This is a genomic window from Actinoplanes sp. CA-142083, from assembly GCF_050942195.1.
In the GTDB taxonomy this organism is placed as follows: domain Bacteria; phylum Actinomycetota; class Actinomycetes; order Mycobacteriales; family Micromonosporaceae; genus Actinoplanes.
This window is the reverse complement of record NZ_CP192076.1, coordinates 2,573,555-2,629,434: the sequence shown is the minus strand read 5'-3', so window position 1 is coordinate 2,629,434 and position 55,880 is coordinate 2,573,555. Positions and strand designations below refer to the sequence as shown.

53 protein-coding genes (2 of these 53 running past the window's edge) are annotated in these 55,880 nt (G+C 70.9%); 36 read left to right on the top strand and 17 right to left on the bottom strand.

The window, feature by feature from the left end; translation table 11 throughout:
• On the top strand, window positions 1–388 hold the 3' portion of the coding sequence (locus ACQPZX_RS12450; RefSeq protein ID WP_433378863.1) for a ClpP family protease. 221 nt of this gene lie to the left of the window's left edge; the window shows 388 of its 609 coding nt (coding positions 222–609); the start codon falls outside the window, past its left edge; its stop codon occupies window positions 386–388.
• Complete coding sequence (locus tag ACQPZX_RS12445) at window positions 385–1,002, top strand: ATP-dependent Clp protease proteolytic subunit (RefSeq protein ID WP_433378860.1); 618 nt, start codon at window positions 385–387, stop codon at window positions 1,000–1,002. The genes ACQPZX_RS12450 and ACQPZX_RS12445 overlap by 4 nt, the downstream gene beginning before the upstream one ends.
• A 644-nt stretch (window positions 1,003–1,646) precedes the next feature.
• Here the strand turns inward: ACQPZX_RS12445 and ACQPZX_RS12440 are convergent.
• Together ACQPZX_RS12440 and ACQPZX_RS12435 are read right to left on the bottom strand one after the other, a co-directional pair.
• Window positions 1,647–2,012: a helix-turn-helix domain-containing protein gene (locus ACQPZX_RS12440; protein WP_433378858.1), complete on the bottom strand. Its 366-nt coding sequence runs from the start codon at window positions 2,010–2,012 to the stop codon at window positions 1,647–1,649.
• Between the two features lie 42 nt (window positions 2,013–2,054).
• Window positions 2,055–3,485: a hypothetical protein gene (locus ACQPZX_RS12435; RefSeq protein ID WP_433378855.1), complete on the bottom strand. Its 1,431-nt coding sequence runs from the start codon at window positions 3,483–3,485 to the stop codon at window positions 2,055–2,057.
• Window positions 3,486–3,595: 110 nt separating this feature from the next.
• Between ACQPZX_RS12435 and ACQPZX_RS12430 the strand changes: the two genes are divergently transcribed.
• Window positions 3,596–5,812: a HelD family protein gene (locus ACQPZX_RS12430; RefSeq protein WP_433378852.1), complete on the top strand. Its 2,217-nt coding sequence runs from the start codon at window positions 3,596–3,598 to the stop codon at window positions 5,810–5,812.
• Between the two features lie 2 nt (window positions 5,813–5,814).
• On the opposite strand, the gene ACQPZX_RS12425 is transcribed toward ACQPZX_RS12430, so the two are convergent.
• Genes ACQPZX_RS12425 through ACQPZX_RS12415 form a run of 3 tightly spaced genes read right to left on the bottom strand, consistent with a single transcriptional unit; the run spans window position 5,815 to window position 9,282 of the window.
• Window positions 5,815–8,397, bottom strand: coding sequence for a hypothetical protein (locus ACQPZX_RS12425; RefSeq protein ID WP_433378849.1), 2,583 nt, complete (start codon window positions 8,395–8,397; stop codon window positions 5,815–5,817).
• Window positions 8,398–8,407: 10 nt separating this feature from the next.
• Window positions 8,408–8,971: a carboxypeptidase-like regulatory domain-containing protein gene (locus ACQPZX_RS12420; RefSeq protein ID WP_433378846.1), complete on the bottom strand. Its 564-nt coding sequence runs from the start codon at window positions 8,969–8,971 to the stop codon at window positions 8,408–8,410.
• Between the two features lie 5 nt (window positions 8,972–8,976).
• Entirely contained in the window at window positions 8,977–9,282 is a 306-nt protein-coding gene (locus tag ACQPZX_RS12415) for a hypothetical protein (RefSeq protein WP_433378843.1), read from the bottom strand.
• A 109-nt stretch (window positions 9,283–9,391) separates the two neighbouring features.
• On the opposite strand from ACQPZX_RS12415, the gene ACQPZX_RS12410 reads away from it, so the two are divergent.
• From ACQPZX_RS12410 to ACQPZX_RS12395, 4 genes are read left to right on the top strand one after another with little or no spacing between them, the layout of a single operon-like run.
• Window positions 9,392–9,655 (top strand): ABC transporter permease, encoded by a 264-nt coding sequence (locus ACQPZX_RS12410; RefSeq protein WP_433378840.1) that lies wholly within the window; start codon window positions 9,392–9,394, stop codon window positions 9,653–9,655.
• A complete protein-coding gene (locus tag ACQPZX_RS12405) occupies window positions 9,636–10,019 on the top strand; it encodes a hypothetical protein (protein ID WP_433378837.1) in 384 nt (127 codons plus the stop codon). Before ACQPZX_RS12410 ends, ACQPZX_RS12405 begins: the two co-directional genes overlap by 20 nt.
• Before the next feature lie 7 nt (window positions 10,020–10,026).
• Complete coding sequence (locus ACQPZX_RS12400; RefSeq protein WP_433378834.1) at window positions 10,027–10,749, top strand: FHA domain-containing protein; 723 nt, start codon at window positions 10,027–10,029, stop codon at window positions 10,747–10,749.
• Window positions 10,750–10,783: 34 nt separating this feature from the next.
• Window positions 10,784–11,392, top strand: a complete 609-nt coding sequence (locus ACQPZX_RS12395) for a TetR/AcrR family transcriptional regulator (RefSeq protein ID WP_433378831.1) — start codon at window positions 10,784–10,786, stop codon at window positions 11,390–11,392.
• A gap of 24 nt (window positions 11,393–11,416) precedes the next feature.
• Here the strand turns inward: ACQPZX_RS12395 and ACQPZX_RS12390 are convergent, their stop codons facing one another.
• Together ACQPZX_RS12390 and ACQPZX_RS12385 are read right to left on the bottom strand one after the other, a co-directional pair.
• Window positions 11,417–12,169, bottom strand: coding sequence for an SDR family NAD(P)-dependent oxidoreductase (locus ACQPZX_RS12390; RefSeq protein ID WP_433378829.1), 753 nt, complete (start codon window positions 12,167–12,169; stop codon window positions 11,417–11,419).
• Window positions 12,169–12,933 carry a M23 family metallopeptidase gene (locus ACQPZX_RS12385; RefSeq protein ID WP_433378826.1) on the bottom strand — a complete coding sequence of 255 codons (765 nt, stop codon included), beginning with the start codon at window positions 12,931–12,933 and terminating at the stop codon, window positions 12,169–12,171. Before ACQPZX_RS12385 ends, ACQPZX_RS12390 begins: the two co-directional genes overlap by 1 nt.
• A gap of 61 nt (window positions 12,934–12,994) precedes the next feature.
• Between ACQPZX_RS12385 and ACQPZX_RS12380 the strand changes: the two genes are divergently transcribed.
• Complete coding sequence (locus ACQPZX_RS12380) at window positions 12,995–13,501, top strand: ArsR family transcriptional regulator (RefSeq protein WP_433378823.1); 507 nt, start codon at window positions 12,995–12,997, stop codon at window positions 13,499–13,501.
• A 74-nt stretch (window positions 13,502–13,575) separates the two neighbouring features.
• Entirely contained in the window at window positions 13,576–15,378 is a 1,803-nt protein-coding gene (locus ACQPZX_RS12375; RefSeq protein ID WP_433378820.1) for a diguanylate cyclase, read from the top strand.
• On the opposite strand, the gene ACQPZX_RS12370 is transcribed toward ACQPZX_RS12375, so the two are convergent.
• Both ACQPZX_RS12370 and ACQPZX_RS12365 read right to left on the bottom strand, forming a co-directional pair.
• A complete protein-coding gene (locus ACQPZX_RS12370) occupies window positions 15,362–15,943 on the bottom strand; it encodes a glycerophosphodiester phosphodiesterase (protein ID WP_433378817.1) in 582 nt (193 codons plus the stop codon). The two genes, ACQPZX_RS12375 and ACQPZX_RS12370, sit on opposite strands and share 17 nt — an antisense overlap.
• Window positions 15,944–15,947: 4 nt before the next feature.
• Window positions 15,948–17,384: an MFS transporter gene (locus ACQPZX_RS12365; protein WP_433378814.1), complete on the bottom strand. Its 1,437-nt coding sequence runs from the start codon at window positions 17,382–17,384 to the stop codon at window positions 15,948–15,950.
• 54 nt (window positions 17,385–17,438) lie between these two features.
• Here ACQPZX_RS12365 and ACQPZX_RS12360 point away from each other — a divergent pair, with 54 nt between their 5' ends.
• The gene (locus ACQPZX_RS12360; protein WP_433378812.1) at window positions 17,439–18,626 is read left to right on the top strand and encodes an FAD-dependent oxidoreductase; all 1,188 of its coding nucleotides are present in this window, start codon (window positions 17,439–17,441) and stop codon (window positions 18,624–18,626) included.
• Here the strand turns inward: ACQPZX_RS12360 and ACQPZX_RS12355 are convergent.
• The 3 genes from ACQPZX_RS12355 to ACQPZX_RS12345 form a co-directional block, all read right to left on the bottom strand.
• Window positions 18,621–19,061: an alpha/beta fold hydrolase gene (locus ACQPZX_RS12355; protein ID WP_433378809.1), complete on the bottom strand. Its 441-nt coding sequence runs from the start codon at window positions 19,059–19,061 to the stop codon at window positions 18,621–18,623. The two genes, ACQPZX_RS12360 and ACQPZX_RS12355, sit on opposite strands and share 6 nt — an antisense overlap.
• An 82-nt stretch (window positions 19,062–19,143) precedes the next feature.
• Entirely contained in the window at window positions 19,144–21,132 is a 1,989-nt protein-coding gene (locus ACQPZX_RS12350; protein WP_433378806.1) for a (Fe-S)-binding protein, read from the bottom strand.
• Between the two features lie 10 nt (window positions 21,133–21,142).
• Window positions 21,143–22,468, bottom strand: coding sequence for a vWA domain-containing protein (locus ACQPZX_RS12345; protein WP_433378803.1), 1,326 nt, complete (start codon window positions 22,466–22,468; stop codon window positions 21,143–21,145).
• A gap of 31 nt (window positions 22,469–22,499) precedes the next feature.
• Between ACQPZX_RS12345 and ACQPZX_RS12340 the strand changes: the two genes are divergently transcribed.
• Entirely contained in the window at window positions 22,500–23,168 is a 669-nt protein-coding gene (locus tag ACQPZX_RS12340) for an alpha/beta fold hydrolase (protein WP_433378800.1), read from the top strand.
• Here ACQPZX_RS12340 and ACQPZX_RS12335 read toward each other — a convergent pair.
• Window positions 23,165–24,001, bottom strand: a complete 837-nt coding sequence (locus tag ACQPZX_RS12335) for an AAA family ATPase (RefSeq protein ID WP_433378797.1) — start codon at window positions 23,999–24,001, stop codon at window positions 23,165–23,167. The genes ACQPZX_RS12340 and ACQPZX_RS12335 overlap by 4 nt on opposite strands.
• Window positions 24,002–24,088: 87 nt before the next feature.
• Window positions 24,089–24,706: a helix-turn-helix domain-containing protein gene (locus ACQPZX_RS12330; RefSeq protein ID WP_433378794.1), complete on the bottom strand. Its 618-nt coding sequence runs from the start codon at window positions 24,704–24,706 to the stop codon at window positions 24,089–24,091.
• Window positions 24,707–24,946: 240 nt separating this feature from the next.
• Between ACQPZX_RS12330 and ACQPZX_RS12325 the strand changes: the two genes are divergently transcribed.
• The 14 genes from ACQPZX_RS12325 (at window position 24,947) to ACQPZX_RS12260 (ending at window position 38,069) form a co-directional block, all read left to right on the top strand.
• The gene (locus ACQPZX_RS12325) at window positions 24,947–25,762 is read left to right on the top strand and encodes a VOC family protein (protein ID WP_433378791.1); all 816 of its coding nucleotides are present in this window, start codon (window positions 24,947–24,949) and stop codon (window positions 25,760–25,762) included.
• Window positions 25,763–25,779: 17 nt separating this feature from the next.
• Window positions 25,780–26,958 carry an acyl-CoA dehydrogenase family protein gene (locus ACQPZX_RS12320; protein ID WP_433378788.1) on the top strand — a complete coding sequence of 393 codons (1,179 nt, stop codon included), beginning with the start codon at window positions 25,780–25,782 and terminating at the stop codon, window positions 26,956–26,958.
• 18 nt (window positions 26,959–26,976) lie between these two features.
• Window positions 26,977–28,104 carry an acyl-CoA dehydrogenase family protein gene (locus ACQPZX_RS12315; protein ID WP_433378785.1) on the top strand — a complete coding sequence of 376 codons (1,128 nt, stop codon included), beginning with the start codon at window positions 26,977–26,979 and terminating at the stop codon, window positions 28,102–28,104.
• Window positions 28,105–28,114: 10 nt separating this feature from the next.
• Window positions 28,115–29,329: a CaiB/BaiF CoA transferase family protein gene (locus tag ACQPZX_RS12310; protein WP_433378782.1), complete on the top strand. Its 1,215-nt coding sequence runs from the start codon at window positions 28,115–28,117 to the stop codon at window positions 29,327–29,329.
• The gene (locus ACQPZX_RS12305; RefSeq protein ID WP_433378779.1) at window positions 29,326–30,606 is read left to right on the top strand and encodes a CaiB/BaiF CoA transferase family protein; all 1,281 of its coding nucleotides are present in this window, start codon (window positions 29,326–29,328) and stop codon (window positions 30,604–30,606) included. The genes ACQPZX_RS12310 and ACQPZX_RS12305 overlap by 4 nt, the downstream gene beginning before the upstream one ends.
• Window positions 30,603–31,373 (top strand): ABC transporter ATP-binding protein, encoded by a 771-nt coding sequence (locus ACQPZX_RS12300; protein WP_433378776.1) that lies wholly within the window; start codon window positions 30,603–30,605, stop codon window positions 31,371–31,373. Before ACQPZX_RS12305 ends, ACQPZX_RS12300 begins: the two co-directional genes overlap by 4 nt.
• 91 nt (window positions 31,374–31,464) lie before the next feature.
• Window positions 31,465–32,172, top strand: coding sequence for an ABC transporter ATP-binding protein (locus ACQPZX_RS12295; protein ID WP_433385205.1), 708 nt, complete (start codon window positions 31,465–31,467; stop codon window positions 32,170–32,172).
• 2 nt (window positions 32,173–32,174) lie between these two features.
• Window positions 32,175–33,062: a branched-chain amino acid ABC transporter permease gene (locus ACQPZX_RS12290; RefSeq protein WP_433378773.1), complete on the top strand. Its 888-nt coding sequence runs from the start codon at window positions 32,175–32,177 to the stop codon at window positions 33,060–33,062.
• The gene (locus ACQPZX_RS12285) at window positions 33,059–34,084 is read left to right on the top strand and encodes a branched-chain amino acid ABC transporter permease (protein ID WP_433378770.1); all 1,026 of its coding nucleotides are present in this window, start codon (window positions 33,059–33,061) and stop codon (window positions 34,082–34,084) included. The genes ACQPZX_RS12290 and ACQPZX_RS12285 overlap by 4 nt, the downstream gene beginning before the upstream one ends.
• A gap of 79 nt (window positions 34,085–34,163) precedes the next feature.
• Window positions 34,164–35,483, top strand: coding sequence for an ABC transporter substrate-binding protein (locus tag ACQPZX_RS12280; protein WP_433378767.1), 1,320 nt, complete (start codon window positions 34,164–34,166; stop codon window positions 35,481–35,483).
• Window positions 35,484–35,493: 10 nt separating this feature from the next.
• The gene (locus tag ACQPZX_RS12275; RefSeq protein ID WP_433378764.1) at window positions 35,494–36,006 is read left to right on the top strand and encodes an FAS1-like dehydratase domain-containing protein; all 513 of its coding nucleotides are present in this window, start codon (window positions 35,494–35,496) and stop codon (window positions 36,004–36,006) included.
• Between the two features lie 17 nt (window positions 36,007–36,023).
• Window positions 36,024–36,461 carry a MaoC/PaaZ C-terminal domain-containing protein gene (locus ACQPZX_RS12270; protein WP_433378762.1) on the top strand — a complete coding sequence of 146 codons (438 nt, stop codon included), beginning with the start codon at window positions 36,024–36,026 and terminating at the stop codon, window positions 36,459–36,461.
• Window positions 36,458–37,666 carry a thiolase family protein gene (locus ACQPZX_RS12265; RefSeq protein WP_433378759.1) on the top strand — a complete coding sequence of 403 codons (1,209 nt, stop codon included), beginning with the start codon at window positions 36,458–36,460 and terminating at the stop codon, window positions 37,664–37,666. Before ACQPZX_RS12270 ends, ACQPZX_RS12265 begins: the two co-directional genes overlap by 4 nt.
• A 10-nt stretch (window positions 37,667–37,676) precedes the next feature.
• On the top strand, window positions 37,677–38,069 hold the full coding sequence (locus ACQPZX_RS12260) for a Zn-ribbon domain-containing OB-fold protein (protein WP_433378756.1): 393 nt from the start codon (window positions 37,677–37,679) through the stop codon (window positions 38,067–38,069).
• A gap of 34 nt (window positions 38,070–38,103) precedes the next feature.
• Here the strand turns inward: ACQPZX_RS12260 and ACQPZX_RS12255 are convergent, their stop codons facing one another.
• Window positions 38,104–39,045, bottom strand: a complete 942-nt coding sequence (locus ACQPZX_RS12255; protein ID WP_433378753.1) for an alpha/beta hydrolase — start codon at window positions 39,043–39,045, stop codon at window positions 38,104–38,106.
• Between the two features lie 25 nt (window positions 39,046–39,070).
• Complete coding sequence (locus ACQPZX_RS12250) at window positions 39,071–40,465, bottom strand: MFS transporter (protein ID WP_433378751.1); 1,395 nt, start codon at window positions 40,463–40,465, stop codon at window positions 39,071–39,073.
• 87 nt (window positions 40,466–40,552) lie between these two features.
• Between ACQPZX_RS12250 and ACQPZX_RS12245 the strand changes: the two genes are divergently transcribed.
• The 7 genes from ACQPZX_RS12245 to ACQPZX_RS12215 all read left to right on the top strand — a co-directional run bounded on the left by ACQPZX_RS12245 (window position 40,553) and on the right by ACQPZX_RS12215 (window position 50,037).
• Window positions 40,553–41,230 (top strand): TetR/AcrR family transcriptional regulator, encoded by a 678-nt coding sequence (locus ACQPZX_RS12245; RefSeq protein WP_433378748.1) that lies wholly within the window; start codon window positions 40,553–40,555, stop codon window positions 41,228–41,230.
• A gap of 174 nt (window positions 41,231–41,404) precedes the next feature.
• Entirely contained in the window at window positions 41,405–42,160 is a 756-nt protein-coding gene (locus ACQPZX_RS12240; protein WP_433378745.1) for an SDR family NAD(P)-dependent oxidoreductase, read from the top strand.
• Between the two features lie 912 nt (window positions 42,161–43,072).
• Window positions 43,073–44,698, top strand: coding sequence for a flavin-containing monooxygenase (locus ACQPZX_RS12235; protein ID WP_433378742.1), 1,626 nt, complete (start codon window positions 43,073–43,075; stop codon window positions 44,696–44,698).
• The gene (locus ACQPZX_RS12230; RefSeq protein ID WP_433378739.1) at window positions 44,695–45,465 is read left to right on the top strand and encodes an electron transfer flavoprotein subunit beta/FixA family protein; all 771 of its coding nucleotides are present in this window, start codon (window positions 44,695–44,697) and stop codon (window positions 45,463–45,465) included. Before ACQPZX_RS12235 ends, ACQPZX_RS12230 begins: the two co-directional genes overlap by 4 nt.
• A gap of 14 nt (window positions 45,466–45,479) precedes the next feature.
• The gene (locus ACQPZX_RS12225; protein WP_433378736.1) at window positions 45,480–46,406 is read left to right on the top strand and encodes an electron transfer flavoprotein subunit alpha/FixB family protein; all 927 of its coding nucleotides are present in this window, start codon (window positions 45,480–45,482) and stop codon (window positions 46,404–46,406) included.
• A 22-nt stretch (window positions 46,407–46,428) separates the two neighbouring features.
• Window positions 46,429–47,415 (top strand): NYN domain-containing protein, encoded by a 987-nt coding sequence (locus ACQPZX_RS12220; protein WP_433378733.1) that lies wholly within the window; start codon window positions 46,429–46,431, stop codon window positions 47,413–47,415.
• A gap of 66 nt (window positions 47,416–47,481) precedes the next feature.
• Window positions 47,482–50,037, top strand: a complete 2,556-nt coding sequence (locus ACQPZX_RS12215) for a hypothetical protein (RefSeq protein WP_433378731.1) — start codon at window positions 47,482–47,484, stop codon at window positions 50,035–50,037.
• 260 nt (window positions 50,038–50,297) lie between these two features.
• Here the strand turns inward: ACQPZX_RS12215 and ACQPZX_RS12210 are convergent, their stop codons facing one another.
• A complete protein-coding gene (locus ACQPZX_RS12210; RefSeq protein WP_433378728.1) occupies window positions 50,298–51,008 on the bottom strand; it encodes a GTP pyrophosphokinase in 711 nt (236 codons plus the stop codon).
• Window positions 51,009–51,277: 269 nt separating this feature from the next.
• Here ACQPZX_RS12210 and ACQPZX_RS12205 point away from each other — a divergent pair, with 269 nt between their 5' ends.
• The 4 genes in view from ACQPZX_RS12205 to ACQPZX_RS12190 are tightly spaced (at most 4 nt apart) and all read left to right on the top strand, a layout consistent with a single transcriptional unit that may run on beyond the window.
• Entirely contained in the window at window positions 51,278–52,912 is a 1,635-nt protein-coding gene (locus tag ACQPZX_RS12205) for an ABC transporter substrate-binding protein (protein ID WP_433378725.1), read from the top strand.
• Window positions 52,913–52,916: 4 nt separating this feature from the next.
• Window positions 52,917–53,927 (top strand): ABC transporter permease, encoded by a 1,011-nt coding sequence (locus ACQPZX_RS12200; protein ID WP_433378722.1) that lies wholly within the window; start codon window positions 52,917–52,919, stop codon window positions 53,925–53,927.
• A complete protein-coding gene (locus ACQPZX_RS12195; RefSeq protein ID WP_433378719.1) occupies window positions 53,927–54,784 on the top strand; it encodes an ABC transporter permease in 858 nt (285 codons plus the stop codon). The genes ACQPZX_RS12200 and ACQPZX_RS12195 overlap by 1 nt, the downstream gene beginning before the upstream one ends.
• A gap of 2 nt (window positions 54,785–54,786) precedes the next feature.
• Window positions 54,787–55,880, top strand: partial view of a dipeptide ABC transporter ATP-binding protein gene (locus ACQPZX_RS12190; RefSeq protein ID WP_433385202.1) — the 5' portion only. Its footprint extends 868 nt past the window's final position; only the first 1,094 of its 1,962 coding nucleotides appear in the window; its start codon is at window positions 54,787–54,789; its stop codon lies off the right edge, out of view.

Sequence of the window (55,880 nt, the reverse complement as noted above, 5' to 3'; positions counted from 1 at the left end):
GCGCCTGATCCCCAACGACGTCAGCACCCTGGCCCTCGGCCTGGCCGGCAGCATGGGCCAGTTCCTGCTGACGGCGGGCACGCCCGGCAAGCGGTTCGCGCTGCCGCACGCGCAGATCCTCATGCACCAGGGCTCGGCCGGCTTCGGCGGCACCGCGGCCGACGTGGAGATCTATGCGGAGCAGCTAGAGCGCATCGGCACGCTGCTGCTGCGGCTCACCGCCGAGCACACCGGCCAGCCGTTTGAGACGGTCGAGCTGGACAGCCGGCGAGATCGTTGGTTCACGGCTTCGGAGGCCCGGGAGTACGGCCTGATCGACCACATCCTCGACAGCGTCGACGACGTGCGACCGGCCATGACCCGCGAGCCGATGGGACTGGGCGTATGAGCCAGTACACGATCCCCACCGTCATCGAGAAGACCGCGACCGGCGAGCGCGCCTTCGACATCTACTCGAGGCTGCTGTCCGACCGCATCATCTTCCTCGGCACCGAGATCGACGACGGCGTGGCCAACGTCGTGATCGCCCAGCTCATCCACCTGGAGTCGAGCGGTGAGCAGGAGATCGGCCTCTACATCAATTCGCCCGGCGGCTCGTTCAGCGCGCTCACCGCGATCTACGACACCATGCATTTCGTACGCTGCGACATAGCCACCATCTGCGTGGGCCAGGCGTCGTCCGCGGCCGCGGCATTGCTGGCGGCCGGCACCCCCGGCAAGAGGTCGGTGCTGCGCCACGCGAAGGTGACGCTGCACCAGCCGTCGAGCCAGGCCCGCGGCACGCTGCCCGACCTGGCCGTGGAGGCCAAGGAGGTGGCCAAGGTCCGAGCCGAGATGGACCAGATCCTGGCCGACCACACCGGCCACCCGGTCTCGAAGATCCGGGCCGACACCGACCGCAGCATGACATTGACGGCCGCCGAGGCGGTCACCTACGGCCTGGCCGACAAGGTCATCACCCGGAGGGAGGCGCGGGCTTATCGCTTGGACAGCGCGGCCTGATTCCGGCCCTTCGCCGCGAGGCCGCCAGCCCACAAGGCAGCAGCCCCCGCGGCGACTGGGCCGCTTGGGCGACCGGCCGTTGGGGGCTCACCCGGCGGGGCACGGGGCGCGGGGCGGCACGGGCGCCCGCCCTCGCCCGCTGCGCGCTGGGGCCGCTGGGGCGCCGAGCGCTCGGCCGCTCCTTCACCGGGCCGCTCCCCGCCGAGGCCGCTCCCCCGCGCTGAGTCCCCGCCCTCGCTGGGGCCGCTCCCCCGCTGGGGCCGCTCCCCCGCTAGGGCCGCTCCCCTGCTGCGGCGGCTCCCTGCTGGGGCGCTTGGGCCGTCGCGCCGCACGACGTCGGCCGCTCGTCCGTTGCGGCGCTCGCGCGCTGGGGCGCTTCGGTGCTTGGGCGCGCTCGTCCGCGTAAGCCCTCGCCTGCTGGGGCGTCTGGGCGCTCGCGCGCTCGACCGCTCGGGTCTCGACCGCCTGAGGCCCGGGCGCGCCAGCCCGCACGCGCGCACGGCCGCACGGGCGCACGGGCGCACGGGCGCACGGGCGCACGGGCGCACGAGTGCTCGGCCGCTTGGGCGACCGGCCGGTGAGCGAGGCGGTGAGCGAGCCGGTGCGTCGGCGGCTGGATGTGCGGTGGGGCGGTGGGCGGCTGGTCAGGCGGCCATGAGCATGGTGGTGCTGGAGCGGGGTGCCGGGGGCGCCATCGGGGCGGGGGCGATCGACGTGATCGAGGCTAGGCGTAGGCGCACGACCTCGGCGGGGACTCGGTCGAAGGCGAGTTCCTGCCCGACCTCGACCACGAGCTCGGACAGGTCGATCTGCAGGGCGTCGCAGACGGCGGCGAGGATCTCCGAGCTGGGCTCTTTGCGGCCGCGCTCCACCTCCGAGAGGTACTGCACTGAGACGCAGGCCTCGCGGGCCACCTCGGCCAGGGTGCGTTGCTGCTCCTGCCGATGGCGGCGCAGCGCCTCGCCCACCACCGTGCGGAGCAGGGGCCGGGGCCGCGCGTTCTCAGTCATGGCCACACGTTACTGACCGGGGCGTCGCCGCCATAACCCCGTTCAGCCACGAGCGTAGAAGGCCCGGCCGGCGAACCTCATGAGGGCGCCTAGCAGGCCGAGGATGCGGTACAGGGCGTAGAGGATCCACACGCCGAACAGGGCGGCGGCGCCGAGGATCAGGGCCGGGCCCACGAAGGAGGAGTTGTCGACGATCGTGCCGCCGGCCAGTGCGATGGTGGCCACAACTGCTAGCCAGCCGACTACCCGGCCGATCGCGGTCAGCGCGAGCCAGAGATTGGCGCCGTCCGCGGTACCCGCCTGCACGGGAGAGATCTGTGCGGGAGAGGCAGACGCGGAAGAGGCAGACGCGGAAGAGACTGGCGCAGGCGAGGCGGGCGCGGGTGAGAGCTGTGCGCGATCAAGCGGCACGGTGACGAGCGAAGACGTGGCTAGGCGGTCGAGCTCCAGGGCCGCCGCCCGATCGGAGTCGTGCGGGGACTCGCTCAGGGTGGCGGACAGCATGCGCAAGTCGTCGGCGCTGCGCACGTGGCCGGTGTGGGGAGAGCTCAGCAGCAGGCAAGGGGTGGTGTCGGTCAGGAGCCATGCCTTGCCGTACCCGCGCTTGGATCCCGGCGGCAGCACAGCGACCTCGCCGGACTGCAGCGGGATCCGTCGCTTGATGTCATACGCCGAGGTCACCAGGTAGGGGCCGTCTATCGACGCGGATGTGTGGGCCAGGCGCCGGGAGTCGCTGAAGATCGTGGCGGCCCGGATCAGGGCGGCCGCCACGCCGATGAGGGCGGCCACCAGCACCACCGCGCCGAGCAGCTCGTGTGCGGTCGCGGCCAGGTCCACGATGGCCAGGGCGGGCAGCAGGACCAGCAGGTACCAGCCGGTGAACAGCAGGGCGGTCCGCCTGTTCAGCCACCTTCGCAAGCGCGCGTGGTCGAGCGGGCCGGGGAACGGGCTGAGTTGGCGGCCCAGCGGCAGGGTCAGGCGGGCCACGCGGTTCTGGAAGCGGTCGCCCGCCAGTTCGGCCAGGTCGCGGGCCAGGCGCCCGTCGTCGTAGGCCACCTCACCCAACCGGAAGAGCTCCACGGCCGGCCGATCGTCCAGGGTGGCCCGCGCGCTGTGCCGCACGTCCAGGGTCACGCCGGTGGCCGGCACCACGATCAGCCGTTCGGACCGTTTGGGGCCGGGGGCGATCGCCACCTTGTCGATCTCGTCCCAGCGCAGGTAGCGGTCGAGGTCGGGGGTCCGCACGGTCCAGCCGAGGCGGTCGATGTCGATCCGGAACGGGAGCACCGCATAGCGCAGCGAGAAGATCCCCAGCCACAGCGCGAACAGCGCCGCGACGCCGCGGTAGAGCCAACCGGCCCAGCTGAGGTCGTCGTCGAGCAGCAGACCGGCGAGCAGCACGGTCCCGGCGAGGAGAAAACCGCCGAAAAACAGGAAGAACAGGCGATCAGCGTACGGCCGGCGCAGGGTCACCCGTTCATCATCCGTCCTGCTCGCCACCTCCATTGTAACCGCCCGACCACCCGGCCCGAATCGTCGCAGATGATGATTTCTGGGCGCTGACCAGCACATATGCTCTGGTCGTGCCCGATGTCAGAACGCTGGAGATCGCCGCCGAGCAGGAAATCGTCGACCGGGTCTACGCACGGCTCGACGCCATGCGGGAACGGGCCGGCTCGCTCGCCCACGAGGGTCATCGCCGGGCCGCCGCCGGACCGGCCACCGGGCTCGTCGAGCGCGACGCCCTGGTCCACCGGGCCGCGACCCGCCTCAATGCCCTCGACGCCGAGGAGGAGGGGCTCGTCTTCGGCCGGCTCGACTTCGACGACCACGAGACGTACCACATCGGACGGCTGGGCGTCCGCGACGGCACCGAGCCGCTGCTCATCGACTGGCGGGCGCCGGCCGCGGCGCCGTTCTACCGTGCCACCACGGGCGATCCGCTCGGCGTGCTGCGCCGCCGGGTCATCATCTGCCGGGGGCAGGAGGTTCTCGATCTCGACGACGACGTGCTCGCCGAGGACACGGGTGACCTGCGGGTTCTCGGCGAGGGTGCGCTGCTGGCCGCCTTGCGTCGCTCGCGCGGGCCGCACATGCGCGACATCGTCACGACCATCCAGCGCGAGCAGGACGAGGCGATCCGGGCGCCCGCCCGCGGCGTCACGGTGATCACCGGCGGGCCGGGCACGGGCAAGACGCAGGTGGCGCTGCACCGCGCGGCGTACCTTCTCTACACCGATCGGGGCCGCTTCACCGACGGGCGGATCCTGGTGGTCGGGCCGTCGACGGTGTTCACGAACTACATCGGCCGGGTGCTGCCGTCGCTGGGCGAGGACAGCGTGCACCTGCGCGCCATCGGCGAGCTGGTCGACGGCGTCGTCGCGGAGCGCCGCGATCCGGCCGAGGTCGCCCGCGTCAAGGGCGACGATCGCATGCTCGGGGTCCTCGCCGAGCTGATCTGGCAGGCGCCGCCCGAGAGCCCAAGTCAAATGCGCATCGTGTACGCCGGGCAGGTGCTCAAACTCGACGCGAGCGACCTGGATCGGGCCCGCCGCAAGGTCCGCGCCAAGGCCGCCAAGCCCAACGCAGCGCGCCGCGCCGCCGCCGCGGCCCTGATCGGGGCGCTGTGGTCCAAGGTGGACGGCGAGCACCTGGACCGGCAGCTTTTCATCGACGAGATCGCGGGACGCGGCGAGTTCCACGAGTTCCTGTTCGCCTGGTGGCCGCCGCTGACCCCGGCCGGCGTCCTCGGGTGGCTCGCCGATCCGGCGCGGGTGGTGGGCCTGGATGCCGATGCGGCGAGGACGCTTGCCACCTCGTACGGGAAAGAATTTGCCGTTGATGATGTGCCCTTGCTCGATGAGCTGGCCGGTCTCCTCGGCGAGGCGCCGGTCGCGGCGCGGGTGACCGAGCCGGAATGGAAGCTGCGCGAGCTCTCGACCGGGACCCGCACGGTCAGCACCTTCGTCCTGTCCTGCGGCCTGCGCGACGGCTGGGAGCTGTACGCGCCGGGCCATCCGACACCGATCGCGGTCGCCGGCCCGGGCATCGACAACGACGCGGTGGCGGCGGCGCAGCGGTGGTCCGAGATGGTGATCCTGCGCGAGGGTCACCGGGTCGTCGGGTGGACGGACGGCTACGACCCGCACGGCGAGGAGGGCTACGTTCCGCTGCTGGCGGAGCCGCTGCCGGTGGAGGAGCCCGACGACGGCCCAGCCGAGGAGCCCTACCTGCACGTGATCCTCGACGAGGCGCAGGATCTGTCGCCGATGGAGTGCCGGATGATCGCCCGCCGCGCGGAGCACGCCTCGATGACGATCGTCGGCGACCTCGGCCAGGCCACCCATCCGCTGGCCGCCGGCTCGTGGCCCGCGCTGGTCGAGCGGCTCGGCAAGCGCGAGTCCCGCACGCTGGAGCTGAACACCGGCTACCGGGTGCCGCAGGTGATCGCCGACTACGCGGCGCAGTACCTGGCGCCCGGCCTCACACCGACCCGCTCCTACCGCCCCGGCGGCGAGCTTTCGATCCGCCAGACCGACGATCTGGACGCCGCGGTGCGGGAGGCGGTAGCCGCGATCCCGGAGGAAGCGACGGTGGCCGTCATCGCCGCGGACGCCTATCTGCCGGCCGCCCTCGTCAAGGGCCTCGAGTTCGACCACGTGATCGTCGTCGAGCCGGCCGACATCGTGGCCGCCGAGCCGCGCGGCCGGAACCGGCTCTATGTGGTGCTGACGCGGGCGGTCGCGAGCCTGACCATCCTGCACCGCAAACCGCTTCCGCCGGTGGACCCGGCACGATGAGGTCAGCCGGGCTCGACGACCCGGATCAGGGTGCCGGTGCGGCAGCCGGTCCGGACGTACTCGAGCCGAACCCGGCGGCCGGCGCGGAACACGTCGCGCAGCAGGTCGAGCATGCCGCGGGCCTGCGCCTCGCCGTGCCCGGTCCGTAGGGGAAAACCGAAGGCCTTGCCCGGCTCGGCGTCGAGTTGGACCACCACCTCGGCGTCGAGGTGGTCCGTCGGCGGGCCGAACCCGCCGTGCAGCTCGTGGACCCGCAGCTCGGTGAGATGACCGGTGGCGGCGTTGACGCTGCCCTGCGGGGTGTCCCATTCGGGCGGAAGCGGGTGGAGGCGCAATAGTCCGCGGGCGGTCGTCGACGCGTACAGGGCGCGGTCGCACGGTGTGACGCCGGGATCGTAGAACAGGCCGTTGACCTGGGCCCCGAGCGCCGAGCTCAACGCCAGGTGCCGCCAGCCGACGCCGTCCGCCGTGTGGAAGACGCCGCGCGGGCCGGCCGCGAACCGGGCGTCCAGACGCGGATCGAAGGCCATGTCACGCAGCAGCACCCCGGAGCCGCGTTGCGAGAACGAGAAACCGTCGAGAGTCAGCACGCGCTCCAGGCCGGCGTCGACGACCCAATGGCCGCCGCCGTCGTCGGTACGCCACACGTGATCGGTGTCCAGCACGTAGACCAGCTCCGGGCGGTAGGGGTCGGCGAAGAACCGGACCGCCTGCCGCGGGCCTTCGCCGGTCGACGGCACCAGCGGCGCCCAGCCCGCCATGCCGGATCGCCAGCGGAAGGCACGCCGGGAACCGCCGGACTCCCCGGCCGTGAACGTCGGCCGCGCGTGTCCCCCGCTCGCCTGGACCACATCGACGGTGACCGGCAGCGGCGGACCCTGCCGGAAGACCTTCACGCCGGGGCCGTCGGCGACGGCGGTGGTCACCCAGTCCTCGCTCGCCGTCAGCGCCGAGAGCTTGGTGGTGCGCAGGAGCAGGGCACGATCGGCCGCGAACTGCGTCCAGATCACCACGAAGTCGCCGTCCGGCAGCGGCTGCTCGCCGGCGACGGTCAGCACGAGCGGACGGTAGCCCGCGAAGTAGAAGCCGCTCACCGCGTTCCAGAGGGCGTTGTCCTGGCCGTCCTCCAACGGCGGCCCCTTGACGCGATGCCGCTGGGTGGTGCCGCGGGCGGCGTCGGGCACCGCGCCGTTCGGGCCGGTGTAGAGGAAGATCTCGCGGTTACCGGCGCGCGGCGCGAAGACGACCAGCCGGTCGGGCTGACGCGGATCGGCGAACGTGCAGTCGTTGTCGCCGCCGACGTAGTCCTGGGTCGCCCAGGTCGTCCCGCCGTCGCGGCTGTAGAAGCCGGAGTTGTCGCCACTTTGCAGACAGATGCCCTGCGGCCGGCCGGCGACCGAGAGCACGGCGGCGTTGACCAGACCCAGCGTGGACAGGCCCAGGCCCTGGGTCCAGGTGCGAGCGCCGTCGGCCGACACGTACGCGCCGCCGTCGCTGATCAGGAACAGCCGGCCCATCGACGGCGCGGTGCTGCGTCGCAGGTCACGGCTCGCGGCGATGCCGTGCGGATCGACGTGTACCGGGTCGCCGTCGATCCGGGCCCAGTCCCCGGCCTCGTTCGGCTCGCCGATTGCCAGATGGGTGGTGCGGCGGTCCGAGACCAGGAAGAGCAGCTGGCCATCGGGCGCGCGGTGGACGAGCACGAAGCTCGCGCCGCTGGCGGTCGTGCCGGCGTAGCCGATCGGCGGGTTGGGCAACCGCGTCCAACTGCCGGGGCCGTCGCCCACGGGGAACGTTCCCTTCAGCAACTCCTCGACGTTCGTGTCGCCGACCCGGACGGCCCGGCGCGCGTACACGATGCGGGGGTTGGCCGGGTGCAGGCAGGTCGCGCGGGAGCTCTCACCGACCCCGTCGGTCGGAGCGCCGATGGCCGGGCCACCGGGGTCGACGCGCCAGGTGACACCGCCGTCCGCCGAGTGCCAGAAGGCCGACCCGGACGCGTACACGTGCCGCGCGCCCCCGACGGACGCGCCCACCAGGACGTGGTGGACCGCGGCCGCGGGCGCGACCACTATGGCGCGCCAGGTACGGCCGCCGTCCTCGCTCGCCGCGAGCCCGCCCGACCCGCCCGCGAACACCAGCTCGGCGTTGTCCGGGGCACCGGCGAACGAGCTGACGATGGTGGGGTTGCCGGCGCCGTCGCGGAACTGGTGCACCAACGCCCAGGTCTCGCCGCCGTCGGTGGAGCGATAGACGCCGCTCGCCTCCGGGCGCCGGAAGTCGCGGCCGGTGGCCGCGAGCACCACGTCGGGCCGGTCGGGGTGCACCCACAGGTCGTACACGTTGGTCACCGGCAGCGCGCCGGCCGGCCGGGGCCGATCCTGCGGCGGCTGCGGCCACTCCGCGTGGTCCCAGTGCAGGCCGCCGTCGACGGAACGCCACACGCCGGCCTGGCCGCCGAGGTAGACGTGACCGCCGTCCGGGGAGCAGGCGATGCACAGTTGTTTGCCGGAGACCGACTGGTAGTCCCCGCCGAAGGAGAAGCGTGTGTTGTCGCGCCGCGGGCCGATCGGAGTGATTCGCACGACGCCTCTCTCAGTCGTTGCGCGGGAGCGGATCGAGGTCGATCCGGCCGACCGCGGTGACCGACGGCTCCAGGGCGATCCGCACGGACCGGACCGTGGCCGCGAAGCCCGGAGCGACGGCATCCAGCAGGTAATCGCCCGGCGGCAGCGGCCGGTCGCAGCTCATCCGGATCGTGAAGGCGCCGTCGGGATCGGCCCGGACCGGACCCGCGACGGCTCTGTCCCCGGCGGAGAGCGTGACGGCGCCGCCCGGGATGGGCGCCTGCGCGTCCTCGTCCCAGAGGATTCCGTGTACGCCCGCGGGAAACTCCACCGGTACCAGCTCGAGCCGGCCGACATCGACCGCCGACTCGGGCTGCTCGACCGCCAGGCGCCGCCGCACCGCGTCGCGGCCCTCGGCCAGCACGAGCAGCAGAAGTGGTCCGGCCGGGCCGCTGGCGGAGAGCTCGAACCGGCCGTCCTCGCCGGCGTCGGCCGTCGCGATGCCGGCGTGGCCGCGGGCCAGGCAGGCCCGCACGCCGGCCCTCGGCTCGTCCACTTGGCCGGTGACGATGATTCTGGCATCGGGCGCCATGGCCGCTACTTCTGCAGGATCACGCGTACGACGGTGCCGTTGTGCTTGCCGGCGTCCAGGTCGATGGAGTACTCGATCCGGGTGCGGCAGCCGGTGGTGAAGGCGTCCCGAAGCAGGTCGAGCATGCCCTGCCGCACCGGCCGGTTGTCGTCGTCGCGGAGCTGGAAGCCGAGCCCGCGGTCGGGGACGGAGTCGAGTTTCGCCACGACCTCGACATCGATCTGGTCGTCCGGCGGGCCGTGGCGGCTGCGCAACTCGATGACACGCAACTCCGACACTTTCCCCGTCGACGCGATCAATTTGCTCGCCATAGCGGCTCCTCTGTAGGGCGTCACCGAAATTACGCCCAACGTGCGACGGCCGCGGTCGGATCTAGGACGGTGCCGGGAATGACGATCCGGTTCGGCAAAGAATGGAGCCATGAATCGATCACGCCGACTGCCACCACGATTCTGGGCCGAGGTGGTCCTCGCGTCGATCACGGCCGTTCTGACCGTGGTCACGGTGATCTCGCGCGAGTGGATCGAGGCGCTCACCGGGTGGGATCCCGACAACGGGAGCGGCGCGCTGGAATGGGTGATCGTGATCGGGCTGGCCGTCGCCACCATTTCACTGAGTTTGCTGGCTCGCACGGAATGGCGCCGGGGCCTCGGAAGAGGTAGCCATGGTATTCAACATCAATAACCAGAATGCCGCGCAGATCAATATGGCCGGCGGCGATCAATACAACACCGGGCCGCAGGGCACGGTGATCGGGTCGCACGACGCGTATGCCGCCGCGCGAGCTCTGCGGGTTGCCGTGGCGCAGGTGGCCCTGCCCCCGGGCGTACGGGAGCAGGTTTGGGCCGACGCCGTCGCGGTCGAGCGTGAGCTCGCCGCCGGGGAGCCGGATCGGCAGCAGGCGGCCGGCCGCATCGAGCGCCTGACCGCGGCGCTGAGCCGCTACGGCGCGCTGGCGACGGCCGGCGCGGCGCTGGCCGGGCCGCTCACCACCCTCGGGCGCTGGCTCGGCCCGGCCGGCGCGGCAGTGCTCAACCTCTTGCGCTGAGGTTCCCGTGTCCGAGCCGGTCCTCGAGGTGACCACGCCGCACCTCAGCCACATCCGGATCCTCCTGCGGCCGGCCACGACGGTCGGCCGGGAGGGCGATCCGTCGGCGCGGCTCGACGACCCGACGGTCAGCCGGCGGCACGCGACCATCGAGGTGGGCGGTGGCCGGATGACGGTGCACGACCTCGACTCGCTGAACGGCACCTATGTGAACGGCCGGCGGATCCACGGCTCCGCCGAGATCCGCGCCGGCGACGTCGTCTCCTTCGGCAGCGTGAACGCCCGGGTCGTCGCTCCCGGCGCCGACTTCCGGCCCGACGTCTCGTTCCAGGCCGGCCAGCAGAACGCCCACCAGATCAACATGGCCGGCCGCGACCAGTTCAACTACATCCGCGCCGAGCGGGAGAGCTTCCTCGCCGACATCTCCGCCACCAAGACCAAGGGGCGGCGGCTGGTCACCTTCGGCTTCCTCTGCCTCGCCGCCGGTTTCTGCCTCTTCGGGTACGGGGTGATCGCCTTCATCCAGGCCATTCCCGACCTCGACCCGAACACGCCGCCGTCCGCGGCGCCGTCTCCGCTGGGTCCGGACATCGCCGGCGGCATCCCGCTCGGCGCCGTCGGTTTCGCGCTGGCCGCGCTGGGCTCCTTCACGCTGATCGCCGGGATCGTCCTGCACGTGAGCGCCGCCGCTCGCCTGCGCCGCCTGCAGAACACCAACTGGCCGCAGTGATCGGCGGGACGGCGCGCGGCTTACAGTGACGGTAATGAACGATGTGCGTCAGCAGCGCAAGGAAGAGACGCGCGCCCGGATCGCGGCCGCGGCCATGGAACTGTTCGCCGAGCGCGGCTTCGAGAAGGTCTCCGTCGTCGAGATCGCCACCGCCGCCGGCGTGACCGAGAAGACGGTCTTCAACCACTTCGCCACCAAGGAAGACCTGGTCTACTCGGGGGATCAGGCCTTCGAGGCCGCCCTGCTGGAGGCGGTCCGGTCGCGGGCGCCCGGCGCCTCGGTGCTCGACGCCGTCCGGGATTTTCTTCTTCACACGTACGCGCGCGGCGCCCAACCCCGGGCGGCCACGCTCGCCGCCATGCTCGCCTCCAGCGCGGCCCTCCGGGTGCGCGAGCGCGAGATCCTGGCCCGCTACGCCGAGCGGCTCCGCGATCTGATCGCCGCCTCGTCCGGCGCGCCGCCCGGTGACTTGCGGCCCACTGTGGCCGCGCAGGCGCTCATCGCGGTGCACCAGGCCGTGATCGCCGGTTATCGGGAGGGGCTGCTCGCCGGCGAGCCCGCGGCCGCACTCGACCGGCGGATGCGAACCGCGGCCGAGGAGGCGTTCGGCCTGCTCGCGGGTGGGCTGGCCGGCTGGCCGTAAGACGAGCGGCGCCGCGCTCTCCCTTCAGGCGAAGGTGGGTGTCCCGGCGAGCAGGCCACCGTCGATGACGAGCGTGCTGCCGGTGACGAAGGCGGCATCCGGTTCGCACAGCCAGCGGATGGCGGCCGCGACCTCGTCGACGGTGCCGAGCCGGTGCGCCGGGACCGCCCTGGCGACGTGGTCGCGCGCGGCGGCGCCGGCCCGGTCGAGCTGCTCGGTGTGGATCGGGCCGGGCGCGATCGCGTTGATCCGCACGCCCTGGGCGGCGTAGTCGAGCGCCGCGCTCTCGGTCAGCCCGATCAGCGCTCGCTTCGTGGCGACATAGCCGGCCAGGCCGGAGATCGAGCGCAGGCCGGCGGTCGAGGCGACGTTGACGATGGCGCCGCCGCCGGACGCGATCATCGCCGGGATCTCGCTGCGCATCGAGAGGAACGTCCCGCGCAGGGTCACCGCGAGGGCCGCGTCGAACTCCTCGGGCGGAACGTCGGCCAGCGGCCGGGGCCGCGACCCGTGCGCGGCGGCCGCGTTCACCGCGACGTCGAGCCGCCCGAACTCACCGACCGCCCGGCCCACCATCTCTTCGGTCGCCGCGAGCTCGCTGACATCGGCCGGCACGGCGACGGCCACCCCGCCCGCCGCCTCGATCTCGTCGCGCACCGCACCAAGCCGTTGCGCATCCCGAGCGACGAGAACAACCGCGGCGCCGGCCGACGCGAAACCCCGCGCGGTGGCGGCGCCGATCCCCCGGCTCGCGCCGGTCACCAAGACGACTCTCATTACAGTGACTGTAACGAACTCTCTGTGGCGACGAAAGTGCCGTTGGCCGGCACGCCCCCGGCGAACTCGAACGGCAGCCCCGCCGCGAACGTCGGCCGCGGGTGATCCATCAGCTGGAAATGCAGGTGCGGCTCGCTGGAGTTGCCGGAGTTCCCGCAGCTCGCCAGCTGCTGCCCGGCCGCCACCCGATCGCCGGGGCGGACCATCGCCAAGTGGCGCCGCAGGTGGGCGTAGAGCGCGTAGCGGCCGTCACCCTGGTCGATCACGATGTGATTGCCGATCACGCGACCCGCGCCGAACAGCTCCCGGACCATGCCCTCGGCCAGCAGGAACAGCACGCCGGGCACCGAGGTGCGCCCCCAGTGATCGCGCTGCCACTGCGACACCCGCACCACGCGGCCGCCCGCCGCCGCGAACAGGGGCTGACCGAAGCCCGGGAAATCGGCCGGACGCCGGGGACGCGAAACTCCGGGACGATCAAAGACAAGATCTATCGCGTACGTCTGGCCGTAGGCATGCACGCCATGGCTGGGCACCCGGCTCGCGGGACTGTTCGCCGCGCGCCACGGCCCGCGGACGGGCGGCTCGACGAGCACCGGCTCGGCGCGCACGCGACCGACGAAGAAGTAAAGCGCCATCGCCCCGCCCAGCAGCGGGACCGAGACCCACCAGGCGATGTCGTAGGGGAACACCCGCTGGCCCAAGATCACCAGCACAACCAGGAACAGCAACGGAATCCGTACGCGGGCGGCCAGGCGAGCCATGATTTCCTCCCGAGCGCTAGACTTCGGAATTACGTACTTCCAAAGTAACGGAGGAATGCTCGTGACCCAACCCGACGAGCTGGCCGCGAGGCTGACCCGGGTCGAGCAGCGCCTCGACGCGCTGGAGGCGCCGCGGGTGCGGCCCGCCCCGGCCGGCGACGACCCCGACCAGTTCTGGGCGCTGCGGCAGTTGCGCGAGCTGGCCGCCGAGCCCGGCGCGGTGCTCTTCACCGGGCTGGTCGACCTGCCGGGCGGCGAGCACTACGAGTGGCAGCAGGGCGCGCCGGTCGAGGGCCTGCTCGAGTGGGACTGGGCGGAGCAGGCGCCGGCGTTGGCGGCGCTGGCCCACCCCGCGCGGGTGCGCATCCTGCGCGAGGTGCTGCGCGGGGCGGGCTCGGCCGCCGAGCTGCAGGCGATCGACGCCATCGAGAGCACCGGCCAGCTCTATCACCACGTCCGCCAGCTGACCGCCGCCGGCTGGCTGCGCACGACCGGCCGCGCGCGCTACACGGTCCCGCCCGAGCGCATCGTCCCCCTTCTCGTGATCATGGCCTGCGTCCAGCGTTGACCGCCGAGTAATGCTCAGATCTTTGTGGGCCGTGCCGATCAGCGTCTGGTCAAGACCCTCGATCGGGAGAACCGATGCCTGCTGCCGTACGCGCGCGACCGTGGCATGACCCGGTCGTCGCCGGTCTGGGTGTCTGGTGGCTCGCCACCACGCTGTGGTTCCTGGCCGGCGGGGCCGGCGCCCGCACCCAGGTGCTGGTCACCTGGCTGTCGCTGCCGCCCCTCGACATCGCGCTGTTCCTGCTGGCCCGCCGGGCCGGGCGGGCCGCCACCGAGGCGCCCGAGCGCCGCTTCTGGCGGGCCATGGCCGCGGCCGCCGCGATCTTCGCGGCCGGCGACCTGAGCCAGATCGCGCTCACTCTCGCGCGGGGCACGCCGGGCACCCTCACCCCGATAGCCGCGCAGTCGGCGGCCGCGGTGGCCGGCACGCTGGTCGTCGTGGCGGTGGCCCTCGCCTACCCGATCGGCGCCGTCTCCGGCGCGTCCCGGCTGCGCTTCGCGCTCGACGCGGCGACCGTGCTGAGCGCGGCCGGCGTGCTCTCCTGGTGCCTGCTGTCCCGGCCCGCCCTGGCCATGGCCGGGCCGGCGGCGTTCGCCACCGCGATGTCCGGCTTCGCCGTGCTCATGCTGGGCGTCTTCGTGGCGATGCGGCTGGGCCGCTCGGGGCACAGCCCGCTGCACGGCTCGGCGGCGGCCGCGATGATCGGCGGCGCCCTGATCCAGAGCCTCACGAGCATGATCATCCCGTCCGGCGTCCGGGACGACCTGGTCTCGGTGCAGGCCGTCCTGATCCTGCTGCCCTGCTTCCTGATCGCGGCGGCCGCGCGCCTGCAGGAGAAGAACCCCCGGATCCGCCGGCAGACCGGGCGGCGACGGCGATTCAGCATTTTTCCGTACGCGGCCACCGCCATCGTCTTCGGCGTGCTCGTCGACGCGCTGCACGAGGGCAGCGTCGCGCGCCGCTGGGTAGCGGTGACCGGCCTGTTCATCAGCTTCGTGCTGGTGGCGGTGCGGCAGTCGCTGGCGCTGCGGGACAACAACCGGCTGCTGGACCGCCTGGACGGCCAGCGCAACCGGCTGGAGTCGCTGCTGCGGCACTCCTCGGACATCACCTCGATCTGCGACGCCGAGGGCAAGCTCCGCTACGTCACCCCGGCCGTGCTCCCGGTGCTCGGCCACCGGCCCGAGGACCTCGACGGCTTCCCGCTGGTGGAGTTCATCCACGAGGACGACCGGCACGAGCTGCGGAGCCGGCTCGGGGTGCTGTACAGCGGGCCCGGAGCGCAGATCAGCTACCAGGCGCGCTTCCAGCACGCCGACGGCTCGTACCGCTGGATCGAGGTGGTCGCCATGAACCTGCTCGACGAGGCCGGCGTCCACGGCATCGTCAGCAACGCCCGCGACATCACCGAGGCGCGCGCCGCCCACGACCTACTGGAGCACCAGGCCACCCACGACGCGCTCACCGGGCTGGCCAACCGGCGCCTGCTCACCGACCGGATGCGGGAGCTGCGCGGCGACGAGGCCGCGATGTTGCTGATCGACCTGGACGGGTTCAAGCCGATCAACGACACGTACGGGCACGCGGCCGGCGACGAGGTGCTGCTGCACGTGGCCGAGGCGCTGCGCGGCTGCAGCGGCGACGGGCTGCCGGCCCGGCTGGGCGGCGACGAGTTCGCCGTGCTGCTGCCGGGCACGGACCTGGCCGGGGCCGAGCGGGTGGCCGCCCGGTTCCGGGAGGCGCTGCGGACGCCGGCCCCGATCGCGGGCCGCCGGGTCGTCGTGCGGGCCAGCGTGGGCTGCGCCGCCGGGCCGGTCGACGACGCCCTGCTGCACCGGGCCGACGCTCAGATGTACGAGCTCAAGCGAGCCGGCTGAGCAGCGGCAGACTCTTGCTGACCACGCCGGTGACGCCGAGCCGCTCGGCGCGGGCGAGGTCGGCGGCGGTGTCGACCGGCCAGGCCAGCACCAGGTCGGTGGCGCGGTGCAGCTCGGCCACGATCGGGACGGTGAGCAGCCGCAGCCGGATCGAGACGCCGTCGGCCCGCTGACCGCGCAGGCGGGCCCGCAACCGGGCGAGCTGGAGCCGGTTGGCGGCGGAGAGGATCCGCCGCACCTCCGGGTCGCCGGCGAACGCGTCCAGCATCGCCCACTGCTTGGTGCAGACCGCCACCGGCGGGCCGCCGCGCAGCGCCGCCGCGACCCGGGACGCGACCTCGAGCGAGCGGCCCTTGAGATCCAGCATCAGGCGCGGGTCGTCGCCGGCGGCCGCCAGGATCTCGGCCAGGTGCGGCACGACCGCGCCCCGGCGGGCCCGCCCGTGGCGTACCTCCAGAGCGTCCCGCCGCAGGTTGACGTCCAACTCGACCAGGTCGACGCCGGCCGCGAGGGCGGCCCTCAGGCCGGCGACGGAGTTACCGGCCCGATGAGCCACCGCAAGCATGCGATCAAGTCTGCTCCGCGGCGGTCAGCGGCGTCGCGATGTCCTCCAGGCTGCGCCGTTCGGCCTTCACGCCCAGGATCGCCTCCACCAGCCCGCCGGCGATCATCACGATCGCGCCGATCACGAAGGCGAGCACCGTGTCGCCCACCTTGCCCGTCCCGACCAGGTCGGAGAAGAGCAGCGGACCGGTGACGCCGCCGACCGCCGTGCCGATCGCGTAGAAGAACGCGATCGCCAGCGCCCGCGTCTCCATCGGGAAGATCTCGCTGACCGTCAGGTAGGCCGAGGACGCGCCGGCCGAGGCGAAGAACAGCACCACGCACCAGCAGGCCGTCATGGTGGTCGCGTTCAGCGAGCCCTGGTTGAACAGCCACGCGGTCCCGAGCAGGAGGACGCCGGACATCACGTACGTCCCGGTGATCATGATCTTGCGGCCGACCGTGTCGAAGAGCGGCGCCAGCAGGAGCGGTCCCGCCAGGTTCCCGACCGCGATCACCGCGAAGTAGTAGCCGGTGTTGCCGGACGGCACGTGGAAGAACGTCTGCAGGATCTGCGCGTACCCGAAGGTGATCGCGTTGTAGAGGAACGCCTGCCCGATGAACAGCGCGAAGCCGAGGGTCGCCCGCTTCGGATACTTGGTGACCAGGGTCTTCGCGATCGTGGCGAAGCCGATCGACTTGCGCTGGTGGATCTCGATGGTCCGGTCCACCGGATCGAGAGTGACGTGATCCTCGCGCTCGACCTCCTCCTCGACCCCCTTGACGAGGGCCTCGGCCTCCTCGGCGCGGCCGTGGATGAACAGCCAGCGCGGGCTCTCCGGCACGTGCCGGCGGACCAGCAGGATCACCAGCCCGAGCACCACGCCCATCCCGAAGGCCACCCGCCAGCCCCAGCTCACCGGGAGCTGGGTCAGGATCGGCACGGTCAGCAGCGCGCCGAACGCCGCGCCCAGCCAGTAGCTGCCGTTGATCATCAGGTCGATGCGGCCGCGGTGCTTGGCCGGGATGAGCTCGTCGATGGCCGAGTTGATCGCCGCGTACTCGCCGCCGATGCCGGCGCCGGTGACGAACCGGAACAGGAAGAACCACCACGGGTCGAACGAGAGCGCGGTCATCGCGGTGCCGAACAGGTAGACGGCGAGCGTGACCATGAACAGCTTCTTGCGGCCGTACCGGTCGGTCAGCCAGCCGAAGAACAGCGCGCCGCAGCACGCGCCCAGCACGTAGATCGCCGCGCCGAAGCCGGTGACCTGGCTCTGCGTGATGTCGAGGCCGCTGCCGGGCTCGGAGAGCCGGCCGGAGAGGTTGCCGACGATCGTCACCTCGAGGCCGTCGAGCACCCACACCGTGCCGAGACCGATGACGATCATCCAGTGCCATCGCGCCCACGGCAGCCGGTCGAGCCGGGCCGGGACGTCGGTGCGGATCGTTGCAAGGGACATGAGATCGCGTGTGCCCTCTTTTGAGGGGTCGCAATCATCGACCACTATGGCCTGATGATCGATTCGACGTACGACGTCATCGTGGTCGGGGCCCGCTGCGCCGGGTCGCCGCTCGCGATGCTGCTCGCCCGCCGCGGATACCGGACGCTGCTGGTGGACCGGGCGACCTTTCCGAGCGACACCGTCTCGACCCACGTCATCCACCCGCCGGGCGTCGCCGCGCTGCAGCGCTGGGGCCTGCTCGACCAGGTCACCGCGACCGGCTGCCCGCCGGTCGGGCGCTACTCCTTTGACTTCGGTCCGGTCACGCTCGCCGGGGCGCCGGGCACGAGCGATTCACCGTACGCGTACGCGCCGCGCCGCACGTTCCTCGACAAAATCCTGCTGGACGCCGCGGGGGCGGCCGGCGCCGAGATCCGCGAGGACTTCGTGGTCGAGGAGGTGCTCGTCGAGGACGGCAAGGTGACCGGGATCCGCGGCGCCGGCGGGGTGACCGAGCGGGCCCGCGTGGTGGTCGGCGCGGACGGCCGCAACTCGGTGGTGGCCAAGGCGGTGGGGGCCGCGGCGTACGAGGACGTGCCGCCGCTGACCGTCGGCTACTACTCGTACTGGAGCAACCTGCCGACCGACACGTTCGAGGCGTACAGCCGGCCGGGCCGCGGCTGGGCCGTGTGCCCGACCAACGACGACCTGACGCTGGTCATCGGCGGCTGGCCGCACGCCGAGCTCGTCGAGCACCGGGACAACGTGGAGGAGACGCTGATGGCGGCCTTCGCGTCCGCTCCCGCGTTCCTCGAGCGCATCCGCGGCGCCAAGCGGGAGGAGAAGCTGGTCGGCTCGTCGGTGCCAAACTACTTCCGGGTGCCGTTCGGCGAGGGCTGGGCGCTGGTCGGCGACGCCGGCTACAGCCGCGACTTCATCACCGCGCAGGGCATCACCGACGCGTTCCTGGACGCCGAGGAGCTCGCGCAGTCGCTGGACGAGACGCTGAGCGGCCGGGTGCCGTACGCCCAGGCCCTGGGCGACTACCAGACCCGGCGCGACGCCCGGGCGATGCCGGTCTATCAGATGACGCTGGGCATCGCGTCGCTGCAGCCGCCGGACGAGCAGATGATCGGGCTGGTCTCGGGGATCGCCGGCAAGCAGCCGGCGATGGACGCGTTCGCCCGGCTCAACTCCGGGGTGACGTCGCCGGCCGAGTTCTTCGCGCCCGAGAACGTCGGCCGGCTGCTGGCCTCATAGCAGCGTCCGGATCTCCGCCGCGAAGCCCTGCGGGTCGGTCAGGTGCAGCATGGAACCCGACCGGCCCACGCTTCGCAGCACCGCGTCCTCGATCCCCTGCTGGTCCTCGTCGAAGGTCAGCACGCACCGCGTCGCGTACGCGTCGGCGAACGCCATGGCGAGAGCCGCCGACGCGCCGTGACCCACCACGATCGGCGCGCGCAGCAGCCCGAGCCCGGTCACCAGGCGGTCGAGGTCACGGGCGAGTCGCTCGGGCGGGCAGTCGGCGCGGGCCGGGCTCAGGCCGTGCCCCGGCAGGTCGGGCGCGACCACGGTGCAGCTCGCCACGGCGATCAGGTCGGCGGCGAGCGTCCACCACACCGTGCGGTCGTGCGGATCGTCGTGCAGCAGCAGGACCGGCCGGCCGAATTCTCCCCAACGGTCGTAGACGATCATGCTTTTCGGGCTACCGGTGACGTGGGTGGAGCGGAGGGGGCGCATACACTCATCAACTTCCTGGGCGGGAGGTTGGCGACGGCTATACCCCCAGATCGAGCCGTTGAAGCAGCACAGTTGCCACGTCCACCACCTCGACGTTCTCCTGTTCGCCCTTGCTGGTGACACCGTCGCCGATCATCGTCGAGCAGAACGGGCAGCCGACCGCGATGGTCTTGGCGCCGGTGGCGAGGGCTTCCTCGGTGCGCTCGATGTTGATGCGCTTGCCGATCTTCTCCTCCATCCACATCCGGGCGCCGCCCGCGCCGCAGCAGAACGACCGCTCCCGGTGGCGCGGCATCTCCTGGATGTCGCCCAGCAGCTCCCGCGGCGCGTCGAAGATCCGGTTGTGCCGGCCCAGGTAGCAGGGGTCGTGGTACGTCAGCTCGCCCTCGATCTGCTTGACCGGGGTGAGCTTGCCGGTGGCGACCAGATGGGCGAGCAGCTGGGTGTGGTGCACGACCTCGACCTTCAGGCCGAGCTGCTCGTACTCGTTGCCCAGGGTGTTGAAGCAGTGCGGGCAGGTCGCGACGATCTTCTTGACGTTCGCTTCCCGCAGGGTCTCCACGTTCTGCTGGGCGAGCATCTGGAAGACGAACTCGTTGCCGATCCGGCGCGCCGGGTCGCCGGTGCAGGTCTCCCCTTCGCCGAGGATCGCGTAGTCGACGCCGGCCTCGTGCAGAAGTCTCGCCACGGCGCGGGTGGTCTTCTTGGCGCGGTCCTCGAAGGCGCCGGCGCAGCCGACCCAGAACAGGTACTCGAAGTCACCCTCGGCCGCGTTCTTGATCTCGAAGTCGAGGCCCTTGGTCCAGTCCTCCCGGGTGCTCTGCGGGGCACCCCACGGATTGCCCTTGTTTTCCAGGTTGCGCAGCATCACGCCGGCCTCGCTGGGGAACGAAGACTCGATCAGTACCTGGTAGCGGCGCATGTCGACGATGTGGTCGACGTGCTCGATGTCGACCGGGCACTGCTCGACGCAGGCGCCGCAAGTGGTGCACGACCAGAGCACGTCCGGGTCGATGATGTCCCCGATCAACGGCTGGTCCTTCTCCGCCATGGCCAGCACGTCGAACGCGTGATCCCGCAGCGACAGCACCATCAGCTTGGGCGAGAGGGGCTTGGCGGTGTTCCACGCCGGGCACTGCGACTGGCACCGGCCGCACTCCGTACAGGTGGCGAAGTCGAGCAGGCCCTTCCAGGTGAACTGGTCGATGGCGCCGACCCCGAACCGGTCCTTGTCGGGGTCGGCCTCCTCGAAGTCGAGCGGCTTGCCTCCGCTCATCATCGGCCGGAGCGCGCCCAGCGCATCACGCTTGAAGAAGATGTTGAAGAACGCCAGGAAACGGTGCCAGGCCACGCCCATCGTCGGGTTCAGCCCGATGGTGATCAGCCAGCCCATCGAGATCAGCAGCTTGACCAACGCGACCCAGGTCGGGCCGTCACCCGCCTTCGGCAGGATCGAGCCCACCGCGTGCGACAGCGGCGTCGCCCAGGCCGGAAACTCGAAGGTGTCGTTGGCTACCTTGAAACCCCGGATCAAAAACCCGCAGACGAGTACGCCGAGGATGACGCCCTCGACGAAATAGGCCTGCCACATCGTCGAGCCCAGGAACCGCCCGCCCTTGGCGCGCTGGCGCACCACGATCAGATAGAGGATGCCGGCCAGGCCGAGGACGCCGAGCCACTCCGTCACCAGCCCGTAGACCACCCAGTGCCCGATGACCGGCAGCCCGCCGGCGGGATCCACCACCTCGAAGTACGCCTCGAGCACCAGCAGCGACAGCACCAGGAACGAGACCATCACGAACCAGTGCGCCGCGCCGATCACGGACCACTTGAGCATCCGGGTGTGGCCGAGCGTCTCGCGCAGCATGATCTTCGCCCGTGCCGCCGGACGCACGAAGCGGGAAGGGTCGGGCTGACCCCGGACGATCACCGAGACGATCGTCCGGACCGCCCGCACCGCCAGCACGACGGCCGTGATCGTGACGGCGCCGGCCAGCACGGTGGCGACGATCTGCGCAATGCCCATGTGGTGCCCTTCAGACGAGGTGGTCGGCGAAGTCGCGGAGCTGGGCCAGGTCGGCGCACTCGACCACCCGCTCGCAGTACGGCGCGTAGAGGTGGATCGCCGAGTCGCCGGTGTCCCAGTTGACCTGGCGTTCCGGGTTGAGCCAGAAGACGTGGGCGACCCGCCGGGCGAGCACCCGCAGCCGGTCCTCCTGCGCGGCCCGGTAGTTGTTCCGCCCGTCGCCCAGGATCAGCACGGTCGCGGTGCCGGTCAGGGTCGTGGGCGCGTACCGCTTGTCGAACGTCTCCAGCGCGTGGCCGTAGTCCGAGCGCCCGTCCAGCCAGATCAGCCGCGGATCGGCGGTGATCGTCGCGAACGCCTGCTCGGCGGTCACGCTGTTCGCCAGCACGTCGGTGACCTCGACCAGGTCGTCGATGAACGCGAAGGTGCGGATCCGGCGGAACTGCAGGCGCATCGCGTACAGCAGTTGGAGGGTGAAGCGCGCGAACGTCGCCACCGAGCCGGAGACGTCGGCGATCACGACGAGCTCGGGCTTGGGCTTGGCCGGCGGCTTGAACTTCAGCTGCACCGGGGTGCCGCCGGTGGACAGCGCGGAGCGGATCGTGCGGCGGAAGTCGAGCCGGCCCGGGCGGCCGAGGCGCTTCTGCCGGGCCAGGCGCAGGCCGAGCTTGCGGACCAGCGGTTCGATCCCCCGGCGCATCGCGGCGATCTCGGCGCTCGACGCGTTCATGAAGCCGATCGCGTCGTGCAGCGGCGGACGGACCAGGCGCGTGACCGCCTCGGCGCCGCGGTCGGCGACCAGGCGGCGGCGGATCTCCAGTTCGACCGTCGCCTGGACGTACGCGATGGTGGCCTCGACCTGGTCGCGCCGCAACCGGCCCGCCAGGGTCTTGTCGTCGCCGGGCACCAGATTTTCCAGGTCGAGCCGGCGCAGGACCCGGAACAGGTAGGCGCGGCCGGCCACCGGACGACCGGGCTCCATCTCGGCGTAGCGGTCGACCGCGGCCTCGCTGATCCGGCGCAGCACCGGGCGGTTGCCGGCCAGCACGGCGTCGTGCAGCACCCCGGTGAGCTCGTCGTCACTCAGGCCGGCGAAAGCGTCGGTGCCCGCCCGCAGGGAGCGCACGTCGCCGAAGAACAGGTCGAAGACGACGTCGAACGCCTCCAGGTGCTCGCTGCGTTTGATCATCGTGGCGCGCAGCGCGACACGCAGGTCGTCCCGCTCCCGCAGCGGGATCGTCCGGGCCGCCTCGACCGCGTCGGTGAGCTCGGACATCGAGATCGGGATCTCGACACGGCGCAGCTCGTTTGCGAAGCTGGATATTGTGTCCAACAACTCTACATCCCGTCTTCCTAATGGACCGGCCGTGCTTTTAGTGCACGGCTTCGGCTCCTCGTTCGCGAACGACTGGCGGCGCAACGGCTGGGTCGACGTGCTGGCCGATCTCGGACGCACCGTCGTCGGCCGCGACCTGCTCGGTCACGCGGGCCCGGCGCCGGGCGGCTACGAGGGTCTCGAGGAGCACGCCTTCTCGTCGGCCGCCGGCCTCGTGCCGGTCGACGCCATCGGCTTCTCGATGGGCGGCCTGATCCTGCTGCGCCTGGCCGCCGACGACCCGTCCCGGTTCCGCCGGCTGGTCATCCTCGGCGTGGGCGACACGGTCACCGGGCTCGCCGAACCGGACCCGGCCCGCCCGCTGCCCGACGTCATGGGCACGCTCGACGGCACGGCCACCGCGGCCGATCCGGCGTCCGAGGTCTTCCGGCGCCTGGTGTCGGCGCCCCGGGCCGACCGCGGCGCGCTGGCCGGCGTGCTGCGCCGGCCCCAGCGGCCGCTCACGCCGGTCGACCTGAGCCGGATCACCAATCCCACGCTGCTCGTCATCGGCGAGGACGACTTCGCCGGGCCGGCGACCCGGCTCGCCGAGCGGCTCCCGGACGCCTCGCTGGTGGTGCTGCCGCGCACCGATCATTTCGCCACGCCCTCCTCGATGAAGGCGATGAACGCGGCTTTGGCGTTCATCGAGCAAAGCTAAGCGCCGAGGAGCTCCTTGCGGGCGACCTCGATGTCGCTCTGGTACTTGAGCAGCACCTGCAGCGTGCCGTCGACGGCGGCGTCGTCGAGCTCCTCGACGCCGAGCACGCACAGGGTGCGGCACCAGTCGAGCGTCTCGGAGATCGACGGCACCTTCCGCAGGTCCAGCCGGCGCAGGCTGCGCAGGATCGCGGCGGCCTGGTCGACCAGGTGCGGCAGCAGATCGGGCACCGCCGACCGGACGATCTCGGCCTCCCGCTCGGGCGTCGGGTAGTCGAGGTAGAGGAAGAGGCAGCGGCGCTTGAGCGCGTCGGACAGGTCGCGGCTGTTGTTCGAGGTCAGGAACACCGCCGGCCGCTGTGCGGCGCGCATCGTGCCGAGCTCGGGGATCGAGACCTGGAACTCGGCGAGCACCTCGAGCAGCAGCGCCTCGGTGTCGACGTCGAGCCGGTCGACCTCGTCGATCAGCAGCGCCACCGGGTCGCTCGCCCGGATCGCCTCCAGCAGCGGGCGCTCGATCAGGTACGACTCGCCGAAGACGCCCTCGACCGACCCGCCCTGGATGCCGAGCAGCTGCTTGCGATAGTCCCATTCGTACAGCGCCCGGGCCTCGTCGAGGCCCTCGTAGCACTGCAGGCGGATCAGGCGCCGGCCGGTCACCTCGGCGAAGCTCTTGGCCAGCTGCGTCTTGCCGGTGCCGGCCGGGCCCTCGACGAGCAGCGGCCGGCCGAGCCGCTCGGCGAGCAGCACCGTCGCGGCGGTGGTGGGGTCGGCCAGATAGCCCACTTTGCGCAGGCTCGCCGCGACGTCCTCTTTGCTCTCGCCGATCTCCATGACGCCTCCCGCCGGGCCGACCTTCAATTCATCGAAGCATGCACTAGACACACTGTCAATCGAATGGTTGGACCGTCGGAACTCGGGTCAGAGCCCGCCCGGCGTCGTGATCGTCAGCAGCTCGGCCGCCACGGCGCCGGGGTTCCCGACCGTGATGATCTGTTCGCTGCGGCAGGTCAGCGTGTCGCCGGTGTGCAGCACCCGGTTGCCGTCGACCATGCCGACCGATACCGACTCGCGCTGCACGTACAGGCAGACGGTCCCGCGGTAGTACTTCGGGTCGTAGAAGCCCTGCACCTTCGACCGCGGCGGCAGCACCGAGCGCAGCACGTTCACCTCGCGCTGCCCGCGCGGGGTGAGCAGCTCGAAGGAGATCTGCTCGAGCGGCCACGCCATGGTCCGCCGCTCATGCCGGCGGACCACATAGTGGTCGGGGGCGTCGGCCGAGTTGCTGGAGTCGACCAATTCGACCAGCGAGATGCCGAGCGCGCCGGCCACGCGCAGTAGCGTCTGGAACGACGGATTGCCGATGCCGCGCTCGATCTGGCTGAGCAGCCCGGCGCTGACCCCGGAGCGCTCGGCCAGCGTCTCCAGGCTGTACCGGTCGCCCCGCGCGGCCCGCAGAATCCGGCCGAGCCGGGTCATTTCGGTGGCGAAGGTCTGCGCGGAGACGGTCAGCGCGTCATCCTCGGCTGCCTCGGTCATCGCGGAACCTCCCCGGTCGGCCCTCACGGCTTCGCCCATCTCATCCTCCACCCGTCGCGGACGGTGATGGGAGTACAGAACACCGGTTCGGCGCTGTTTGTAAACGCCCGGAAACCTTCTTGACACAGTGTCTAGCCAGTTCTAGATTCCTCAATCAATTGAAGCCTAGACACTATGTCGTCTCACTGGATACACGCTCACCTATCTGGACTGGTGAGCTATCTGAATGGTGGGGAAGTCATGGCGCAATCACCCCTCGAACCCGTTCCGGCACCTCCATCGGTCGTCCTCGACCACCTGGCGATCGCCGTGACCTCCTGGACCGACCCGAAGGACGTGCTCGTCGACGCGCTCGGCGGCCGCTGGCGGTACGGCATCCGCACGCCGGCCTTCAACGCGTGCCAGCTGGCCTACGGCAACGACACCCGGATCGAGCTGCTCACCGAGCCCGACCGGGGCGGCTCGTTCGTCGGCAAGTTCCTCGCCACCGGGCCCAACCGCCCGCACCACATCACCTTCAAGACCGACAACCTGCGGGCGGTCCTGCGCGACGTGCACGCGTTCGGGATCGAGCCGGTCCTGGTGTCGCTGGACAACCCGGGCTGGCACGAGGGCTTCCTGCACCCGCGGGACACCGGCCTCGGCGTGCTCGTCCAGGTCGCGCAGGGCGACGGGGACCCGACCAAGGGGTCCGGCCGGGACCTGCTGCTCCCCCGCCCGTGGGACGGGGAGCCCGGCGGCGAGCCGTCCGCCCTGTCGTACCTCGTGGTCCGGGTGCGCGATCTCGATCGGGCCGCGCGGCTGTTCTGCGAGGTGCTGCGGGCCGAACGGCTGATCGTCACCGACGACCTGGTCCGGCTGCGCTGGCCGTCCGGGGCGCACCTGCTGCTGCTCCGCGAGACGGCCTATGACGACGGCACGGGGAACCGCCTCGGCGTGCGGGGCATCGCCGTCGAGGCCCCCGCGCCCGCCGCCCTTCCGATCACACCGGCCGGCATGGGCTGGTCCAAGACCGACGTCGTGCCCGCCCTGGGCGTGAGCCTGCTCTTCAACTGAGCCGAACAGGAGACGTTATGGAATTCGAACTCGACGACGACCAGCGCGCCTGGCGCGAGGAGGTACGCGACTTCCTCGCCGAGAACTTCTCGCCGGAGCTGCTGACGCTGCGCAAGGAGCGCGGCTACGAGTCCAACGACGGCGTCCTGGTCGACTTCCGCCGCAAGGTCGGCGAGAAGGGCTGGTTCGGGCTCAACTGGCCCAAGGAGTACGGCGGCCTCGCGCTCGGCCCGATCTACCAGCACATCCTGGTCAACGAGTTCGAGTACTGGGGTGCGCCCGGGCCGGACCTGACCGTCACCTCGGTGGCGCCGATGATCATGCGCAACGGCACCGAGACCAACAAGCAGGAGTGGCTGCCGCCGATCGCCCGCGGCGAGATCACCTGCGCCGTCGGGTACTCCGAGCCCAACGCCGGCACCGACCTCGCCAGCCTCCGCACCAAGGCCGAGCTGGACGGCGACGAGTGGGTCATCAACGGCCAGAAGATCTGGAACAGCCAGGCGCACGTCGCCAGCCACGAGTGGCTCTGCGTGCGTACCGATCCGGAGGCGCCCAAGCACCGGGGCATCTCGGTGATCATGGTGCCGATCGACACCCCCGGCATCGAGATCCGCCCGCTGATCACCTGGGACGGCTTCCGCACCAACGAGACCTTCTTCACCGACGTACGCGTGCCGCGCACCAACCTGATCGGCGAGGTGAACCGCGGCTGGCAGTACATCACCGGCGCCCTAGACCTCGAGCGCGGCGCCCTGACCAACGCCGGCGACCTCCGCCGCGCGGTCGACGAGATCATCGAGGCGGCCCGGGTGGTCCGCTCGGACGGGACGCGGCCGATGGACAACCCCGACGTCCGCCGCCGGATCGCCCAGCTCGAGGCGGACGTCGACGTCGCGGTGCTGATGGGCATGGAGGCTTCGTCGCTGCTGGAGACGGGCGGCATCCCGACGGTCGCGGTGACCGCCGAGAAGATCTTCTCCTCCGAGTTGCGGCAGCGCATCGCCGATCTCGGCACCCAGATGCTCGGCATGGACGGCGTGCTCAGCGGCTCCGATCCGTTCGCGGTTCCCGGCGGCGGCTTCGAAAAGCTCTACCGCAGCGCTCCCCTGCTGCGCTTCGGCGGCGGCGCCAACGAGGTGCTGCGCGACGTCATCGCCCAACGCGGACACGGCATGCCCGGCTACGGGCGCTGAATCGAAAGGCATTTGAGCATGCGACTGACCTTCACCGAGGAACAGCAGGAACTTTCGACGATGCTCCGGCACCTGTTCACCGACGCGTGCCCGCCGGCCCTGGTCCGGAAGATGAAGGAGCCCGAGTCCGACGGCATCCCCGCCGACCTCTGGAAGACCCTCGCCAAGGCGGGCGTCTTCGGCATCGCGGTCGACGACCAGTACGGCGGCGAGGGGGCCGGCCTGTTCGAGCTGGGCCTGGTCTTCGCCGAGGCGGGCCGGGCGCTGTGCCCGACCGCCGTCTACGACACCCTCCAGTTCGCGGTGGCCCTGGCCAAGCTGGGCTCGGAGGAGCAGCGCTCCGCCTATCTGCCCCGCCTGGTCAGCGGCGACCTGCGGGCCACCGCCGCGGTGGGCAACCCGTCCGACGCCGCCGACCTGCGCCCGGGCCTGGTCGCCCAGCGCACCGCGGGCGGGTGGTCGCTGAGCGGGACGCTGATGTTCGTCGGCAACGGCGCCACCGCCGAGACGATCCTGGTCACCGCCCGCGCCTCGGCCTTCCCCCAGCCCGAGCGCACGATCGGCGTCCTGCTCGACCCTGCGCGCGACGGCGTCGAGGTGACCCCGCTGGCCAGCTTCGCCGGCGACAAGCAGGCCCGCGTCGAGCTGCACGACTACCCGGCGACCGACGCCGAGGTGATCGACCGCCTGTCCACCGACGACCTGGCCTGGGTGGCCAACGCGTTCGTGGCCCTGCAGTGCATGGAGATGGTCGGCGGCGCGACCGCGGTGCTCGAGCGCACGGTCGACTACGTCAAGGTGCGCGAGCAGTTCAAGCGGCCGATCGCGAGCTTCCAGGCGGCCCAGCACCACGTCGCCAACATGCGCATCGCGATCGAGGGCGCGCGGCTGTCGGCGGCCCAGGCGGTGTGGTGGCTCGGGCAGGGCGACGTGGCCCGGCGGGCGACGGCCATCGCCAAGATGCACAGCAGCGAGGCGTACAAGTGGACCACGCTGAACGCCCACCAGCTGCACGGCGGCATGGGCTACGTCCGCGAGACCGACCTGCACCTGTGGTCGGAGCGGGCGAAGGTCACCGAGATCAAGGGCGGCACCGCCGACGTCGCGGCCGGCTGGCTGCAGCGCGAGCTCGGCCTGGCGCGGTAGGCGGATCGAGATGACGTCCACTCCTTCGCGCGCGGACACCCGGCGGCAGGTCTTCACCGGCCTGCGCGTCGTCGACCTCTCCCGGTGGGTCGCGGGCGAGTTCGCCACCAAGCTGTTCGCCGACTTCGGCGCCGACGTCGTCAAGATCGAGAAGCCGGGTGCGGGCAGCCACAGCCGCCACTGGGCCCTCGTACCCGGCGAGACGCCCGACCCCGAGGCGAACCCCCTGTTCCTCCACCTGAACACCAACAAGCGCTCGATCGCCGCGGACCTGCGCAGTGACGAGGGCCTGAGCCTGGTCAAGCGGCTCCTCGAGCGGGCCGACGCAGTTGTCGAGTCGTTCCGGCCCGGCCACCTCGAACGGCTCGGGCTCGGCCCGGACGAGCTGCGCGAGGCGAACCCCCGGCTGGTGGTCACCCGGATCTCGCCATTCGGCCAGTCCGGGCCGTACCGCGACCGGGAGGCGACCGGCATCGTGCTGCAGGCGGCCGGCGGCCCGATGAACGCGACCGGCGACGCCCACCGCGCGCCGCAGCGCAAGCCCGGCCTGCTCGAGCAGTACACGATCGGCCGCACCGCCGGCGAGGCCACGCTGGCCGCGCTGTACCACGCCCGGCGCACCGGCCGGGGCGCGACCATCGACGTCTCGGGGCAGGAAGTCCTGCTCTCCAGCGCCGACCGGCGGGCGTCCTATCTGCTGACGGCCGAGTACTCCGGGGTGAACGCGCCGCGCGGCGTCCGCAGTGCGCACCGCGGGGCGGCCACCTTCACCGGGCCGTTCCGGGCCGCCGACGGGTTCGTGATGATCTACATAACGAACCAGGAGTTCTGGAACCGGCTGATCCGGCTGATCGGCGCGGGCGACGAGCCGTTCCTGGGAAAGTTCCTGAACCGCCCGCAGCTGGGCGACGACTGGGACGAGTTCATGGACTACCTCAAGGCCTGGTTCGCGGCCCGTCCCAAGATCCAGATCATGACGGACGCGGAGGCGGCGCGGATCCCGTGCACCGCGTTCCTGGAGATGGACGAGCTCTTCGTCCACCCGCACTTCCGCGAGCGGGGCGCGTTCGTGACCGCCGAGCACCCGGTTGCCGGGCCGCTGGACTACCTCGGCGCGCCCTGGCGGATGCGCGACGGCTTCGAGATCCGGCACACGGCGCCCCGGCTCGGCGAGCACACCGCCGAGGTCACCGCCGAACTGGAGATGAGCGTGGTGCAGCCATGACCGACAGGAACCTTCCCCTCGACGGAATCCGCGTCGTCGACCTGACCGTGGTGTGGTCGGGGCCGGGCGCGACGGCCCTGCTCGGCGACCTCGGCGCGGAGGTGATCCGGATCGAGGGCAACAACCGCGTCAGCCGGCAGGCCTCCGCGCGGACCACGAACGCGGCGGTGGCGAGCGCGGGGTGGAGCCGCAACACCTATCCGGACGGGAAGCCGGAGCCCCGGCCGTACGATCGGACCGCTCTTTTCAATTGGCACTCGCGCAACAAACTCGCGGCCTGCATGAACCTCGAGACCCCCGAGGGGCACGAGGCCGCGCTGAAGCTCATCGCGATCAGCGACGTGCTGGTGGAGAACAACACCAACGGCGTCCTGGAGAAGCTCGGGCTCGGCCACGACCGCCTGCTCGAGCTCAACCCGCGGCTGATCGTCGCGCGGATGCCGCCGATGGGCATGACCGGCCCGATGAGCAACTACCTCGGGTACGGCCCGAACTTCAACTCGCTCGTCGGCATCGCCGCGATGGACGGGTACGAGGGCGAGCCGCCGGACAGCGCGGGCGAGAACTACCACATGGACGAGTCGGCGCCGGCCGGCCTCGCCTTCGCCGTGCTGGCCGCCCTGTGGGACCGCGAGGCCACCGGCCGGGGCGGGCTGATCGAGTTCGCCCAGGCCGAGAACGTCATGCAGGACATCGGCGAGTTCTTCCTCGACTACCAGATCAACGACCGGATGCCCGCGGTGCTCGGCAACACCGATCCGGGCCTGCTGCAGGACGCATTCCGGACCGTCGAGGACGACCGATGGATCGTGGTCTCGATCCGTGACGATCGGGACTGGGCGGCGCTGGCCGGGGTGGTCGGCGACGCGGCCTGGCTGCAGCTGGGCCGGACCGCCGAGGGCCGGCGGGCGAACTCGCGGGCGATCCGCGACGCGATCGCCGACTGGTGCGCGCCGCAGTCGTCGGACGACGTGGTCCGGCTACTGGCGGCGGCCGGGGTGCCGGCCGGCGAGGTGATGAGCGAACTGCGCCTGCTGGCCGACCCCCATCTGGCCGAGCGGGAGTGGTTCAAGGCACGCTCGCACCCGTCGGTCGGCACCTACCGCTACCCGGGACACCCGTGGCGGGCCGACGGCTTCGACCTCGCGTTCGGCCGTCCCGTGCCCGGGTTCGGCGAGGACAACGAATACGTCTACAAAACCCTTCTCGGGTACGGCGACGCGCAGTACGACGATCTCGTCCGCCGCCACCTCGTCACGGATGAGCAGTTCGCATGAGCGCCCCGATGCTGGACGTCCAGGACGTCGAGTTGCGCTTCGGCGGCGTGCGGGCCCTGGCCGGGCTCAGCTTCCAGGTGGAACGCGGCCAGTTGTGCGCGGTGGTCGGGCCCAACGGCGCCGGCAAGAGCAGCCTCTTCAACTGCGTCGGCGGGCTCTACCGGCCGCAGGCGGGGCGGATCCTCGTCGACGGCGTGGACGTGCGCAACAAGCGGCCGCACGCGGTCGCGCGGCTGGGCGTCGGGCGCACGTTCCAGAACCTCGCCCTGTTCCCGCGCCAGACAGTGCTGGAGAACGTCCTGCTCGGCGGCTACAACCGGCACACCACCGGGCTGGTCAGCTGCGCCACCCACGGGTTCGGGCAGCGCGGCAAGGAGCGCCGGCTGCGCGAGGAGGCGTTCGACATCCTCGAGCATCTCGAACTGGAGCAGTACGAGCACGTGACGGCGTCGAGCCTGTCGTTCGGCATCCTCAAGCGGGTCGAGCTGGCCCGGGCGCTGATGTCGCACCCGCGGCTGCTGCTGCTCGACGAGCCGGCCGCCGGGCTCAGCCACGGGCTGGTCGCCGAGTTCGGCGGCTACATCGCCCGGGTGCGCGAGCAGTTCGACGTCACGATCGTGCTGGTCGAGCACCACATGGGCCTGGTGATGTCGATCTCCGACCACATCGTGGTGCTCAACCTCGGCACGGTCCTGGCCACCGGCACCCCCGCCGAGGTCTCGAAAAACCCCGCAGTCATCGAGGCATACCTGGGGGTGTCGGCATGACCGCCTGCACCGAGCGGCACCCAGCGGCACATGCGGACGGCCTCGCAGGCGAGGGCCAGAAGGGCATGCCAGAGGAGGGCACAGCATGACGATGGCGATGCTGGAGGCGACCGGTCTCTCGGCGGGGTACGGCCCGATCTCCGTACTGGAAAACCTGGAGATCCACGTCGACGAGGGTGAGATCGTCGTGGTCCTCGGCGCCAACGGCGCCGGAAAGACCACCACCTTGCGGGCGCTGAGCGGGTTGATCGGCAGCAAGGGACGCGTACGGTTCGGCGGGGCCGACATCAGCCGCAGCAAGCCCGACGCGCGGGCGAAACTGGGGCTGGGCCACATCCCCGAGGGCCGCGGCACGTTCCCGTTCCTCTCGGTCGAGGACAACCTGCGCATCGGCGGCCACCTGCTGAAGGGTCGCCGCGAGCGGCACGCCTTCGAGACCTGGTTCGAGCTGTTCCCGATCCTGGCCGAGCGCCGCAAGCAGGCGGCCGGCAGCCTCAGCGGCGGCGAGCAGCAGATGCTCGCGGTCGCCCGGGCGCTGATGAACCGTCCCAGGATGCTGCTGCTCGACGAGCCCTCGATGGGCCTGGCGCCGATGGTGACCGCCAGCCTGTTCCAGAAGATCGAGGCGATCAACAAGCAGTTCGGGACCTCGATGCTGATCGTCGAGCAGAACGCCAACCTGTCCCTCAAGATCGCCAACCGCGGCTATGTGCTCGAGTCCGGTCGCGTGGTGCTGCACGGCAAGGCCGCCGACCTGCTCGACGACGACGGCATCCGCCGCGCCTACCTGGGGAGCTGACGATGACCCTGCTCATCCAACGCCTCATCGACGGGGTGCAGAGCGGCGTGCTGTACGGGTCGATCGCGCTCGCGCTCGTCCTGGTCTACCGCGCGACCGGCCTGCTCAACTTCGCCACCGGCGAGATCGCGATGTTCTGCACCTTCATCATCTGGGAGCTCGCCGGCGGCGGGCTCGGCTTCCCCATCGTGGTGGCCATCATCGGCGGCATGATCTTCGGCTTCGTGTTCGGGGCCGGGCTGGAACGGTTCGTGATCCGGCCGTTCGAGAAGGCCGACCACCTGAGACAGTCGATGGTCACGATGGGCCTGTTCCTCGGCATCAACGCCCTGGCCGGCTGGCTGTTCACCCTCGACGTGCAGCGGCTGGAATCGCCGTTCCCGGCCGGCCGGTGGCACCTCGGCGGCGTCTCGATCTCGTACCACAAGCTCGGCTCGATCGTCCTGCTCATCCTGGTGGCGGCCGGCCTGCGCCTGCTGTTCGCCCGCACCCGGATCGGCCTGGCGATGACCGGCGCCGCGATGAATCCGACCTCGGCGCAGCTGCTCGGCGTCAACCCGTCGCGGATGCTCGCGTTCGGCTGGGGCCTGTCCGCCGCGCTCGGCGCCCTGGTCGGCGCGATGGTCGCCCCCGACCTGTTCCTGAGCACCAACATGATGCAAACCCTGCTGCTGTACGGCATGGCGGCCGCGGTGCTCGGCGGGATGGACAGCTACGTCGGCGCCCTGGTCGGCGGCGTGGCGCTCGGCGTCATCCAGGCCCTCGCCGGCGGCTACATCTCGTTCATCGGCACGCAGCTGCAGCTCGCGGTGGCCTTCGCCGCGATCATCATCGTCCTGCTCGTCAAGCCCGAGGGCCTGTTCGGAAAGCGGCAGGTGGAACGCGTATGAACACCACAATCGCGCGGCGGGCCGCCGTTCCCGCCGCCTGGCTCGTCCTGCTGGCCGTCGCCGCGTACCTCCCGTTCGGGGTCGGCGGTCCCACGCTGGTCAACCTCCAGCAGGTGATCTACACGGCGATCGGCGTCATGAGCCTCAACCTGCTGTCCGGGCTGGCCGGGCAGGTCTCCATCGGACAGAGCGCCTACATCGGGCTCGCCGCCTACACCACCGCCCTGCTGGTGCAGCACGCCGGCTGGTCGTACTGGGCGGCGCTGCCGGCCGCGGTGTTCCTCGCCTTCGTCCTGGGCGCGCTCACCGGCCTGCCGGCGTTGCGGATCACCGGCATCCGGCTGGCGCTCACCACTCTGGCGATCGCCATCATCTTCCCCACCATCCCGGTCAAGTTCTCCGAGCTGACCGGCGGCACGCCGGGCATGAACGTCGACCCGCTCACCGCCCCCGCCTCGTGGGGCATCACCAGCGTCGCCTTCGACTACTGGGTGCTGCTCGCCGGCCTGGTGGTCATCTGGGTGATCGTGCGCAACGTGCTCGACAGCCGCATCGGGCGCTCGCTCATCGCCGTACGGGATCATCAAATCGCCGCACACACAGTGGGCATCAATGTCAGCGTGACCAAGGTCCTGGTCTTCGGCGGCAGCGCCGCGCTCTGCGGCGTGGCCGGCTGGATGTTCGTGGTCACCAACCAGTTCGTCGCTCCCGGCGACTTCTCCGTGCTGCTCGCCATCTACCTGCTCGCGGGCATGGCGATCGGTGGCGCGGGCACGCTGATCGGCCCCATCTTCGGCGGGCTGTTCATCGTGTACGCGCCGCAGACGATCAGCGCGGTGGGTGCGAGCCCGCTGCTGACGCCGCTGATCTACGGCGTCGTGCTGATCCTCATCCTGCTGGTGCTGCCGCAGGGGCTCGGTGGCCTGCTCGCCAAGCTGGCCGCCCGGATCCGGGGCCCTTTGCCACCTACCCGGGTTCGCTCCGCTCCCGTTTCCGAGTTGCCTGCCAAAGAGCTCGTCTAAATTCCACCATTTCCTCTTAAACCCGTCGGCGTCGCCGGTGGGACGGCCTTCCACACCCGTTTTCAGGAAGGACTTGATCATGAAAAGGTTGCACTTTCTCTCGGTCGCGGCCTGTTTGGCGCTGGTGACCAGCGGCTGCGGCGGCGGGGCGGTCTCGCAGAGCGCGGCCGGCGGGGGCTCCGGCTCGGACAAGACCACGTATCTGACCAAGACCTGCACCGGCTACCAGCCGACCGTCGGCGTCACCGACGACACCATCAAGATCGGCTACAGCGGCGCGCTCGGCGGCCCGTTCGCCACGGTCGGCGTCGGCCTGTGGGGCATGCTCGGCTACTTCGACATGGTCAACGCCGAGGGCGGCATCCAGGGCGCCGACGGCAAGAAGCGCAAGGTCGAGGTCGTCTACAAGGACGACCAGTACCAGGTCGCGACGACCAAGGCCAACGTGCAGAAGCTGGTCGACGACGACAAGGTCTTCGCGCTGCTGGGCATCGTCGGGTCCTCGGCCAACCAGGCCATCCGCCCGATCGTGAACAACGGCTGCGTCCCCGACATGTTCGCCACCGCCGGCGCTCCCGAGCTCGGCGACCCGAGCTACCCGTGGGCGATCAACGGACCGGTCTCGGTCTACTCGGGCGAGGGCCTGACCTACGCCAACTACCTCAAGGAGCACTCGCCGAACGCGACCGTCGCGATCATGTCGCAGAACGACGACTACGGAAAGGCCGAGGTCGGCTCGTTCAAGGACGGCATCGCCGGCAGCCAGGTGAAGATCGCCAAGGAGGTGACCTTCGAGACCACCGACGCCGACCTGTCCGGCCAGGTCACCACCCTCGCGGCCACGAAGGCGGACGTGGTCATCGTGATCGCGCTCGGCGCCCAGATGCTGCAGTCGATCAACCTGATCTCCGGCCACCCCGAGTGGAAGCCGCAGATCATCGCCGCGCCGATCGCCGTGTCCCAGCTGTCCCAGCTCAACCCGGGCGCCGGCGACGGGCTGCTCACCGGCAGCAGCATCAACGTCGACGACCCCAAGCTGGAGAGCGACCCCAAGGTGGCGACGTTCCGCAAGTGGGTGCAGCCGCAGTTCTCCAAGAACAACGTGAAGCTGCCGGTATCGGCCGGCGTGGGCGGCTGGAACGAGGCGGCGCTGTTCGCCCAGTCGGTCACCAACGCGCCGGCGGTGACCCGCGCCGATGTGATGGACGCGGCGCACAACCTCAAGCCGGATCTCTCCAAGATCATCTTTATCGACGGGCTCACCCTGCAGACCACCCCGGACGACCCCTACCTCGTCGAGGGGATGGTCATCGGCAAGTGGGATTCCAAGGCCAAGGCGCTGTCCACGGTCGACACGATCGACCTCAACGGGCAGGTCAAGTTCAAGTCCTACAAGTAAGGGGTTTGTTGTGACCCAGGTACAGGAAGAACCACTGATCGGGGACGACGCCCGGGCCTTCATCGGCAAGGTCACCCACGAAAACTCGGGCATCGTCGTGAAGAAGGAGTTCCAGCGCTGGGCGGCCGCGGTCAAGGACCGCAACCCGCTGTACTTCGACGCCGACTACGCCCGGGCCGCCGGCTACCGGGACGTGATCGCCCCGCCGCTGTACTTCCAGTACGTCGTGCTCGGCGTGGCCGACCTCGACAAGCTCCGCCCCGACGGCATCCCCGGCGGCACCGGCTCCGGCGACATCCCGCTGCCCAAGTGCCCGCGCCGGATGGCCGGCGGCGAGGACATCACGTTCTACGAGCCGCTCTACGACGGCGACGTCATCACCGCCGTTCGCACGGTCACCGACATCCAGGAGAAGAAGGGCCGGTCCGGTTCCTTCGTCCTGGTCACGTCGACGACCACGTACACCCGGCAGGACGGGACGGTGGTCGCCGTCAACAAGGCCTCGATGATCGCCCGCCCGTAACTTCTCGAAAGGTCGCCATGAGCTCGCAGATCTTCTTCGACGACGTGCAGGAGGGGGATCAGATCCCCACCCTCACGATCACGTCGGACCCGACGCAGATGTTCTTCTTCAGCGCCGCCACCTACAACGGCCACCGCATCCACTACGACCGCACCTGGGCGCGGGACGTCGAGGGCTACCCCGACATCCTCGTGCACGGCCCGTTGCAGGCGGCGCTGCTGGCCCGCGCTCTCACCGACTGGATCGGGCCGGGTGGGCGGCTGGTCCGCTACTCGATCCAGAACCGGGCCAGCGCGTACCCGGGCGAGGAGCTCCGGTTCGTCGGCACGGTCACCGGCCGGCGGGAGGAGAACGGCCAGACCCTGGTGGATCTGTCCATCCACGGCGAGAAGGGCGAGGCCGAGATCCTGATGCCGGGGACCGCGACCGTGGCCCTGCCTCGGAGGCCGGCGTGACGGGGCCGGGGCTTCGGGGCGAGGCGGCGATCGTCGGCTTCGTGGAGCTTCCCCCGGAACGCAAGCCGACCCGGCCGCAGCTGTTCACCATCGAGCAGTACGCGAAGCTGGCCAAGGCGGCGCTGGACGACGCCGGGCTGGACGGGTCGTCGATCGACGGGCTGGTCACCCACGGCATCGCCGAGTCCGACATGTTCGCCCCGGCGACGCTGTCGGAGTACCTCGGGATCCCGATCAACTACGGCGAAGTCGTCGACCTCGGCGGGGCCACGTCAGCCGGCATGGTCTGGCGGGCGGCGGCCGCGATCGAGCTGGGGCTGTGCGAGGCGGTGCTGGTCATCGTGCCCGGCGCGTACAACCTGCCGGCGTCCGCGAAACGGGCGCCCAAGGAGTTCGGCTACTTCGGGGCCTCGAGCAACAACTTCGGGTCACCGCAGGCGGAGTTCGAGATCCCGTACGGGAACCTCGGGCAGAACGCGCCGTACGCGCAGATCGCGCGCCGGTACGCGGCCGAGTTCGGCTACGACCCCCGCGCCGTCGCGAAGATCGCGGCCGACCAGCGCACGAACGCGTGCGCGACGCCGGACGCGGTCTTCTACGGCAAGCCGATCACGATCGACGACGTCCTCGCCAGCCCGATGATCGCGGACCCGCTGCACCGCCTGGAGATCGTGATGCCGTGCATGGGCGGCGCCGGCGTGATCGTGGCCCGCTCGGACGTCGCCCGGCGTTCTCGTCACCGGCCCGTGTGGGTCAAGGGATTCGGCGAGCACATCGCCTTCAAGACGCCGACGTACGCGGAGGACCTGCTGCGCTCGCCGATCTCGAAGGCGGCCGACAAGGCGTTCGGGATGGCCGGCCTGCAGCGGTCCGACATGGACATGGCGTCCATCTATGACTGCTACACGATCACCGTGCTGATGAGCGTGGAGGACGCCGGGTTCTGCGAGAAGGGCAAGGGGATGGAGTTCATGGCCTCCCACGACCTGACCTTCTCCGGCGACTTCCCGCTCAACACCGCCGGCGGGCAGCTGTCGTTCGGGCAGGCCGGCATGGCCGGGGGCATGCACCACGTGGTCGACGGCGCCCGGCAGATCATGGGCCGGGCCGGGGACGCGCAGGTGCGCGACTGCAACCGCGCTTTCGTATCGGGCAACGGCGGGATCATGAGCGAGCAGGTGGCGCTCGTCCTGCAGGGCGATTGAGGAGCCGTACATGGACAAGCCGATGCCGGAGCCGACTCCGGTGACCCAGCCGTTCTGGGACGGGCTGCGGGAACACAAGCTGCGCATCCAGTACTCGCCGTCGGCGCAGCAGTACGTTTTCTATCCCCGGGTGCTGGCCCCGCGGACGCTGGCCGACGACCTGGAGTGGCGGGAGGTGTCGGGCGAGGCCACGCTCTACACCTTCACGGTGGCGGACCGTCCGACCGCGCCGCCCTGGCAGGACGCGGTGCCGCAGCTGCTGGCCGTCGTGGAGCTGGCCGAGGGGCCACGGCTGACGACCGAGATGGTCGGCGTCGACCCGTCGTCACTTCAGGTCGGCATGCCGGTCAAGCCCGTGTTCGAGGACCATCCCGAGATAACGCTCTTGAAGTACACGGTCTGAGGTGAGGCCCGGCGGATCTCCGCCGGGCCTCTTCTCATTTCTGGAGCGCTTTCCGGAGCGCTTCCGTGCGCTCGGCGGCCATCCGGTCGGAGATCGCCGTGCCCACGCCGGCGCCCGACGAGCCGTGGAACGTTCCCGGGAAGTGGTGCAGCTCGGTGGGCACGCCCGCTTGCATGAGCCGCTGGGCGTACTCGATGCCCTCGTCGCGCAGCGGGTCGAACTCGCACGTGACCACGTACGCCGGGGGCAGCCCGCTCAGGTCGGTGGCCCGCGACGGCGCCGCGTACGGCGAGGTGTCGCCGTTGTGGCCGGGCCCGAGGTACGCCTCCCAGCTGAGGATCGCGTTGGGGTGGTGCCACAGCGGGGTGTCGGTGAACTGCTTCATCGACGGCGTGCTGAGCCGGTCGTCCACCTCGGGGATGTCGAGCAGCTGGAAGCAGAGCGCCGGCCCGCCACGGTCCCGCGCCATCAGGGCGACGGCGGCGGCCAGTCCCCCGCCCGCGCTGAGCCCGCCCACCGCCAGGCGGCTCGCGTCGATGCCGAGCTCGGCGGCGTTCTCCGCGGTCCATTTCAGCGCCGCATAGCAGTCCTCCACGGGCGCCGGGAAGGGATGCTCGGGGGCGAGGCGGTACTCGACGGAGACGACGACCGCGCCGGCGCCCTCGGCGAGGCCGGTCGCGAGCGGCATGTCGCCCTCGACGTCGCCGAGGACGAAGCCGCCGCCGTGGATCCACAGCAGGCCGGGCCTCCCTTTTAGGTCCCCTCGCGGTCGGATGACGGTGACCTCGACGTCGGGATCGCCGGGCGGGCCGGGGATCGAGCGCTTACTGATGTCGAGCGAGGCGGGCGGCTCGAAGGCCGGCATCTGCTCGCCCATCTGGAGCATCTGGGCGCGCGCGGCGGCCAGATCGCTGATGTCGAGCGCCGGTAGCACCTCGACGATGGCGGCCAACTCTGGATCGTATGAGTATCCCATGGACTAAGCGTAGTTTCGCTGGACACTACGTCAAGAGAGTGGCTTCTTCGACTTGAACTGGTGGCTCCAGCACCAGCGCGGCGAGCCCCGCGCCCACCACCGCCATGCCGGCGGCCACCGCGAACGCCCAGGTGTAGCCGGCCGGGATCAGCCCGTCCGCGCCGATCCGGGAGGCCACGATCGAGACGCCGACCTGCGAGCCGACCGAGGAGCCGAGGTTCTGCGCGAGGGTGTTCGCGGCCAGCGCCGCGCCGGTCCGGTCGCGCGGCGCCCAGCCGACGATGATGTTCGGCGCGGCGGCGAGCGACGCGGCGAAGCCGATGCCCAGCACGCCGCAGCCGATCGCGATCTCGGCCGGGCTCTCGTGCCGGGCGCTGAGCCAGGCCAGCCCGGCGGCCGCGATGAGCGCGCCGGCCAGCAGCGGCGGCTTGGAGCCGTGCGCCCGGCTCACGAGGCCGACCAGCGGCGCCATGGCGGCGTTGACCGTCGCCGTCGGCAGCATCAGCACGCCCGCGCCCAGCGCGGTGAACCCGAGGCCGCCGACCGACTCGGGCGCCTGGGCGAGCTGCGGCACCAGGCTGAACGCCCCGAACAGCCCGAAGCCCATGACCATGGTGGCCAGGATCGTCGCCGCGATCGGCCGGCTCGCCAGCAGCGTGGTGTCGACCAGGGGCGCGGGGCGCCGGGACTGCAACCGCCACCACAGCGGCAGCACGACCAGCCCGGCCACGATCAGCGCCAGTGTCCGCGGGTCGCCCCAGCCCCAGCGCGGCGCGAAGCTGACCCCGATCAGCGGCGCCACCAGCCCGACGGCCAGCATCGCCGCGCCCGACACATCCAGCCTCCCCGGCGCGCGCTCGGTGGCCCGGGGCACGGTCAGCAGGCTGCCGGCGACGCCGACCAGGCCGAAGCCGGCCGAGGTCCAGAAGATGACGCTGACCGGCGCGTGCTGGACCAGGAAACCACCCAGCAGCAGCCCGACCGAGCCGCCGATGGCCAGCATCGCGCCGAGCATCGCGAGACCCAGGGAAACTCGCTTCTCGGGCATCACGTCGGCCACCACGCCGAACGCCAGCGGCACGACGGCGCCGCCGAGGCCCTGCAGCGCCCGCCACGCGATCAGCTCGGGCAGGTTGTGGGCGAGCGCCGAGCCGACCGACGCGATCAGGAACAGGGTCAGGACCGCGACCAGCACCGGGCGGCGGCCGTACATGTCGCCGAGGCGGCCGGCGAGCGGCGTGGCCGGGGCCGAGACCAGCAGATATGCCGTGAACACCCAGGCGACCGCGCCGGGCGAGGCGTCGAACGCCACCTGCAGGTGTGGCAGTGCGGGGAGTAACTGGGTGGCCGCCAGCGAGTAGCCACAGACGCTGAGGGCGAGCACGGCGAGGGTGATCCCGGGCGGCACGGCTCTTCTCACCACCGCAGCATACGTTTGACACTGTGTCTTTTCTATAGACGTGGCGACCCGTGTGTGTGCGCTGGTTCCAGTGCCTAGAATGGGCGCATGGCCAATTCGACGACGCCCGAAGCCCCGACCGAGGCCGCGGAAAGCCGGGTCCGCCCCCGCGGGCGGATGCGCGCGGCGCAGCGGGAGTTCACCCGGACGCGGCTCATCGACGCGGCGATCGAGATCTTCGCGGAGCGTGGTTACGCGAAGGCGACGGTCGACGAGATCGCCGATCGGGCCGGCGCCACCCGCGCCACCTTCTATCTGCACTTCAAGTCGAAAAGCGAGCTGATCAACGAGCTCATCGACCGGGGGAAGGACCACTTCCACGAGGTGTACGCGGACCTCAGCCCGATCGCGCACAGCCCGACGACCGCCTCGATCCGCGGCTGGCTGGCCCTCGCGATGCGCGAGTGGAACACGATCGCGCCGTACTCGCGGCCGGTCCAGGAGGCCGCGTCCATCGAGCCCGAGATCCTCGCGCTGCGGGTCGCCCAGCAGAGCACCGAGGTCGCCGAGCTCGCCGACGCGCTGCGCAACGGCACGCCGACGCTCAGCGCCCGCGACGCGGAGGTGTATGCGAGCGTTCTCCTCGCGCCGCTGCGCTACTACTTCGAGCTGTTCCTGCGCGGGCAGCAGTTCGACGAGCGCCGCGTGCTCGACGTCATGGCCACCACGTGGATGGCCGTCATCGGCAAGGTAGCGGAGGAGCCCAAGCGCCGTCGCAAGGCCTGATGCTTCTTTAATTGACACTGTGTCGCGTCAGTGGGTAGCTTGCCTTTACAAAGCCACCCGATGAACCTTTTCAACCTGGCGACGGTCCTGAAGCCGCCGAGCCGTCGACCGGCGCCGGCGCAGCGGGCCCTGGCCACGTTGAAAAAGGTTCACTGCTGACGCGAGGGCAGAAACATGGTCTCCAGGCTCGAGGGCAAGGTCGCAGTCATCACCGGCGCCGCGATGGGAATGGGGGCCGGGGCCGCGCGCCGATTCGTCACCGAGGGCGCCCGCGTGGTCCTCGCCGACATCGATCTCCCAGCGGCGTCGGCGCTCGCCAAGGAACTGGGCGACAACGCCGTCGCGGTCGGCCACGACGTGAGCGACGAACGCAGCTGGGAGACCGTCGTGGGCACGGCCGAGGCGACGTTCGGCGGCATCGACATCCTGCTCAACAACGCCGGCATCTGGCGGACCGCGCCGCTGGTCGAGCAGTCCGCCGAGGGCTTCGACCGGATCATCGCGGTCAACCTGCGCGGCGTCTTCCTCGGCATGCGGGCCGTCGCCACCCCGATGCGGGCGCGCGGCGGCGGCTCGATCGTCAACACGTCCTCGACCGCCGGCTTGGTCGGCTTGGCGAACATGGTGGCGTACGGCGCTTCCAAGTGGGGCGTCCGCGGCGTCACGAAGGTGGCCGCGGTCGAGCTGGGGCCGTGGGGCATCCGGGTCAACTCGATCCACCCGGGCGGCGTCGACACGCCGATGACCGCGTCGCTGCGATTCGGCCGCTCGGACGGCGTGGCGACGCACCCGCCGATCGGCCGCCACGGCACACCTTCGGACATCGCCGACTTGCATGTCTTCCTGGCAAGCGACGAGTCCTCCTGGATAACCGGCTCCGAGATCTACATCGACGGCGGCCTGATGGCCGGCCCGCCGCCCCCCAACTGAGCCCACCCCTCCCGCGCCTCCACTCCACACGCACCGCCGCGCCGAGCACCCTCCAACCCGCCGCGCACCGCTCGCCGCCGCGCACCGCTCACCCCGCCGCGCACCGCTCGCCGCCGCGCACCGCTCACCCCGCCGCGCACCGCTCACCCCGCCGCGCACCGCTCACCCCGCCGCGCACCGCTCACCCCGCCGCTCACCCCGCCGCTCACACCGGCGCAATTTTGATAAGCCGCGGCACGCAGCGAACGTCAACTCATCAAGCCCCACGCGCGGCCGCAGCCTCGCCCGCGCGGCGCGGCGGGCGGGGCGGCGGGCGGGGCGGCACGCGGCGGGCTGGGCGGGCACGCGGCAGGGCACAGCAGGCGGCGGCGCGCAGATCTTGATAAGCCGTCGCGGGGAGCGAACGCCAACTCATCAAAGCGGCTCGCGCGTGGCGGCGACGTGACGCGACCTTGATGAAAAGCCGCGCAGAGCACGCACCAACTCATCAAGGCTCGCCGGCGGCGTCCGCCGCGCAACGCCCTCCGGCGCGCCCCGCCGCTCGGCCCGCTCGGCCCGCTCAGCCCGCTCAGCCCGCTCGGCCCGCTCAGCCCGCTCGGCCCGCTCGGCCCGCTCGGCCCGCTCAGCCCGCTCAGCCCGCTCAGCCCGCTCAGCCCGCTCAGCCCGCTCAGCCCGCTCAGCCCGCTCAGCCCGCTCAGCCCGCTCAGCCCGCTCAGCCCGCTCAGCCCGCTCATACCGTCGCGACCCTGCGCGCCTCGGCGCGAGCTTGATGAAAGGCCGCGCGGAGCGCGCGCCAAGTTATCAAGATCCACCGGCGGGCATCCACATCGGAAGCGAACGCTTTCACCATTCGATTGACGGCGTGACTACTGAGTGGTTAACGTGCTCGTAACCAAGGCGCGGGAGGCAGCCATGACAGGCTCGGAGGAGTACGACGTCGTCATCGTCGGGGCGGGATTCAGCGGCCTCTACGCCATCCACCGCATCCGGCGGCTGGGGCTGAGCCTGCGGTGCTTCGAGGCGGGCGACGGCGTCGGCGGCACGTGGTACTGGAACCGGTATCCCGGCGCGCGGGTCGACATCGAGAGCATGCAGTACTCGTACTCGTTCGATGAGGGCCTCCAGCAGGAGTGGAAGTGGCCCGAGTACTTCTCCCCCCAGGCCGACCTGGAGGCCTATGCGAACCACGTCGCCGACCGGTTCGGCCTGCGGGAGCACATCGAGTTCGAGACCCGGGTCAACCGGCTACGGTTCGACGAGGCCGAGAACCGCTGGCACATCGCCGCCGAGAACGGGCGGACCGCCACCGCGAAGTACATCGTCGCCGCCTGCGGCAGCCTCGACGCGACCAACGTCCCGGCCTTCCCCGGCCTCGACACCTTCCGCGGCCAGTGGTTCCACACCTCCAAGTGGCCGAAGGACGGCGTCCCGTTCGAGGGCAAGCGCGTCGGCCTGATCGGCACCGGCTCGACCGGCATCCAGGCCGTACCGGTGATCGCGAAGACGGCCGAGCACCTGACCGTCTTCCAGCGGACCCCGGCCTACAGCCTCCCCGCCTACAACCGGGCCACCGACCCCGAGTACGAGCAGGCGTGGAAGGCGAACTACCAGGACCGGCGCACCGCGATGTTCGGGAACTTCGCGGCGTCCTACATGGAGAACGAGCAGTACCGGTCGGTCTTCGACTACACGCCCGAGGAGCGCCTGCGGATCCTCGAGGAGGCGTGGGCCGCCCGCAACGGACTGCTCTTCATGCGGACCTTCAGCGACATCGGGACGAGCCTGGAGGCCAACACGGTCGTGGCCGAGTTCGTCCGCGACAAGATCCGCGGCCTCGTCAAGGACCCCGCGGTCGCCGAGATGCTGTGCCCCAAGACGTACCCGATCGGCGCGAAGCGCATCTGCATGGACACCGGCTATTTCGAGGCCTACAACCGCGACAACGTGAAGCTCGTCGACGTGCGCGCGAATCCGATCGCCGAGATCACCCCGACCGGTCTGCGCACCACCACCGGCGAGTACGACCTCGACATCATCGTCTTCGCCACCGGCTTCGACGCGGTGACCGGCTCGATGACGCGGATGAACGTGACCGGCCTCGGCGGCCGGGACCTGCGCGACAAGTGGACCGACGGCCCGACGACGTACCTCGGTTTCCTCGTCGCCGGCTTCCCCAACCTCTTCATGATCCACGGGCCCGGCAGCCCGGGCGTCCTGGCCCAGATGATCACCGCGGGCGAGTGGCAGGTCGATTTCGTGGCCGGGCTCATCGCCGACATGGAGGCGGCGGGCCGGCACCGGATCGACACGGCGCCCGAGTGGGAGCGGCGGTGGAACCTCGAGGTCGAGGAGGCCGCCGGGCACACCCTCTACAACAAGGCCGATTCCTGGTACGTGGGCGCCAACATCCCCGGGAAGCCGCGGGTCTTCATGATCTACATCGGCGGGTTCGACCGCTACAAGCAACGGTGTACCGAGCAGGTCACGAACGGCTATGAGGGTTTCGTGTTCGACGCGCCGATCGGAGCCTCGCGATGAACATCGTCGTCCTGGTGAAGCAGGTGCCCGACTCGAGCTCCGCCCGCTCACTGAGCGCGACCGACAACACCGTCGAGAGGGCGTCGGCGAGCAACATCGTCAACGAGATGGACGAGTACGCCATCGAGGAGGCGCTCAAGCTCAAGGAGGCGCACGGCGGCGAGGTGACCGTGCTGACCATGGGCCCGCCCTCGGCGACGGAGTCGATCCGCAAGGCGCTCTCGATGGGCCCGGACCGGGCGGTCCACGTGACCGACGACGCGCTGCACGGCTCCTGCGCGGTGATGACGTCCAAGGTTCTGGCGGCGGCTTTGAGCCGGCTGAGCGCCGATGTGGTGCTGTGCGGCGCCGAGTCGACCGACGGGCGGGTGCAGGTGATGCCCCACATGCTGGCCGAGCGGCTCGGGGTGGCGGCGCTGACCGGCGCCCGGTCGCTGACGGCCGACGGCGATCGCCTGACGGCCCAGAGGCAGACCGATGACGGGTACGAGGTGGTCACGGCCGCCACTCCGGTGGTCGTGAGCGTGTGGGACACGATCAACGAGCCGCGCTACCCGTCGTTCAAGGGGATCATGGCGGCCAAGAAGAAGCCGGTCGAGACCCTGTCCCTCGCCGACCTGGGCGTCGACCCCGCTTCGCTGGAGGCGACCAGCGCCGTGCTCGGGTTCGCAACGCGTCCGCCGCGCGCGGCCGGCACCAGGGTCACCGATGACGGCGAGGGCGGCACACAGCTGGTCGCTTACCTGGCCACCGAGAAGTTCGTCTGAGAGGGACATCCGATATGGCTGAGGTTCTGGTCGTGGTCGAGGCCGGCGTCAAGAAGGTCACGCTGGAGCTGCTGACCCTCGCCCGCTCGCTGGGCACCCCCAGCGCCGTCGTGTTCGCCGAGTCGGAGACCGACAAGCTCGCGGAGTACGGCGCCGAGAAGATCTACGTCGCGGCCGGCCTCGGGGACTACCTGGTGGCCCCGAAGGCGAGCGCCGTTGCCCACCTCGTACGGGAAAGGAAGCCGGCGGCGGTGCTGCTGGCCTCCACCCAGGAGGGCAAGGAGATCGCCGCCCGCCTCGCGGTGAAGCTCGACAACGGCCTGATCACCGACGCCGTGGCGCTCGACCCCGACGGCACCGCCACCCAGGCGATCTTCGCCGGCTCCGTGATCGTGAAGTCGCGGGTGACCCGCGGCCTGCCGCTCGTCACGATCCGCCCCAACTCGGTCGCTCCCTCCCCCGCCCCGGCCACGCCGGTGATCGAGCAGGTCGCGGTCGAGATCCCCGACGCCGACAAGCTCACCCGGGTCGTCGAGCGGGTGACCGAGAAGAAGGGCGAGCGTCCCGAGCTCACCGAGGCCTCGATCGTCGTCTCCGGCGGCCGCGGCATCGGCAACGCCGACAACTTCAAGCTCGTCGAGGAGCTCGCCGACCTGCTCGGCGGCGCGGTCGGCGCGTCCCGCGCGGCGGTCGACTCCGGCTTCTACCCGCACCAGTTCCAGGTCGGTCAGACCGGCAAGACCGTCTCCCCTCAGCTGTACGTAGCACTCGGCATCTCCGGCGCCATCCAGCATCGGGCCGGCATGCAAACTTCCAAGACCATCGTCGCGGTCAACAAGGACCCCGAGGCGCCCATCTTCGAGCTGGCCGACTACGGCGTCGTCGGTGACCTCTTCGATGTCGTGCCGCAGGCGGCCGAGGAGATCCGCAAGCGCGAGTGAAGGACGGCAGTAGGCTGGGCGCGTGGATCACGAGGAACGCATCGCCCTGTTCATCGACTACGAGAACCTGGCGATCAGCGCCCGGGAGCACCTCGGCGCGCCGTTCGAGATGCGGCCGGTCGCCGACGCGCTGGCCGAGCGCGGCCGCGTGGTGGTGCGCCGGGCGTACGCGGACTGGTCGTTCTTCGATGAGGACCGCCGCATGCTCACCCGTTCCCAGATCGAGCTCATCGACATGCCGCAGCGCCTCGGCGCCTCGCGCAAGAACGCCGCCGACATCAAAATGGCCGTCGACGCCCTGGAAACCGCGTTCGAGCGCACCTATATCTCGACGTTCGTGCTGTGCACCGGCGACAGCGACTTCACTCCGCTGGTGCAGAAACTGCGCGAGCTGAACAAGCGCGTCATCGGCGTGGGCGTGGAGAAATCCACGTCCGCGCTGCTGCCCCCGGCGTGCGACGAGTTTCTCTACTACGACCGCCTCGAGGGCGTCCTGCCCGCTCCCGAGCCGGAGATCGAGGCGGAGCCCGTACGCGATGTGAATGCTCTCTCGGCTCTTGTCGCGCAATCCGTGGCCGGTTTGCAGAGCAGTTCTAGCGGCCCCGTCACGGCCTCGACCCTGAAGCGCACCCTGCTGCGGAAAGACCCCACCTTCAACGAGGCCGATTACGGTTTCCGTGCCTTCGGCGAACTGCTGCGGCACCTGGCCGGCGTCAATGTGGTCGAGCTGATCCCCGGCTCGGCCAAGGGCGACCCCGAGGTGACCCTGCCGGAAAGCGGCGACCGGGAGCAGGCTTTCGCCCTGCTGCGCTCGGTGGTCGCCGATCTGGGTGGCCGGGTCGCCCTTTCCGGCCTGAAGAACAAGGTGCGCAAGGTGGTCCCCGACTTCAGCGAGAAAAAGCTGGGTTACCGGAGCTTCCTGCAATTCTGCAAGGCCGCCGCCACGAACGGCGCCGTCTCGCTGAACTGGAACGACGACGCCGACGATTACCTGCTCACCGCGCCCTGATCGGGGTCGCAGTCGGGTGAGCGACTTTCGGCGGCCGGTCGCCGCGAACCGATTTACCTTCCCTTTGTGGGGGTGCGGTTCGACGCCTGGCGGCTGAGCCTCGGCGCGGTCGGCGTGGCCGCGGCGCTCATGGCGGCGGGCCTCGGCTTCGGAGTGATCGGCTTGTCCCCCGCAGCCGCCAGCCCGGGCGACGCGGTCGAGGAAGAACCGTGGAAGGCCGCGGCCCATCCGAGCCGGACCGTGGTCGCCACGGTCACCATCGAGAAGGTGCCCGACCTCCGGCAGAACTCGCTCTACGGGTACGTCGCGCGCGGCGTCTACGAGTTCGTGATCGACCCCGGCGACCCGTTGTTCATGCCGCTCGTCACCGGCGAGGTCAGCGGCGACGAGTTGGTGGGCTGGGTGGCGCGCGGCGACGGCGAGGCCGAGAGCGACCCGGTGACCGTCCAGCGGATCAAGGGCGGCCCCGCGCATGTGACCGTGACGAGCACGCTGCGCTACGGCAGTGGAGGCGCCGGCACCCACTCGATGACCGGCACCTTCGAGCTGGAACGGGCGCCGGGGGTCGACGAATCCGGGCAGGCCGCCGCCGCGGCCGAGCGGCGCATCCTCACGGTCCGCAGCGACAGCGCGTCCATCGTCGGCGTGACCGGCGGCGACGTGGTTGAGCAGGACGCCAACCGGGTCGTCTTCGACGGGCCGCCCACCGGCGTCTCGGTGACCGTGTACGAGAAGGACCCCGACCCTCGCTTCCTCGGCGGCCCGCCGCACGGCCCGTTCGACGCTCTCGGGCTCACGACGGCGGGAAACTCCCTGCTCACCATGATCGTCGTGCTCGGCCCGTGGCTGGCGATCGTCGTCACGCTGCGCCGGTTCCGGGGCGCGTTCTGGTGGGTCGGCGCGCAGGTGATCGCGGTCGCGCTCGCCCTCTGGCTCCTGCTCGGATCGTGGCTCAACCCGCACGAGTGGCACTGGGGCGAGCTCGGCGCCGCGGCGGCCGTCGCCTTGCTGGCCGTCCGGGGCCGGCAAGCGAGCGGATTGTCCGGGCCGGACCTCGGACACGTCCGGCGGCGGCTGCTGATCGCGTCCGCGCTGGCCCTGGTCGCGGTGGGCGCGGCGATGATGATCTACGGGGATTCCTACTCGGCGGATCCCGACTCTCTGGCGTTCGCGGCACTGCTCGCGGTCGCGGTCGCGGCGCTGTACGCGGCGTGGCAGCGCACCGCGTGGCTGACCGGCGTCACGCTCGGGCTGTTCCTCGGCCTGGTCACCATCGCTTCGAGCATCCTGGCCACGGATTCCCTCGTCGATCTCGGCCTGCCCTTCCTGGTCGCGGCCGGCGCGCTCGGCGTCGGATGCGTGACCGTCGCGTTCCGCGCCCCCGCCAACCGTCCGGCGCTGCGATGGGCCGCCTTCCTCGTGGGGCTGGTGCTCTTCGTCCCCCTGATCCGCTCGCTCATCGGCATCGAGCAGGTGCCGCCGTTCGGCGCCGCCGTCGATGCCGCGTCGGCGGCGATCCTGGTCTTCGACGTCGCCCTGCTGGCCTCGCTGGTGGCCGTGCTCTACCTGCGGGCGTCGCACTCCACCGTGGTCGGCAACGTGACGGTGTGGGCCCTGGCGCTCGCCGCGCTCCTGGTCGTGGCCACGGACCGCGGACGCCTCGTCCAGTTCAACGCGGTCGCCACGGTGCTGCTCATGATGTCCTGGTGGCTGCTGGCCCCCTGGCGGGGCCGGGGCAAGGCGGTGACCCTGGCCCGGGTCGACAGCGACACCCACCGCCGGCTGGTTGGCGCCGAGGCCGACCGCCGCCTGGCCGAGCAGTGCGCGCAGCAGAGCTACCGGTCGGCCCCGGCCCGGCTGCGCGACCACACCATGGACCTCGGCCAGCATCAGGAGCGTCAGCAGCAACTCGACGACGCCGCATCGCGGGCGACGAAGAGCATCGAGGGCGTTCCGGTCGAGGACGCGCTGGCCACCATGGGCGCCGCCAAGCCGGTGGAGTCGGCGCTCGCGGCAATGCTGTGTGCGCTGCCGGTGGCCGCGCTCATCATCGGTTACGAGTGGTGGACGCTGCTCACCTCGGACCTGGCGACGGTCGTGAACGCCACTCCCCTGCAGCTCACCCTCATCGTGGCCCACACCGTGCGCTGGCTGGTCTACGCCGGGCTGTACGGGCTGTTCTACTCGCTCCTGCGCGGCCGCAACCCGATCCGCAAGGCGAACACCCTCGTGCTCCTGGTCCTGCCGGCCGAGCTGCTCTCGGTGCTCTCTTCGATCAACCCCAGCGTCGCGGACGGCACCGGCATCACGACGCTGCCGCAGATGTTCCTGGCGCTCGCCATCCGCACCGGCCAGGTCGTCGTGCTGTGCCTGTTCCTCGGCCTGGCCTGGGAACGCCGCCTCGCGCTGCTGGCCGGCCAGCACTGGTACCGCCTGCGCAACGTCCGCAGCCTCCGCGCCTTGGCCGCCCCGGTCGGCACAGTCCTGATCGCCGTCGCGACGACTTTCGGCACCGCGATCGCGAGCGCGGCCGTCGCCGGGCTGCTCTCCACCGGCACGGGCGCAAACCCGCCGAACTCACCAACCTCGTCGACGAGCACCTCCACCGACCCACCCCGCTGACCGGCCGCGCCAGGACGGCTGATCGTACGCGGGGGGGACCGCCTCTCCGCGACCGCCGACCTCGCCGAGCTGGCCGCCGGCTCGGGTGGTGGGCCGGCTCCGCCCCGGTCACCGCCACAGCTGCGACCCGCGTGGTCGGTGCTGACCGAGGAGAACCCGCCGCCGAACGAGGCGGAGGTCAATGCGTACAACACCGTCAGACGGCACTCGGCTCCGGGCACCCCGGCACCGCCAAGGCTCTCCAGGCGCGCTGACGGACACTAGCGGCGGGGGCCGTGGATCTCGCGGTGCAAGCGTTCCATGCGCTGGTCGAGGCGGGCGGCGTCGGCGGCCGCCGCGGAGAGCTCGTCGCGCAGTTCGGGCGGGATGTCGGGGTCGTACTTGTAGTAGATCTTGTGTTCTAGGCTCGCCCAGAAGTCCATCGCTACTGTGCGCAGCTGCACCTCGACCGGGACGGGAACTACGCGGTCGGAGAGGAAGACCGGGATCTCGACGATCAGGTGCAGGCTGCGGTAGCCGTTCTCCTTGGGCTCGGCGATGTAGTCCTTGGTCACCACCAGGTGCACGTCGGGCTGGCGGGTGAGCATCTCGGCGACCGTGTAGACGTCCGAGACGAAGCTGCACACGATGCGGATGCCGGCGATGTCGCGGATCCGGGCCTTCAGGTCCTCGAAGGTGAGCGGGCAGTCGATGCGCCGGGCCTTGGCGGTGATGCTGGCGGGAGTCTTGAGGCGGGGCAGCACGTGCTCGATGGGGTTGCCGCGGCCCTTGTGCGCCAGCTCCTCGGCCAGGATGGTCACCTTCGTGTTCATCTCGGCCAGCCCGAACTTGTAGACCAGGAGAAACTCGGTCATTCCGCCGGCCGGCTCATGGAAGGTGCCGTCGTACACCGTCGTGGCGGTTTCGCCCGAGCCCGGTGCCGCCCAGCGGACTATCCCCTGATCGCCGGGCCGTTCAGTCGTCACGGTCATACGGTAGGCGTTGCGTACCAGGCGCCGCCCGGCGGTCCGCGAAGCTTGCCGTGAACACACGCGTGTATCAGGGACGTGAACGCGTGTGAACTCTTTTAGCGCAGGTCATCGGCCGTTCGGGCTAGACCCTTCGGCAAAAGTAGTCATCCGGTGGTGAACAAGCTCGAGACTCTTGTTCACTCTCACGTTATCCGGTAGAACGTCGTGCAGGTCCGCTCGACGGGCCGTCAGCCGATCGGCTCCAGGAGGACCACCTGATGGATCGCTCTGTGCGCCTAGATAACACAATCTCCCGTCGCGGACTGCTGCAGCTCGGCGGCAGCGTGGCTCTGCTGCTCACCACCGGCGCGTGCGCGGCCGGCAGCAAGTCCGAACCGAAGTCCGGCGCCTCCGCCGGGCCGGCCGCCAGCACGCTGAAGATCGCCGTCTCCAGCTACCTGTCGAGCTGGGACCAGGACTTCGTCGGGTTCGACCTGACCGCGCTGATGCTGTTCAAGAACGTGTACCCGTACATGATCGATTACGGGGTCACGACGGCCGGCGACAGCCAGATCCTCGACACCCAGAACATCTCCCCGACGTTCGCCGAGTCGTTCGAGCCGGACGCCTCGCAGAAGGTCTGGACGCTCAAGCTGCGCAAGGGCGTCAAGTTCGCCAGCGGCAACGAGATGAAGGCCGCCGACGTGAAGTGGTCGAAGGACCGGGCGTTCGCGGCGCAGGCGAACGTCGCCGGCATCTACCGGACGATCGGGCTCACCAAGGCCGAGCAGGTCGTGGTCAAGGACGACTACACGGTCGAGTTCCACCAGGAGTTCCCGAGCGCGCTGACCAAGCAGATCCAGGCCATCTCGCTGTACGTCTTCGACTCGGTCGAGGCCAAGAAGCATGCGACCGACGCCGACCCGTGGGCCAAGGAGTGGTTCGCCAAGAACGCGCCCACCGGCGGCTACTTCAACGTCGCGAAGGCCACCCAGGGCCAGGAGATCGAGCTCAGCGCGAACACCGGCTACCCCGGCCCCGACCCGGCCAAGACCCCGACGATCCGGATCTCGGTGGTCCCGGCCGCCGCCAACCAGCGGCTGCAGCTGCAGGCCGGCGACATCGACATCGCGCTCGGCATCACCGGCCAGGACCTGCAGGACCTGAAGAAGGCCGACGGCATCAAGGTGCTCTCGGCGGCCAGCAACAACCAGGTGGCCATCCAGATGTCGGTGACCACGGCGCCCTTCGACGACGTGAACGTGCGCAAGGCGCTGGCCTACGCGGTGCCTTACGACCAGATCATCAAGAACGTGTACGGCGGGGACGCGCGGCCCACCAAGAGCCTGGTCCCGCTGGACATGCCCGGCTACGCGGAGACGGGCTACCCGTACGCCTACGACCTCGACAAGGCGAAGGCCGCGCTGGCCGCCGCGGGCAAGCCGAGCATCTCGTCCGAGCTGGTCTTCGAGGCCAGCAACGACGAGCAGCAGAAGATCGCGGTGCAGGTGCAGTCGGAGGCCGCGAAGGCCGGCATCACGCTCAAGCTCACCCCGCTCGACCCGGCCACGCTCGGCGAGCGGCGCACCAAGAAGAGCATCCCGCTGCAGATCACCACCGGGCAGCTCTGGGTGAACGACGTGGAGTACATGCTGGCGACCAGCTTCGTGAAGGGCGCCGCGCTGAACTACTCCAACTACACCAACGCGGAGCTCGAGGAGATCTACACGAAGTCGCACACGACCGTGGACGACGCCGGGCGCAAGCAGCTCTGGGCGCGGGTGCAGGAGATCCTCGCCGCCGACGTACCCTGGGCGATCATCTGTCAGCCCAACTTCAATCTTCCCGTACGGGAGAAGGTGTCGGGCTGGGTGCAGCCGATGGACGGCCTGGCCCGCCTCCGGTACCTGAGCGCGACGGCCTGATTCGATGCGGGTACTGCGTTTCGTCGGTCGCCGGCTGCTCCAGCTGATCCCGGTCCTGCTCGGGGTGGTCGTGCTGACCTTTCTGCTGGTGCGGGTACTGCCGGGCGACCCGATCCGCAGCATCCTCGGGCCCAACGCCACCGAGGCCGACGCGGCGGCGGCCCGCGCCCGGTTCGGCCTCGACCAGCCGCTGTGGAAGCAGTTCCTCGACTATCTGCAGGGCCTGGTCACCGGCGACTTCGGCACGTCGATCCAGAGCGGCACCCCGGTGCGCGACGAGATGGCGCTGCGCATCGGGCCCACCTTCGAGCTCGTGGTGATCGCGGTGACGATCGCCGTGCTGCTGGCGATCTGGCTGGGCATCTGGTCGGCGCGCCGGGCCGACCGGGTCGGCGACCACACCGTACGGGTGTTCGCGTTGTTCGGGAACTCGATCCCGGAGTTCTGGCTGGGCCTGGTGCTGATCCTGGTCGGCTACGCGGCGCTGGGCTGGTTCCCGGCGCCGAGCGGCCGGGTCGACCCGGACACCAACCTCACCCCGATCACCGGCGCCGACCTGGTCGACGCGATCATCACGGGCAACGGGCCGGCCGCCGCGTCGGCGGCCGCGCATCTGGTGCTGCCGGTGCTCACGCTGGTCATCGGGGTGCTGGCGCCGCTGCTGCGCAGCGTCCGGGCGTCGGCCCTGGAGGTGCTCCGATCCGAGGCGTACGCGGCGGCGTCCGCGCACGGCCTCCCGGAGCGCACCCTGTTGCGCGGATATCTGCGTCGCGCCGCCCTGGTCCGGCTGCCGTCACTGGCCGCGCTGGTCTTCGGCACGGCGATCGGCTCGACCGTCCTGGTCGAGTACGTCTTCTCCTGGCAGGGCTTCGGCCAGTGGGCGCTGCGCGGCCTGCTCTACCGCGACTACCCGGTCGTGCAGGCGTCGGTGCTGGTCTTCGCGCTCTGCTACGTGCTCGTCTTCCTCATCGCCGACGTGGTCCACGCGATGCTCGACCCGAGAGTGAGGATCTGATGGCCGAGGTCCAGCTCGCCCCGGTGACCATCGGTGGCCGCGACGGCCGCTTCGCCCGGACGCTCATCGTCGTCGGCACGACGATCCTGGTGGTCGCCGCGCTCGCCGCCGTCTTCGCCCCGCTGCTGTCGAAGTGGGGTCCCACCGAGATCGACCCGTCCGGCACGCTGGCCCGCCCCGGCGGCGAGCACCTGCTCGGCACCGACGGCAACGGCATGGACGTGTGGAGCCGGGTGCTGCACGCGGGCCGCATCGACCTCGGCATCGCGGTCTGCGCGGTCGCGCTGGCCGTCGTGGCCGGCACGTTCCTCGGCCTGCTCGCCGGCTACCTGGGCGGCTGGATCGACGACGTGCTGATGCGGATCGTCGACATCTTCCAGGCGTTCCCCACCTTCATCCTGGCGCTCGCGGTCGCGGCGCTGCTGGGCGACGGCTTCGGCAACCTGGTGTTCACGATCGCGCTGGTCAACGCCCCCGCGTACGCGAGATTGGTACGCGCCGAGGTGCGGACGCTACGCGAGATGCCCTACATCGACGCGGCCAAGACCTCCGGCACCTCGACCTTCGGCATCCTCTGGCGGCACCTGCTGCCCAACAGCCTCACCCCGGTCCGGGTGATCGCCCCGCTGAACTGCGGCTGGGCGATGCTCACCCTGGCCGGCCTGTCCTTCCTCGGCCTCGGCATCACGGTGCCGACCGCCGAGTGGGGCTCGATGATCAGCCTCGGCACGTCGGACGTCGTGGCCGGCCGCTGGTGGACCTCGGTGCCGCCCGGCCTGGCCCTGCTCGTCTGCGTCCTCGGCTTCAGCCTGCTCGGCGAGGGCCTGCAGGAACGCGCGGACAGTCGGAGGCGGTGACCATGCTCGACATCTCGGATCTCACGGTGGTGATCCGCCGGCCCGGCCGTCAGGTCGCGGCGCTCAGCAACGTCAGCTTCTCGGTCGCGCCCGGCGAAGTGGTCGGCCTGGTCGGCGAGAGCGGCGGCGGCAAGAGCATGGTCGCGCGGGCGATCGTCGGCATGCTGCCGCCCGGATCGGAGGCTCGCGGCCGCGTCGGGTTCGACGGCGCCGACGTGCTCCGGATGGACGCCGCCGCGCTCGCTTCGCATCGCGGGCGGGGAGCGGCGATCTGCTTCCAGAATCCGCGGGGTGCGCTTTCACCGACGCGTACGGTCGGACGGCAGTTGATCGACAGGTTGGTGACTCACCAGGAGATGGGGGCCGAGCAGGCGGCCACGAGCGCGAAGGACCTCTTCGCCTCGGTGGGCATCCGCAACCCCGGGCAGCGGCTGCAGGCCTACCCGCACGAGCTCTCCGGCGGCATGGCCCAGCGGGTGATGATCTCGCTGGCCACCGGGTGCGCGCCCGGCCTGCTCATCGCCGACGAGCCCACGACCGGCCTGGACGTGACGCTGACCCGCGAGATCCTGCGCCAGTTCCGCCACGCCGCCGACACCGACGGCCGGGGCGTCCTGCTGATCTCGCACGACCTCGCCTCGATCGCCGAGGTCTGCGACCGCGTGGTCGTCCTCTACGCGGGCACGGTCGTCGAGACCGGCCCGGCGGCGAAGGTCCTGCGCGAGCCGGCCCACCCCTACACCCGCGCGCTGCTGCGCTCGGTCCCCGACGTCAGCGGCGGCCGCGTGGTCGCGACGGCCGGCGGCATGCCGCTGCTGAAGGACGCGCCGCACGACTGCCCCTTCGTCCCGCGCTGCGCCCACGCGACGGAGGAATGCCGCACCACCCGCCCACCGACGAAAGAGTTGGCCGCGGGCTGGTCGCTCGCCTGCTTCCACCCGCAGGATGGTGAGCTCGGCGTCATAAATGTCGAGAAATCGGTCACGGCCGCAAGAGAAGCAGCAGACCGGGTTGTGCTTGCCGTTGAGGATGCGCATGTCGTTTACCGCAGCCGGTTCGGGTCTGGTGGGCATCATGCGCTGCGCGGAGTGAGCCT

Coding starts and splice junctions, on each gene's coding strand:
- ACQPZX_RS12445 (WP_433378860.1), top strand. CDS start 385: ATGAGCCAGTACACGATCCCCACCGTCATCGAGAAGACCGCGACCGGC.
- ACQPZX_RS12440 (WP_433378858.1), bottom strand. CDS start 2,012: ATGACTGAGAACGCGCGGCCCCGGCCCCTGCTCCGCACGGTGGTGGGC.
- ACQPZX_RS12420 (WP_433378846.1), bottom strand. CDS start 8,971: ATGGCGCCCGATGCCAGAATCATCGTCACCGGCCAAGTGGACGAGCCG.
- ACQPZX_RS12415 (WP_433378843.1), bottom strand. CDS start 9,282: ATGGCGAGCAAATTGATCGCGTCGACGGGGAAAGTGTCGGAGTTGCGT.
- ACQPZX_RS12410 (WP_433378840.1), top strand. CDS start 9,392: ATGAATCGATCACGCCGACTGCCACCACGATTCTGGGCCGAGGTGGTC.
- ACQPZX_RS12405 (WP_433378837.1), top strand. CDS start 9,636: ATGGTATTCAACATCAATAACCAGAATGCCGCGCAGATCAATATGGCC.
- ACQPZX_RS12395 (WP_433378831.1), top strand. CDS start 10,784: ATGAACGATGTGCGTCAGCAGCGCAAGGAAGAGACGCGCGCCCGGATC.
- ACQPZX_RS12390 (WP_433378829.1), bottom strand. CDS start 12,169: ATGAGAGTCGTCTTGGTGACCGGCGCGAGCCGGGGGATCGGCGCCGCC.
- ACQPZX_RS12385 (WP_433378826.1), bottom strand. CDS start 12,933: ATGGCTCGCCTGGCCGCCCGCGTACGGATTCCGTTGCTGTTCCTGGTT.
- ACQPZX_RS12375 (WP_433378820.1), top strand. CDS start 13,576: ATGCCTGCTGCCGTACGCGCGCGACCGTGGCATGACCCGGTCGTCGCC.
- ACQPZX_RS12370 (WP_433378817.1), bottom strand. CDS start 15,943: ATGCTTGCGGTGGCTCATCGGGCCGGTAACTCCGTCGCCGGCCTGAGG.
- ACQPZX_RS12365 (WP_433378814.1), bottom strand. CDS start 17,384: ATGTCCCTTGCAACGATCCGCACCGACGTCCCGGCCCGGCTCGACCGG.
- ACQPZX_RS12360 (WP_433378812.1), top strand. CDS start 17,439: ATGATCGATTCGACGTACGACGTCATCGTGGTCGGGGCCCGCTGCGCC.
- ACQPZX_RS12355 (WP_433378809.1), bottom strand. CDS start 19,061: ATGATCGTCTACGACCGTTGGGGAGAATTCGGCCGGCCGGTCCTGCTG.
- ACQPZX_RS12350 (WP_433378806.1), bottom strand. CDS start 21,132: ATGGGCATTGCGCAGATCGTCGCCACCGTGCTGGCCGGCGCCGTCACG.
- ACQPZX_RS12335 (WP_433378797.1), bottom strand. CDS start 24,001: ATGGAGATCGGCGAGAGCAAAGAGGACGTCGCGGCGAGCCTGCGCAAA.
- ACQPZX_RS12330 (WP_433378794.1), bottom strand. CDS start 24,706: ATGACCGAGGCAGCCGAGGATGACGCGCTGACCGTCTCCGCGCAGACC.
- ACQPZX_RS12325 (WP_433378791.1), top strand. CDS start 24,947: ATGGCGCAATCACCCCTCGAACCCGTTCCGGCACCTCCATCGGTCGTC.
- ACQPZX_RS12320 (WP_433378788.1), top strand. CDS start 25,780: ATGGAATTCGAACTCGACGACGACCAGCGCGCCTGGCGCGAGGAGGTA.
- ACQPZX_RS12315 (WP_433378785.1), top strand. CDS start 26,977: ATGCGACTGACCTTCACCGAGGAACAGCAGGAACTTTCGACGATGCTC.
- ACQPZX_RS12310 (WP_433378782.1), top strand. CDS start 28,115: ATGACGTCCACTCCTTCGCGCGCGGACACCCGGCGGCAGGTCTTCACC.
- ACQPZX_RS12305 (WP_433378779.1), top strand. CDS start 29,326: ATGACCGACAGGAACCTTCCCCTCGACGGAATCCGCGTCGTCGACCTG.
- ACQPZX_RS12300 (WP_433378776.1), top strand. CDS start 30,603: ATGAGCGCCCCGATGCTGGACGTCCAGGACGTCGAGTTGCGCTTCGGC.
- ACQPZX_RS12295 (WP_433385205.1), top strand. CDS start 31,465: ATGGCGATGCTGGAGGCGACCGGTCTCTCGGCGGGGTACGGCCCGATC.
- ACQPZX_RS12290 (WP_433378773.1), top strand. CDS start 32,175: ATGACCCTGCTCATCCAACGCCTCATCGACGGGGTGCAGAGCGGCGTG.
- ACQPZX_RS12285 (WP_433378770.1), top strand. CDS start 33,059: ATGAACACCACAATCGCGCGGCGGGCCGCCGTTCCCGCCGCCTGGCTC.
- ACQPZX_RS12280 (WP_433378767.1), top strand. CDS start 34,164: ATGAAAAGGTTGCACTTTCTCTCGGTCGCGGCCTGTTTGGCGCTGGTG.
- ACQPZX_RS12270 (WP_433378762.1), top strand. CDS start 36,024: ATGAGCTCGCAGATCTTCTTCGACGACGTGCAGGAGGGGGATCAGATC.
- ACQPZX_RS12260 (WP_433378756.1), top strand. CDS start 37,677: ATGGACAAGCCGATGCCGGAGCCGACTCCGGTGACCCAGCCGTTCTGG.
- ACQPZX_RS12255 (WP_433378753.1), bottom strand. CDS start 39,045: ATGGGATACTCATACGATCCAGAGTTGGCCGCCATCGTCGAGGTGCTA.
- ACQPZX_RS12245 (WP_433378748.1), top strand. CDS start 40,553: ATGGCCAATTCGACGACGCCCGAAGCCCCGACCGAGGCCGCGGAAAGC.
- ACQPZX_RS12240 (WP_433378745.1), top strand. CDS start 41,405: ATGGTCTCCAGGCTCGAGGGCAAGGTCGCAGTCATCACCGGCGCCGCG.
- ACQPZX_RS12235 (WP_433378742.1), top strand. CDS start 43,073: ATGACAGGCTCGGAGGAGTACGACGTCGTCATCGTCGGGGCGGGATTC.
- ACQPZX_RS12230 (WP_433378739.1), top strand. CDS start 44,695: ATGAACATCGTCGTCCTGGTGAAGCAGGTGCCCGACTCGAGCTCCGCC.
- ACQPZX_RS12225 (WP_433378736.1), top strand. CDS start 45,480: ATGGCTGAGGTTCTGGTCGTGGTCGAGGCCGGCGTCAAGAAGGTCACG.
- ACQPZX_RS12210 (WP_433378728.1), bottom strand. CDS start 51,008: ATGACCGTGACGACTGAACGGCCCGGCGATCAGGGGATAGTCCGCTGG.
- ACQPZX_RS12200 (WP_433378722.1), top strand. CDS start 52,917: ATGCGGGTACTGCGTTTCGTCGGTCGCCGGCTGCTCCAGCTGATCCCG.
- ACQPZX_RS12195 (WP_433378719.1), top strand. CDS start 53,927: ATGGCCGAGGTCCAGCTCGCCCCGGTGACCATCGGTGGCCGCGACGGC.